The 57,671-nt window shown below is 39.1% G+C and carries 53 protein-coding genes, 25 tRNA genes, 1 rRNA gene and 1 pseudogene (1 of these 80 running past the window's edge); 64 read left to right on the top strand and 16 right to left on the bottom strand.

The window, feature by feature from the left end; all coding sequences use genetic code 11:
* The 4 genes in view from ACFP65_RS06805 to aroE are tightly spaced (at most 11 nt apart) and all read right to left on the bottom strand, a layout consistent with a single transcriptional unit that may run on beyond the window.
* On the bottom strand, window positions 1-787 hold the 5' portion of the coding sequence (locus tag ACFP65_RS06805) for a prephenate dehydrogenase (protein WP_379917090.1). Its footprint begins 50 nt before the window's first position; only the first 787 of its 837 coding nucleotides appear in the window; its start codon is at window positions 785-787; its stop codon lies beyond the left edge, outside the window.
* Window positions 788-798: 11 nt separating this feature from the next.
* On the bottom strand, window positions 799-1,233 hold the full coding sequence (aroQ, locus tag ACFP65_RS06800; protein ID WP_379917088.1) for a type II 3-dehydroquinate dehydratase: 435 nt from the start codon (window positions 1,231-1,233) through the stop codon (window positions 799-801).
* Window positions 1,230-1,751, bottom strand: coding sequence for a shikimate kinase (locus tag ACFP65_RS06795; RefSeq protein WP_379917086.1), 522 nt, complete (start codon window positions 1,749-1,751; stop codon window positions 1,230-1,232). Before ACFP65_RS06795 ends, aroQ begins: the two co-directional genes overlap by 4 nt.
* Window positions 1,748-2,563, bottom strand: a complete 816-nt coding sequence (gene aroE, locus ACFP65_RS06790; protein ID WP_379917084.1) for a shikimate dehydrogenase — start codon at window positions 2,561-2,563, stop codon at window positions 1,748-1,750. The genes ACFP65_RS06795 and aroE overlap by 4 nt, the downstream gene beginning before the upstream one ends.
* Before the next feature lie 748 nt (window positions 2,564-3,311).
* Here aroE and ACFP65_RS06785 point away from each other — a divergent pair.
* Genes ACFP65_RS06785 through ACFP65_RS06760 form a run of 6 tightly spaced genes read left to right on the top strand, consistent with a single transcriptional unit; the run spans window position 3,312 to window position 8,594 of the window.
* The gene (locus ACFP65_RS06785) at window positions 3,312-3,845 is read left to right on the top strand and encodes a hypothetical protein (RefSeq protein ID WP_379917082.1); all 534 of its coding nucleotides are present in this window, start codon (window positions 3,312-3,314) and stop codon (window positions 3,843-3,845) included.
* An 18-nt stretch (window positions 3,846-3,863) separates the two neighbouring features.
* The gene (gene aroF / locus ACFP65_RS06780) at window positions 3,864-4,904 is read left to right on the top strand and encodes a 3-deoxy-7-phosphoheptulonate synthase (RefSeq protein WP_379917080.1); all 1,041 of its coding nucleotides are present in this window, start codon (window positions 3,864-3,866) and stop codon (window positions 4,902-4,904) included.
* Between the two features lie 17 nt (window positions 4,905-4,921).
* Window positions 4,922-6,010: a 3-dehydroquinate synthase gene (gene aroB, locus ACFP65_RS06775; RefSeq protein WP_379917078.1), complete on the top strand. Its 1,089-nt coding sequence runs from the start codon at window positions 4,922-4,924 to the stop codon at window positions 6,008-6,010.
* Entirely contained in the window at window positions 6,007-7,254 is a 1,248-nt protein-coding gene (aroA, locus tag ACFP65_RS06770) for a 3-phosphoshikimate 1-carboxyvinyltransferase (protein WP_379917076.1), read from the top strand. The genes aroB and aroA overlap by 4 nt, the downstream gene beginning before the upstream one ends.
* Complete coding sequence (gene aroC / locus ACFP65_RS06765; RefSeq protein ID WP_379917074.1) at window positions 7,235-8,332, top strand: chorismate synthase; 1,098 nt, start codon at window positions 7,235-7,237, stop codon at window positions 8,330-8,332. Before aroA ends, aroC begins: the two co-directional genes overlap by 20 nt.
* The gene (locus ACFP65_RS06760) at window positions 8,325-8,594 is read left to right on the top strand and encodes a chorismate mutase (RefSeq protein ID WP_379917072.1); all 270 of its coding nucleotides are present in this window, start codon (window positions 8,325-8,327) and stop codon (window positions 8,592-8,594) included. The genes aroC and ACFP65_RS06760 overlap by 8 nt, the downstream gene beginning before the upstream one ends.
* 60 nt (window positions 8,595-8,654) lie before the next feature.
* Here ACFP65_RS06760 and ACFP65_RS06755 read toward each other — a convergent pair whose 3' ends face one another.
* The 7 genes from ACFP65_RS06755 to ACFP65_RS06725 all read right to left on the bottom strand — a co-directional run bounded on the left by ACFP65_RS06755 (window position 8,655) and on the right by ACFP65_RS06725 (window position 14,900).
* Window positions 8,655-9,899 (bottom strand): glutamate-5-semialdehyde dehydrogenase, encoded by a 1,245-nt coding sequence (locus tag ACFP65_RS06755; RefSeq protein ID WP_379917070.1) that lies wholly within the window; start codon window positions 9,897-9,899, stop codon window positions 8,655-8,657.
* Entirely contained in the window at window positions 9,896-10,726 is an 831-nt protein-coding gene (gene proB / locus ACFP65_RS06750; RefSeq protein ID WP_379917068.1) for a glutamate 5-kinase, read from the bottom strand. Before proB ends, ACFP65_RS06755 begins: the two co-directional genes overlap by 4 nt.
* A gap of 114 nt (window positions 10,727-10,840) precedes the next feature.
* Window positions 10,841-11,725 (bottom strand): hypothetical protein, encoded by an 885-nt coding sequence (locus ACFP65_RS06745; protein ID WP_379917066.1) that lies wholly within the window; start codon window positions 11,723-11,725, stop codon window positions 10,841-10,843.
* 85 nt (window positions 11,726-11,810) lie between these two features.
* Window positions 11,811-12,971, bottom strand: a complete 1,161-nt coding sequence (locus ACFP65_RS06740; RefSeq protein ID WP_379917064.1) for a hypothetical protein — start codon at window positions 12,969-12,971, stop codon at window positions 11,811-11,813.
* Between the two features lie 14 nt (window positions 12,972-12,985).
* The gene (locus ACFP65_RS06735; protein ID WP_379917062.1) at window positions 12,986-13,834 is read right to left on the bottom strand and encodes a hypothetical protein; all 849 of its coding nucleotides are present in this window, start codon (window positions 13,832-13,834) and stop codon (window positions 12,986-12,988) included.
* Window positions 13,831-14,520, bottom strand: coding sequence for an ATP-binding cassette domain-containing protein (locus ACFP65_RS06730; RefSeq protein WP_379917060.1), 690 nt, complete (start codon window positions 14,518-14,520; stop codon window positions 13,831-13,833). The genes ACFP65_RS06735 and ACFP65_RS06730 overlap by 4 nt, the downstream gene beginning before the upstream one ends.
* Before the next feature lie 11 nt (window positions 14,521-14,531).
* Entirely contained in the window at window positions 14,532-14,900 is a 369-nt protein-coding gene (locus ACFP65_RS06725) for a GntR family transcriptional regulator (RefSeq protein ID WP_379917058.1), read from the bottom strand.
* A 311-nt stretch (window positions 14,901-15,211) separates the two neighbouring features.
* Between ACFP65_RS06725 and ACFP65_RS06720 the strand changes: the two genes are divergently transcribed.
* Together ACFP65_RS06720 and ACFP65_RS06715 are read left to right on the top strand one after the other, a co-directional pair.
* Window positions 15,212-15,643, top strand: coding sequence for an 8-oxo-dGTP diphosphatase (locus tag ACFP65_RS06720; protein ID WP_379917056.1), 432 nt, complete (start codon window positions 15,212-15,214; stop codon window positions 15,641-15,643).
* A gap of 23 nt (window positions 15,644-15,666) precedes the next feature.
* Window positions 15,667-16,560, top strand: coding sequence for an alpha/beta fold hydrolase (locus tag ACFP65_RS06715; protein ID WP_379917054.1), 894 nt, complete (start codon window positions 15,667-15,669; stop codon window positions 16,558-16,560).
* Here the strand turns inward: ACFP65_RS06715 and ACFP65_RS06710 are convergent.
* Both ACFP65_RS06710 and ACFP65_RS06705 read right to left on the bottom strand, forming a co-directional pair.
* Entirely contained in the window at window positions 16,528-17,901 is a 1,374-nt protein-coding gene (locus tag ACFP65_RS06710) for an MATE family efflux transporter (protein ID WP_379917052.1), read from the bottom strand. The two genes, ACFP65_RS06715 and ACFP65_RS06710, sit on opposite strands and share 33 nt — an antisense overlap.
* A 442-nt stretch (window positions 17,902-18,343) precedes the next feature.
* Window positions 18,344-19,741, bottom strand: a complete 1,398-nt coding sequence (locus tag ACFP65_RS06705) for an MATE family efflux transporter (RefSeq protein WP_379917050.1) — start codon at window positions 19,739-19,741, stop codon at window positions 18,344-18,346.
* 262 nt (window positions 19,742-20,003) lie between these two features.
* Here ACFP65_RS06705 and ACFP65_RS06700 point away from each other — a divergent pair, with 262 nt between their 5' ends.
* The 18 genes from ACFP65_RS06700 (at window position 20,004) to ACFP65_RS06615 (ending at window position 40,518) form a co-directional block, all read left to right on the top strand.
* A complete protein-coding gene (locus tag ACFP65_RS06700) occupies window positions 20,004-20,756 on the top strand; it encodes a DeoR/GlpR family DNA-binding transcription regulator (protein ID WP_379917048.1) in 753 nt (250 codons plus the stop codon).
* Window positions 20,753-21,676: a 1-phosphofructokinase gene (gene pfkB / locus ACFP65_RS06695; protein ID WP_379917046.1), complete on the top strand. Its 924-nt coding sequence runs from the start codon at window positions 20,753-20,755 to the stop codon at window positions 21,674-21,676. Before ACFP65_RS06700 ends, pfkB begins: the two co-directional genes overlap by 4 nt.
* Window positions 21,677-23,578 (top strand): PTS fructose transporter subunit IIABC, encoded by a 1,902-nt coding sequence (locus ACFP65_RS06690; RefSeq protein WP_379917045.1) that lies wholly within the window; start codon window positions 21,677-21,679, stop codon window positions 23,576-23,578.
* 162 nt (window positions 23,579-23,740) lie between these two features.
* On the top strand, window positions 23,741-24,880 hold the full coding sequence (locus ACFP65_RS06685) for a hypothetical protein (RefSeq protein WP_379917043.1): 1,140 nt from the start codon (window positions 23,741-23,743) through the stop codon (window positions 24,878-24,880).
* A gap of 30 nt (window positions 24,881-24,910) precedes the next feature.
* Window positions 24,911-25,813: an ABC transporter ATP-binding protein gene (locus ACFP65_RS06680; RefSeq protein WP_379917041.1), complete on the top strand. Its 903-nt coding sequence runs from the start codon at window positions 24,911-24,913 to the stop codon at window positions 25,811-25,813.
* 10 nt (window positions 25,814-25,823) lie between these two features.
* Window positions 25,824-26,999, top strand: coding sequence for a hypothetical protein (locus ACFP65_RS06675; protein WP_379917039.1), 1,176 nt, complete (start codon window positions 25,824-25,826; stop codon window positions 26,997-26,999).
* 22 nt (window positions 27,000-27,021) lie between these two features.
* Window positions 27,022-27,555: a hypothetical protein gene (locus ACFP65_RS06670; RefSeq protein ID WP_379917037.1), complete on the top strand. Its 534-nt coding sequence runs from the start codon at window positions 27,022-27,024 to the stop codon at window positions 27,553-27,555.
* A gap of 147 nt (window positions 27,556-27,702) precedes the next feature.
* Window positions 27,703-29,043 (top strand): M20 family metallopeptidase, encoded by a 1,341-nt coding sequence (locus ACFP65_RS06665; protein ID WP_379917035.1) that lies wholly within the window; start codon window positions 27,703-27,705, stop codon window positions 29,041-29,043.
* 218 nt (window positions 29,044-29,261) lie between these two features.
* Window positions 29,262-30,458 (top strand): carboxylate--amine ligase, encoded by a 1,197-nt coding sequence (locus tag ACFP65_RS06660; protein ID WP_379917033.1) that lies wholly within the window; start codon window positions 29,262-29,264, stop codon window positions 30,456-30,458.
* A 34-nt stretch (window positions 30,459-30,492) separates the two neighbouring features.
* On the top strand, window positions 30,493-32,070 hold the full coding sequence (locus ACFP65_RS06655) for a Mur ligase family protein (protein WP_379917031.1): 1,578 nt from the start codon (window positions 30,493-30,495) through the stop codon (window positions 32,068-32,070).
* Window positions 32,067-32,768, top strand: coding sequence for an aspartate/glutamate racemase family protein (locus tag ACFP65_RS06650; RefSeq protein WP_379917030.1), 702 nt, complete (start codon window positions 32,067-32,069; stop codon window positions 32,766-32,768). The genes ACFP65_RS06655 and ACFP65_RS06650 overlap by 4 nt, the downstream gene beginning before the upstream one ends.
* A 177-nt stretch (window positions 32,769-32,945) precedes the next feature.
* Window positions 32,946-33,899, top strand: coding sequence for an ATP-grasp domain-containing protein (locus tag ACFP65_RS06645; protein ID WP_379917028.1), 954 nt, complete (start codon window positions 32,946-32,948; stop codon window positions 33,897-33,899).
* A 29-nt stretch (window positions 33,900-33,928) separates the two neighbouring features.
* A complete protein-coding gene (locus tag ACFP65_RS06640; protein WP_379917026.1) occupies window positions 33,929-34,651 on the top strand; it encodes a TraX family protein in 723 nt (240 codons plus the stop codon).
* 72 nt (window positions 34,652-34,723) lie between these two features.
* The gene (locus ACFP65_RS06635) at window positions 34,724-35,944 is read left to right on the top strand and encodes an SH3 domain-containing protein (RefSeq protein WP_379917024.1); all 1,221 of its coding nucleotides are present in this window, start codon (window positions 34,724-34,726) and stop codon (window positions 35,942-35,944) included.
* A 149-nt stretch (window positions 35,945-36,093) separates the two neighbouring features.
* Complete coding sequence (locus tag ACFP65_RS06630; RefSeq protein WP_379917022.1) at window positions 36,094-36,546, top strand: CopY/TcrY family copper transport repressor; 453 nt, start codon at window positions 36,094-36,096, stop codon at window positions 36,544-36,546.
* Complete coding sequence (locus tag ACFP65_RS06625) at window positions 36,536-39,019, top strand: heavy metal translocating P-type ATPase (RefSeq protein WP_379917020.1); 2,484 nt, start codon at window positions 36,536-36,538, stop codon at window positions 39,017-39,019. The genes ACFP65_RS06630 and ACFP65_RS06625 overlap by 11 nt, the downstream gene beginning before the upstream one ends.
* Before the next feature lie 9 nt (window positions 39,020-39,028).
* The gene (locus ACFP65_RS06620; protein WP_379917019.1) at window positions 39,029-39,238 is read left to right on the top strand and encodes a heavy-metal-associated domain-containing protein; all 210 of its coding nucleotides are present in this window, start codon (window positions 39,029-39,031) and stop codon (window positions 39,236-39,238) included.
* Window positions 39,239-39,417: 179 nt separating this feature from the next.
* Complete coding sequence (locus tag ACFP65_RS06615; protein WP_379917017.1) at window positions 39,418-40,518, top strand: hypothetical protein; 1,101 nt, start codon at window positions 39,418-39,420, stop codon at window positions 40,516-40,518.
* An 81-nt stretch (window positions 40,519-40,599) separates the two neighbouring features.
* Here ACFP65_RS06615 and ACFP65_RS06610 read toward each other — a convergent pair whose 3' ends face one another.
* The 3 genes from ACFP65_RS06610 to ACFP65_RS06600 form a co-directional block, all read right to left on the bottom strand.
* Window positions 40,600-41,481 carry a glycine betaine ABC transporter substrate-binding protein gene (locus tag ACFP65_RS06610; RefSeq protein ID WP_379917015.1) on the bottom strand — a complete coding sequence of 294 codons (882 nt, stop codon included), beginning with the start codon at window positions 41,479-41,481 and terminating at the stop codon, window positions 40,600-40,602.
* Between the two features lie 128 nt (window positions 41,482-41,609).
* Window positions 41,610-42,458, bottom strand: coding sequence for an ABC transporter permease (locus ACFP65_RS06605; protein WP_379917013.1), 849 nt, complete (start codon window positions 42,456-42,458; stop codon window positions 41,610-41,612).
* Window positions 42,448-43,656, bottom strand: coding sequence for a quaternary amine ABC transporter ATP-binding protein (locus ACFP65_RS06600; RefSeq protein ID WP_379917011.1), 1,209 nt, complete (start codon window positions 43,654-43,656; stop codon window positions 42,448-42,450). The genes ACFP65_RS06605 and ACFP65_RS06600 overlap by 11 nt, the downstream gene beginning before the upstream one ends.
* Before the next feature lie 664 nt (window positions 43,657-44,320).
* On the opposite strand from ACFP65_RS06600, the gene ACFP65_RS06595 reads away from it, so the two are divergent.
* The 38 genes and pseudogenes from ACFP65_RS06595 to ACFP65_RS06410 all read left to right on the top strand — a co-directional run bounded on the left by ACFP65_RS06595 (window position 44,321) and on the right by ACFP65_RS06410 (window position 57,513).
* Entirely contained in the window at window positions 44,321-44,827 is a 507-nt protein-coding gene (locus ACFP65_RS06595) for a GNAT family N-acetyltransferase (RefSeq protein WP_379917009.1), read from the top strand.
* A gap of 11 nt (window positions 44,828-44,838) precedes the next feature.
* Complete coding sequence (locus ACFP65_RS06590) at window positions 44,839-45,408, top strand: DNA-3-methyladenine glycosylase I (RefSeq protein ID WP_379917007.1); 570 nt, start codon at window positions 44,839-44,841, stop codon at window positions 45,406-45,408.
* Window positions 45,409-45,583: 175 nt separating this feature from the next.
* Window positions 45,584-45,787 (top strand): hypothetical protein, encoded by a 204-nt coding sequence (locus tag ACFP65_RS06585; protein WP_225742722.1) that lies wholly within the window; start codon window positions 45,584-45,586, stop codon window positions 45,785-45,787.
* Between the two features lie 65 nt (window positions 45,788-45,852).
* Complete coding sequence (locus ACFP65_RS06580; RefSeq protein ID WP_225742721.1) at window positions 45,853-46,077, top strand: DUF2922 domain-containing protein; 225 nt, start codon at window positions 45,853-45,855, stop codon at window positions 46,075-46,077.
* Window positions 46,078-46,170: 93 nt separating this feature from the next.
* Window positions 46,171-46,401: pseudogene (yidD, locus tag ACFP65_RS06575) on the top strand (membrane protein insertion efficiency factor YidD); the annotation flags it as partial.
* Window positions 46,402-47,010: 609 nt separating this feature from the next.
* On the top strand, window positions 47,011-47,337 hold the full coding sequence (locus ACFP65_RS06570; RefSeq protein ID WP_379917005.1) for a hypothetical protein: 327 nt from the start codon (window positions 47,011-47,013) through the stop codon (window positions 47,335-47,337).
* 55 nt (window positions 47,338-47,392) lie between these two features.
* The gene (locus tag ACFP65_RS06565) at window positions 47,393-49,054 is read left to right on the top strand and encodes a M20/M25/M40 family metallo-hydrolase (protein WP_379917003.1); all 1,662 of its coding nucleotides are present in this window, start codon (window positions 47,393-47,395) and stop codon (window positions 49,052-49,054) included.
* Window positions 49,055-49,183: 129 nt separating this feature from the next.
* A complete protein-coding gene (locus ACFP65_RS06560; RefSeq protein ID WP_225742718.1) occupies window positions 49,184-49,882 on the top strand; it encodes a response regulator transcription factor in 699 nt (232 codons plus the stop codon).
* 34 nt (window positions 49,883-49,916) lie between these two features.
* Complete coding sequence (locus ACFP65_RS06555; protein ID WP_379917001.1) at window positions 49,917-51,041, top strand: sensor histidine kinase; 1,125 nt, start codon at window positions 49,917-49,919, stop codon at window positions 51,039-51,041.
* A 153-nt stretch (window positions 51,042-51,194) separates the two neighbouring features.
* Window positions 51,195-52,634, top strand: coding sequence for a serine hydrolase (locus ACFP65_RS06550; protein WP_379916999.1), 1,440 nt, complete (start codon window positions 51,195-51,197; stop codon window positions 52,632-52,634).
* Window positions 52,635-52,981: 347 nt separating this feature from the next.
* Window positions 52,982-54,259 carry a serine--tRNA ligase gene (serS, locus tag ACFP65_RS06545; protein WP_379916997.1) on the top strand — a complete coding sequence of 426 codons (1,278 nt, stop codon included), beginning with the start codon at window positions 52,982-52,984 and terminating at the stop codon, window positions 54,257-54,259.
* A gap of 82 nt (window positions 54,260-54,341) precedes the next feature.
* The gene (gene msrA, locus ACFP65_RS06540) at window positions 54,342-54,875 is read left to right on the top strand and encodes a peptide-methionine (S)-S-oxide reductase MsrA (protein WP_379916995.1); all 534 of its coding nucleotides are present in this window, start codon (window positions 54,342-54,344) and stop codon (window positions 54,873-54,875) included.
* A 165-nt stretch (window positions 54,876-55,040) separates the two neighbouring features.
* Window positions 55,041-55,156, top strand: a 5S ribosomal RNA gene (gene rrf, locus ACFP65_RS06535).
* Between the two features lie 23 nt (window positions 55,157-55,179).
* Window positions 55,180-55,252 (top strand) — tRNA-Val (locus ACFP65_RS06530).
* Window positions 55,253-55,263: 11 nt separating this feature from the next.
* Window positions 55,264-55,336, top strand: a tRNA-Lys gene (locus tag ACFP65_RS06525).
* A gap of 33 nt (window positions 55,337-55,369) precedes the next feature.
* Window positions 55,370-55,451 (top strand) — tRNA-Leu (locus ACFP65_RS06520).
* Between the two features lie 20 nt (window positions 55,452-55,471).
* Window positions 55,472-55,544 (top strand) — tRNA-Thr (locus ACFP65_RS06515).
* A gap of 5 nt (window positions 55,545-55,549) precedes the next feature.
* A tRNA-Gly gene (locus ACFP65_RS06510) sits at window positions 55,550-55,621 on the top strand.
* 48 nt (window positions 55,622-55,669) lie between these two features.
* Window positions 55,670-55,755 (top strand) — tRNA-Leu (locus ACFP65_RS06505).
* A gap of 12 nt (window positions 55,756-55,767) precedes the next feature.
* Window positions 55,768-55,841: transfer RNA gene (locus tag ACFP65_RS06500), tRNA-Arg, on the top strand.
* Window positions 55,842-55,865: 24 nt separating this feature from the next.
* Window positions 55,866-55,939 (top strand) — tRNA-Pro (locus ACFP65_RS06495).
* Window positions 55,940-55,965: 26 nt separating this feature from the next.
* Window positions 55,966-56,039 (top strand) — tRNA-Met (locus tag ACFP65_RS06490).
* A 20-nt stretch (window positions 56,040-56,059) separates the two neighbouring features.
* Window positions 56,060-56,133: transfer RNA gene (locus ACFP65_RS06485), tRNA-Ile, on the top strand.
* Between the two features lie 21 nt (window positions 56,134-56,154).
* Window positions 56,155-56,227, top strand: a tRNA-Met gene (locus ACFP65_RS06480).
* Window positions 56,228-56,245: 18 nt separating this feature from the next.
* Window positions 56,246-56,318, top strand: a tRNA-Asp gene (locus ACFP65_RS06475).
* Between the two features lie 11 nt (window positions 56,319-56,329).
* Window positions 56,330-56,400, top strand: a tRNA-Gly gene (locus ACFP65_RS06470).
* Between the two features lie 9 nt (window positions 56,401-56,409).
* Window positions 56,410-56,483, top strand: a tRNA-Ile gene (locus ACFP65_RS06465).
* A 29-nt stretch (window positions 56,484-56,512) separates the two neighbouring features.
* Window positions 56,513-56,584 (top strand) — tRNA-Glu (locus tag ACFP65_RS06460).
* 30 nt (window positions 56,585-56,614) lie between these two features.
* Window positions 56,615-56,704 (top strand) — tRNA-Ser (locus ACFP65_RS06455).
* Between the two features lie 10 nt (window positions 56,705-56,714).
* Window positions 56,715-56,787 (top strand) — tRNA-Met (locus ACFP65_RS06450).
* A gap of 21 nt (window positions 56,788-56,808) precedes the next feature.
* Window positions 56,809-56,881 (top strand) — tRNA-Asp (locus ACFP65_RS06445).
* Window positions 56,882-56,897: 16 nt separating this feature from the next.
* Window positions 56,898-56,970: transfer RNA gene (locus tag ACFP65_RS06440), tRNA-Phe, on the top strand.
* Between the two features lie 2 nt (window positions 56,971-56,972).
* Window positions 56,973-57,053, top strand: a tRNA-Tyr gene (locus ACFP65_RS06435).
* A 5-nt stretch (window positions 57,054-57,058) separates the two neighbouring features.
* A tRNA-Trp gene (locus tag ACFP65_RS06430) sits at window positions 57,059-57,129 on the top strand.
* 20 nt (window positions 57,130-57,149) lie between these two features.
* A tRNA-His gene (locus ACFP65_RS06425) sits at window positions 57,150-57,222 on the top strand.
* Window positions 57,223-57,232: 10 nt separating this feature from the next.
* A tRNA-Gln gene (locus tag ACFP65_RS06420) sits at window positions 57,233-57,305 on the top strand.
* 26 nt (window positions 57,306-57,331) lie between these two features.
* A tRNA-Cys gene (locus ACFP65_RS06415) sits at window positions 57,332-57,402 on the top strand.
* A 27-nt stretch (window positions 57,403-57,429) separates the two neighbouring features.
* Window positions 57,430-57,513 (top strand) — tRNA-Leu (locus ACFP65_RS06410).
* The last annotated feature ends 158 nt before the right edge of the window (window positions 57,514-57,671 follow it).

The following is a 57,671-nucleotide window of genomic DNA, read 5'->3' as shown; positions in this document are numbered from 1 at the left end:
AAGCTACTTCATCATCTTCGACTAATGTCCGTTTAAGTTTGTCGAGTTCATCTTCGAATGCTTCTATAGAATTTAAGAGAGCAGAACGATTATTCAAAAAAAGTTCGCTCCACAAGTCTCCATTGATATCTGCGATTCTTGTAAGCTCCTTAAAACTATTACCGGCAAAGGTCAGTGTGTCTTCAGAAGCTTGCGAACTATTTACGACAGCTACAGAAAGAGCGTGCATCAGCTGACTGACGTATGCAATTTGGTTATCGTGTAATTCTGGAGTGACACGCGAAAGAGTTTCAAATCCGATATCCCGATAAACCTTTTCAACAAGCACAAGATTAGCTTCTCTATTAAATGGAATAGGGGTGATTAAGGCGTTCGCCCCAATAAATCGAGTATGGTCTGCGCCAATGAAGCCTTTCTTTTCACTTCCACGCATTGGATGAGCAAAAACAAAATCAGCCGTATCAGGTAGAACTTTCATCACTTGTTCAACGATGGATGTCTTCACACCTGTAACATCTGTCAATACAAGACCACTTTTAAAGTCATCTCTGTACTGTTCAACAAAAGACGCAATTTGATTGGGATAAAGGGAGAGTAGAACAAGATCCATATCAGGTAACAGTACTTTTGCATCAGTGTAACCTTTGATGATCAGCCCTTCTTTTTCTGCGGTCGCAATCGTGTTTGGATCAAGATCTACTCCGTAAATTTCTTTGTACCCAGCCGCTTTGAGGCCCATAGCAAATGAACCGCCAATTGCGCCTAGTCCAATAAGTGCAATTTTCATTTCAGACTCCTTTAAACTAAATTTTCTTCTAAAGCATGAACGGCTAGAGTATATCCTGCTGCCCCAAAGCCGGAAATTTGTCCGATACAGGCAGGAGCCACAACGGATTCTTTTCTGAAAGATTCTCTGGCGTTGATGGCACTCAGATGCACTTCCACTGTAGGAACCGCAATTGCTTTGACTGCATCATGAATTGCATAACTATAATGTGTATAAGCGGCAGGGTTAAAAATGATGCCGTCTATATTATCTGTATGTGCTTGTTGTATTCGGTCGATTAAATCACCTTCTGAGTTGCTTTGAAAGAATGTACAGTTATGACCGCGCTCGGTAGCATAGTGATTGATCTGCTTTTCTATATCTTCTAATGTTTGAGTACCGTAGATTTCTGGTTCACGAATACCGAGAAAGTTCAGATTCGGTCCATTCAGGATCAGTAAATTCATTTGCTTACTCCTTTTTTAATGGTTTCAGGAAGATTTTGTTCAATTGTCTTTAATACATAAGCTTCACTGGAATCGTTTTTCACAACAAAATCCGCAGCAGAACGGTAAAGTTCAATCCGCTCATCATATAATTGGTATAGTTTATCTGTGCCGTCTTTTAATAAAGGACGATGATCCACTCGAATATCTTCAACGATATTATCTACAGGCCGATCAATAAAAACAATCCAGCCAGTTTTCTTAAGAGCCTGTATGTTTTCTTTTTTTAACACAACTCCACCGCCACAAGAAATAATGGAATGTGTTGTTTCTGAAGCGACTCGTCTACAAGTATCGGATTCAATCATTCTAAAGTGTGCTTCACCAATTTCAAATAATTCTGGAATAGACTGATACGTTGTTTTTTCAATGACTTCATCTGTATCAATGAAGGATAAACCTAATTTTTGACTAAGTTTTTTTCCAAAGCTTGTTTTACCGCTACCTGTCATGCCAATGAATACTAAGTTTGTTTTCAATTAGATTCACTCAATTCATTTTGAAAGTACTCAATCAATTCGTCGATCAAGCTGTCTTCAATCATACAGTTTTCCCAGATTTCCACTGCTCGAACGGCTTGTCCAACGAGCATTTCTAGACCATTCGCAGTCTCTTTATGCAATTGATTCCCCATTTTTAATAAGTTGGTTACTTCAGGGTTATAAATTAAGTCTATAATTGTGCCGAACTGCTCAACGATCGAAGCATCGACAGGAGAATCATTCATTTCTGGATACATACCAACTGGAGTAGTATTAATTAGATAATCTCCGCTGTATGAAGATAAAGAATCGTAAGTGGTATAGGTCTTTTTCGTGGTGTCCTCATATTTTTCAGGAGATCTCGAAGCAATAATCAGTTGTTCAATCCCCTGATCAAGAAGGTAGGCTTCAACAATCTTTGCAGCTCCGCCTGTTCCTAGAATAACTGCTGTTTTATCTTTTATTGTCCAGTTTCTTCTTTGGAAAATCAAACTAAAGCCTGCATAGTCTGTATTGTGACCGATTAGCTTTCCGTTTTTATGCTCTATGGTATTAACAGCATTCAATTTTTCAGCAAATGAATCAATCTCGTCTAAATAAGGCATAACTTTTTCTTTATAAGGGATCGTAACATTCACACCATTGATCGTTAAGGCTTTTACACCAGAAACGGCTTGCTCAAGAAGAGCTGGTTTAAATGCGAAAGCTTTATAAGCAGCATCGATTCTAAGCAGTTGATAAATGCGTTTATGTAGAGCCGGAGAAAGTGTATGGGAGAGGGATTCTCCAAATAAACCATAAAAGTGCATAATAAACTCCTTTCGTCATCCATATATTGGTTTGAAGTATAGACAAAAGAAAAATAAAACACAAATAGAATTTATTTTTAAAAATTTTTTCAAGAAATTTTATTCAATAAAAAAGCTTATGGTTAAGCGATAATATGAGAATTTAAGAAAGAACATTAAAAGATTATTTGAGTTTTTTTGAGGATGACTGTTGACAAGCCTAAATCTAATTGCTAGTATTGGGTCACAGTTGAACAACAGCTGATACTAATTGATTGAAGGAGAGAAATTGAGATGAATAGACAATTACAAATCGAAATGGCTCCGCAATTGAATAGTTATTACTTTAGCTTCTTTAGGATCAAATCTATGGAGGCTGAAGAGCTTTAAGCTGCTGACAACAGCGTCCCATAGATTTCACGAGAAATCGAATGGGGCGCACAAGTAAAATAACAACATTTTATGAGTGAACTTAACCAACGCCGCATTCGAACTTCTCCCAAAAAGAGAACTCGAACGCGGCGTTTTTGTTGTGGCCGTTCGAAGCAAAGCGAGTTACGGCCACAATACTAGGCGAACGCCAGTGAGCGTAGTCACCCGAGCCGCAAGGCAAACCGTTCGAAGCGAAGCGAGTTACGGGCAAAGTACTAGGCGAGCGTAGTTACCTAAATCGTTCGAATAAAAGTTAAAGACGTTGTTCAATCGTACCGAGAAGTCTGTTAAAAAAGAAACCATCTACATTCAAAAAATAGTGAGGGATGCACATATGATGATTCATACATTAGGGCCAGAAAGTACGGATAGTTATGCAGCAGCTAAATCTTTGATCAAGTCAGAAGAAGATGACATTGTTGCATATCCGTCCTTTGACAACTTGATTCATAACATTGAGCTGTTGAAAGGAGAGTACGTATTATTCCCGGTAGCCTTTAAAAGCGCTCGAAGGGAATACGGCTGGAAAGAATTTAATTATGATTACTGGGATAAAGTGGAACTTGTCGAAGTCTTTCAGAAAAAAACGAAGCCTATGGTGCTCGTCAAAAATAAAGAACATTCTGAAAATACAGCGATGATTCATCCAGCGACCACTATTTTCTTGAAAAAGTATTTGGAATCGATCGAAGATCCAACATTGATCACTTATACAGACAGTAAATATAAAGCATGGACAGCTTTTTGTAAGAAAAACTTGAAGTACACCATCATTAGTGAGGATGTGTTTGAAAAAGAGCGCTACCCCGAACATGAAGTAGAAGAACGATATGAACCAGTAATGGTTTGGTGTTTATACAAAATAATTTAAAAAAAGAGGAGAATGATCATGATAGTCGTATTAAAACAAGGTGTTTCAGCAGAATCAGTTAAAGAAATTACAAAAAAATTAGAAGCAAAAGGTGTTTCTGTTAGTCATTTTTCAGATGTTAAAAGAGATTTTCTAGGCTTGATTGGAGATACAAGTGGAATCGATACACATCAGATACAAGCATTAAAAGAAGTTGACCAAATCGTACGCGTGGAAGATCCTTACAAACGTGCAAACAGAAAATTCCATCCTGAAAATTCTGTTATCAAAATTGATAAAGAAACAATCGGTGGCGGACAATTAGGCATCATTGCGGGACCTTGTTCAGTAGAAAGTGAAGAACAGATCATCCATGTCGCAAAACGCATCAAAGCAGCCGGAGCAAACTTCCTAAGAGGTGGGGCATTCAAACCTAGAACTTCTCCATACAGTTTCCAAGGACTTGAATTAGAAGGTTTGAGAATGCTACAAGCCGCTAAAGCTGAAACAGGTCTACCAATCGTTACAGAATTGATGTCGACTAAATGGATTGACGAGTTCGTTGACTCCGTTGATATGATTCAAATTGGTGCGCGTAATATGCAAAACTTCGATCTTCTAAAAGAAGTCGGCAAGACTCAGACACCCGTCTTATTAAAACGAGGCTTATCTGCAACTTACCAAGAATGGTTAATGTCAGCGGAATACATTATGTCTGAAGGAAACGAGAACGTGATCTTATGTGAACGTGGTATCCGTACATTTGAAACAGAAACAAGAAATACATTAGATATTCAAGCAGTACCAGTGATCAAGAAATTGTCTCACTTGCCTATTATTATAGACCCAAGTCACGCAGGTGGCATGTCTTACTTGGTTGAAGCTGGAGCAAAAGCAGGAATTGCTGCTGGAGCTGATGGCTTAATGATCGAAGTACACGATGATCCAGCAAATGCATGGAGTGATGGCGAACAATGCCTGACACCAGATGAGTTCGAAGAATTAATGATCAAAGCAAGTAAATTAGCTGAAATTGAAGGACGCTCAATTCAAGCAGCATCAACAATCTTATCTAAATAATTTAAAGGAGGGAAGACATGCCTGAATTAATCGTAAAAGTTCCTGCAGAGGAGACGAGTTATGCATTAAAAATTGAGAAAAACCTATTGAGTCAAATTGGTAGAGAAATCTCTGCCCTGTTTAGCGGCAAAAAGATTATGGTTGTAACAGATGAGACGGTCCATAACCATTACGGCGAAAACGTGCTGAATCAATTAAGAAGAGCGGGATTTGAAGTTCAGTGTATTGTCTTACCACCAGGAGAACAAACCAAAACCTTTAGTTCCATGCCAGCTATATTCAGTCAATTGATTGAATTTGGCTTGACCAGAAGTGATTTAATTATTGCACTTGGTGGCGGTGTAGTGGGAGACATTACAGGGTTTGCAGCAGCAACTTACTTGAGAGGTATTTCTTTCGTACAGATTCCAACCACACTATTGGCACAAGTAGATAGTAGTGTTGGGGGAAAAGTTGGTGTAGATTTGCCAGAAGGTAAAAATTTGGTCGGTGCTTTCTATCATCCTGAACTCGTGCTGATTGATCCATTAGTTCTAGAAACTTTAACCAATCAGTCATTCGCAGATGGTATGGCAGAAGTTATCAAGTACGGATGTATCAAAGACCAGAATCTATTCAATCATTTGATGGAAATGTCTTCAAGAGAAGAAGTGATGGATCAAATCGAATGGGTGATTGAGACGTGCTGTACAATAAAGAAAACAGTCGTACAAGAAGATGAAAAAGATACGAGTGAGCGTATGCTACTAAACTTCGGCCATACCTTGGGTCATGCCATTGAGGCGTATTATCACTACGAAGTCTACTCTCATGGTCAAGGAGTTGCGATTGGGATGGTTGAACTATCCAGACTCGCAGAAGAACAAGGACTGACGCAAACAGGAACCACAGAAAAGATTATCAAAATTCTTGAAAACCATCAGTTACCGACAAAATTAGAAACACCAGCAGATTACGCTGAAATTTTACCTTATATAGAAAAAGATAAAAAGAATTTCAAAGGTAATTTAAATATTATCGTTCTAGAGGAAATTGGGAGCGCGCGTCGAATTAAAACAGATCGAACGTTCTTCAGTAAATTAGAAGTAGGAGGAAACAAACCGTGACAACTTTAATGATAGAACCCAGTGAATTAACAGGCACGGTGACCGTTCCTCCTTCTAAAAGTATGGCCCATCGAGCAGTCATCTGCGCGGGTCTTGCAACGGGACAAAGTATCATTCGCAATATCCAGCTGTCTGACGATATTATAGCGACGATGGAAGGTATGCGTGCTTTTGGCGCAACGATTGAACAAGATGGAAATACTCTAATAATCGATGGATGCGGAGAAGCTGTAGCTCGCACGAATCAGGAAATTGACTGCAATGAATCAGGATCCACATTAAGATTTTTTGTACCTTTAGCAACACTGTTTGAAGGTCCGACACATTTTGTGGGGAGAGGAAAGTTAGGGCAGCGCCCGCTAGAAACTTACCGAGAATTATTTGAGCGCCAGGACTTAAGGTATGAAGCCGGAACATCAGAACAGTTGGATCTAACCATTGAAGGACGGTTAGAACCTGGAACTTATGAAATGCGTGGGGATATCAGTTCGCAGTTCATTACAGGTATGCTACTGACACTCCCGTTACTTGATGGGGACTCTACGATTGAGATCACAACACATCTTGAATCTAAAGGGTATATAGACTTAACCTTGTCTGTCTTATCAGCGTTCGGAATCATCATCAAACATGACGATGACTACAGAACCTTTGAAATCAAAGGGAATCAACGGTATCACGCACAAGACTACACAGTCGAAGGAGATTATTCTCAAGCGGCATTCTGGTTAAGTGCACAACTTTTAGGGAATAAAATAAAAGTAAATGGGCTAGATCAAAAATCCTTGCAAGGAGACCGTGAGATTGTCCATATACTTGAACAGCTCAGTTCCGGTGAAGAAGAGCGCACAATCGACGGGTCACAAGTACCAGATATCATCCCAACCGTAGCACTGGCGGCTTCTTTAAGTAAAGGTAAGACGAAGCTGATCAACCTTGAAAGATTACGCATCAAAGAAAGTGACCGATTAGTCGCTACTCAAAAAGAACTATCAGCCCTTGGTGCACAAATTGAAATCGTAGGAGATCAGTTGCATATAAAAGGTGTGCAAACGCTCAAAGGTGGCGCAGAAGTTTGGAGTCACAAGGATCACCGAATGGCCATGATGCTTGCGGTTGCGTCAACAGTTTGTCAAGAGCCGATACAATTAAAAGATTCCGAATGTGTCAAAAAATCATATCCCGATTTTTGGGAAGTGTTCAAAGAAGTAGGAGGAAAAATAGATGAGCGGAGTATGGGGTAAAAACGTCCAAGTCTCGATATTTGGAGAATCACACGGGGTTGCGATAGGCATTACAATTAATGGTCTGCCAGCTGGTCTGCAAGTGGATATGGACGAAGTACTAGTTGAAATGGCCAGAAGAGCACCGGGTAGAAATGAGTTAACCACACCTAGAAAAGAAAAAGATCTTCCTGAAATTTTGAGTGGACTTTTAGACGGGAAAACAACGGGAGCGCCTCTGACAGCAATCATCTGGAATACCAATACTCGCTCCAAAGACTACAGTTTACTTAAAAATGTGATGCGACCAGGACAAGCGGATTATCCAGGTCGTATGCGCTATAAAGGGCATAACGATCATAGAGGTAGTGGACACTTTTCAGGAAGAATCACAGCACCTTTAGTATTTGCCGGCGCAATTTGTAAGCAATGGTTGAAACAAAAAGGCGTCACGGTGGGTTCGCATATTCAGTCCATTGGAACCATTGAAGATGAAACATTCGCTGATCAAAAAGAGGTTACGGTAGAACAAATTGAAAAGTTCAAAGAACAACAATTGCCTTTATTCAATGAAACAAAAGAAGCGGAAATGAAAGATCTGATTGTCGAAGCTAAAGATGATGGAGATTCTGTCGGAGGTGTTGTAGAAACCTTTGTATTAGGCCTAGATGCCGGTTATGGTAACCCATTCTTTGATTCAGTGGAATCTCAATTAGCGCATCTTGTTTTTGCCGTTCCTGCTATCAAGGGAATCGAATTCGGAACAGGCTTTGATATCACGAAGATGCGTGGATCTGAAGCAAATGATGAATATTACTACGATGAAGATGGAAAGATCAAAACCCGTTCCAACAACAATGGCGGAATCATTGGCGGGATCACTTATGGAATGCCGGTCGTATTCCGAGCGGCCGTTAAGCCACCAGCTTCCATCAAAAAGAAACAACAAACAATCAACGTCGAAGAAGGCAAAGCAGCAGAACTGGAAGTAGAAGGTAGACATGATCCGTGTATCGTACCACGTGTACTGCCTGTATTAGAAGCAGTAACGGCTCTTGGATTGATGGATCTGATGATGGGAGGACAACATAATGAGTGAGTTAGAACAGTACCGTCAAGAGATTGATACAATTGATCAGGACTTGACGAGACTATTTGAAGCCCGTTTAAAAACGGTCTTAAAAGTAGGAGCATACAAAAAACAACATGATTTACCGGTTTTAGATGCCAGCAGAGAACAAAAAGTGATCGAGAAAAATGTTGGACGCTTGGAAGATAAGCAGTTTGAAGAAGAATTAACCAAATTCTTTCAGGCGATGATGGATATTACCAAAGAAACTCAAACAAAAATGATGGACTGATCACTCAGCTTAAAAAGAAAGGCAATGGAGATCCGAATTGGATTCCATTGCCTTTTTGAATTATCTAATTTGTCCTTCTCCGAAAATGATATATTTTGTAGAAGTTAGTTCCGGTAAGCCCATCGGTCCTCTAGCGTGCAGTTTCTGCGTGCTGATGCCAATTTCTGCACCGAATCCAAACTCGAATCCATCGGTAAAGCGAGTTGAGGCATTCACGTAAACAGCAGCTGAATCGACTTCTTTATGGAACTGTTGACTAGCATTATAGTCACTTGTCACAATGGCTTCAGAATGACCTGTACTGTAGTGATTGATATGAGTAATTGCGTCATCGATAGAAGAAACGACTTTAACAGCCAGGATATAATCCAAGAATTCTGTTTCCCAATCCGCTTCAGTTGCAGGTACAGATTCATTTAAGATAGCTTGAGCAGCTTCGTCAGCTCGTAATTCAACCTTCCATTCAGCAAGAGCGGATTCAATAACAGGTAAGAATTCTTCTGCTACAGATTCATGAATCAATAAAGTTTCTGCGGCGTTACAAACAGAAGGTCTTGTCGTCTTGGCATTCACGATAATCTCTTTAGCCATTTCAAGCTCTGCCGACTGATCAATATAAACGTGACAGTTTCCGGTTCCAGTTTCAATAACCGGAACGGTTGCATTCTCCACAACCGTTTTGATCAAGTTGGCGCCACCTCTAGGGATCAGAACATCCAAGTAACGGTTCAACTGCATCAATGCACGCGCTGTTTCTCTGGAAGTATCTTCCACAAACTGGATAACTTCTTTAGGAAAAGCTGTCTCTTGAAGTCCGTCCTGAAGAGCAGTAACAATCATTTTATTGGAATAAAAAGCTTCTTTTCCGCCTCTTAAAATTACAACATTACCCGATTTAAAACATAAGCCGGCAGCGTCTGAAGTGACATTTGGACGAGACTCGTAAATGATGCCAATTACACCAAGGGGCACAGTCTGTTGACCAATCTTAAGACCCGCCTCGTTTGTCCACATATTTTTAACTAAACCGATTGGGTCTGGAAGAAGGGTGATATCTACAAGTCCTTCAGCCATCGCATCGATTCTTTCTGAAGTCAATGTCAGACGATCAATCATGGTTTCTGAAACGCCATTTTCCGTTGCTGAAGCCGTATCTAATTCGTTAGCTTTTAAAATAGCTTCTTTTTGGTCAATTAAAGACTGAGCCATTTTCCCAAGAGCATCATTTTTGTCTTTTGTAGAAGCGTGCGACAACAGTCGTGTAGCTGCTTTTGCCTGTTTTCCTAAAGTCATTAAGTCAGTCATGAGCTCTCTCCTTTCTTCATAGGGGTGAATAGTGTACCAACAGCGGTTCCTTTGAGAATTTCAAACAGAACAGTAGGATCTTCTCCATTCGCGAGAATCATTTGTTTTTGAAGTGCAAGCACTTGTTCGGCAGCACTGAGTTTAGTCGTCATACCGCCTGTTCCGAAACGAGATCCAGCATCGTTCGCCAAAGCATAGGTCTCTTCAGTGACCTCTTGAATCGTATCGAACAGTTTTGCGTCTTCATTGTGCATTGGATTTTTGTCATAGAAGCCATCAATATCAGAAAGTAAAACGAGCAGGTCTGCATCGGTGATTTCCAGAACAAGAGCCGACAAGGTATCATTGTCGCCAAAACGCGTTAGATGATCCAATTCCTCTACAGAAACCGTATCATTTTCATTCACGATTGGAATCACATTTTTAATCAGCAATTGTTCAAAGGTATTGGCCGTGTTTTCTCGACTAACGGGGAAATCAATAACGTCTTTGGTCAAAAGGACTTGCCCCACTTGATGACCATAATGATAGAAGAATTGACTATACAAATTCATTAATTCTGTTTGGCCAATCGCAGCAATTGCCTGCTGTTCGGGGATCGTGACCGGTCTTTCTGTTAGGTTCATACGGGCGAGTCCAACACCGATAGCTCCTGAGGAAACAAGGATCACTTGTTTTCCCTGATTTTTTAAGTCACTTAATACGAAAGCCAGTTTTTCTAGTCTTTGTAGGTTGATAGAACCGTTTGGGTACATAATTGTACTGGTTCCAACCTTAACGACGATTCGGGTGCTTTTAATTAAGTCTTGTCTTGAAGAGTGTGACATGAGTTCATCCATTCTAGAATTCATAGATTCAATTTGTTTAGTTTAACGTACTTTAATTTTAAAACAGTATAACAATTTATATTAAGGAAATCTAGGGCATAGCAGCAAAGATATCTAGATAAACTTGCGGTAAGTTAGTAGGCAGTCTTTTTCTAGATAATCCATTGATGAAAAAAGTCCTGAGACAAAATGATCTGTTGTATCGATTTCCGGCTCGACCGATCTAATGCCATGTTGTTCAAATAAAAGCAATTGAGTTTTAAATAAACTATTTAACAGTAGAAAAGAGGATGGATGAGCCTCTCTCATACCTACCCAAGCGATTTCTATAGTAGTGTCTGACCTAAAAGTCGTTATATACGCCGTAATCCCTTTATCATCCAAAGCAACAAGACTCAAATCCATATCAGGCGCTTCATCAATTAAAAAAGTTTCCCATTCCTGCAAAGACATATCCGTAGCTGGATTAACTAGGTGAGTGTTTTCGTAATTGTGTTTGAGTAAAGTGATTAGTTCCTTTTTAAGAACCTCCTGTTGAAAGGCTTCTTTATAAGACAAGATATTTGTATAAGGTGAGATAGTAAACTTGCTCACGCAATGATTAATGGTCCATGTAGGTTCGTAAGTTTTGCGAATCAACTCATAGTGACTGGACTCTAAAGATCGGATCATTGAAGTCTGATCGTTCATTAACGAGTAGATAAAACGATCAGCGGTAAAAGAAGGGGAGTTTTCTAGCATTTCAAGAAGCTGATTTTTGAGTTCGCTTGATTCCTCTACAGAATCGTCCAAGTATATTTTAAAGTATTCTGCATGGGGGTGGAAAGGGTTGGCCCAGCTGACCGCTACAGCTACAATAAAATGATTTATAGTCACTTTAAGTTTAGTGTTATAGTAATCTGATTCCAATCGAGTGAGTAGAGGTGTAACCTGTTCAAGTAAGTTTGACGAGAACGAATCCATTTCAAACGGAACTAACATAGAAATACTATACTGCAATGGATGGTCTCCTTTCGTCGTTTTATAGAATGATTTTACCATACAAAAAGAGACTAGTCTTAGAGGGCTAGTCTCTTGCAAAAGATTAATCAGTTAAATAGTAGTTAGATGACCAAACATCTACATCGTTGGGTTCTATCATACCAAAATACAAAAGCTCACCTGTTTGAATATCGTTGACTTGAATACCTTGTCTACTGAGATTTTCTTGATAATCCGATATACTTGTATAAAGAATACCGTCTCTAATACCAATTGTATCATAGTAAAGGTCATCTTCCTCCGAGTTTTTTCTCTGAGGTAATCTTTGTTTTTCAAACTCTATTGTATCCTTTGAACCCCCACCTTCAAAGGTGACTTGTTGAAGGGTGAAATAATCTTCGGTTTCACCGTAAAGGTAAATATCATCTTCATTGAATACTGTATTTAAAGTATCTTCATTTTGGATTGTATCGATTTCAAGTATGTCACCCGTATCGTAATTATAAAGATGAGATAACTGTGTTTCGTAACTGGAATAAGATCCAGTCGCTACTAAAGTGCCAAGCTCCAAGAAAATATCGTTCGCATCATTAGAATTAAACATAGAATAACTAGTAGTATTAGGTCCTAATTGATCAGTGAAGTTCTGCTCTAGTGTTAAGGTTGGATTATTATCCGTTAAGTTCGTTGAGTACAGTTTCAATTCTTCAGAACGGTTAATCAGATAGTAAATATTTGGATAATTAATGGATACACTCTCTAGTGTGAATATGTTAGATTCATCTTCAGGAAGTTTTAAAGTGTGCTCTGAAACAGATTCATCGTTTTTGTTGAGTATAGAGACTTCTATACTATAATCATTACTTTGCCAATAAGTTTCATAATTAGTATTCGTATAAATGACTAAGTCCTCTGTCTCATTGTAGTAACTAAAAGGACTCTTTCCTCTGACAAAAGACCGATAGTTTTCTCGAAGAGAATCAATACGTGGATTGTTTACTCGATCTATGTTTTTAAGTAAAGACTGTTGTTTCTGGTAAGAAAATTGGCCGTCTTTATATGTGAAACGAGGATCTGTTTCGTTTGGATTACTGGAAGCGAATCCCGTTAGTACAAGTGGCTCCAAATATGTGTCATCGCCTTCAAAGGTAGTGAATACAAGGTCAATATTACCTGGTTTAGCGACAACTTGAGATATACAATAGACACTTAAAAAAGCTATTGAAAAAAGGGAAAAGGCAAATAATTTTGTATATTTTTTCATAGGATTCTTCCTTTCTATATCGTAATTTTATGTTTTAACAAATATCGACTTAACCCTATAGAAACTATTCCTACGACAATAGATAGCAAAAGAGTAGCTAATAACTGCTCAGAGGGAAAAAGTATATAGTGATTTCTGAGGATAGTAGGCAATAAGTGGGGCGAAACAACTAGTAACAAACTAAAAATACCAAATACTAAACCCATTAAAAATCCTCTTATACGATAACTTCTTTCGAGTAGAATAGCTGTATAAAGGACTAGAATAAATAAAAATCCTAACAGATAAAAAGTGAAAAATAATTCTACTGAGCTCGGTAGAAGAAATTGAAGAATTTGATTTGAATCAAAGGCATTTGCTAGACTTACGCGAATATAAAATTCAGATGAAATTAGAGAACGACTAATGAATTGTCCAATCCAGATCACAATATATTGAAGTGTCAGTAAACTAAATATTCCGAGAAAAACCGTTAGAACCTTCGCAGAATAAATGTACATTCTAGAAATAGGTAACATGAGCAAACGGTGAACAAAGGTGTTTTTCCCGAACCACTCTCTATACCAAGTGAAAATAGCGAAAAACATAAACCCGATTATGCCCAAGGCCAATGGGCCATATATCCATAAAGAACCTAATACAGTGTTCAAAGAAAAAGGCGAATAAGTTGATAAATACTGTGCTATACTCAATGACTGTGAGGCCATAGTTTCTCTTGCGTAACTCATATAAGATAAGGGAACATAAATGAACCCAATCAAATTAGACACAACCACAATGGCCATGATCCCAACTAGAAATTTAAACATACGTTCAAACTCAAAATTTACTAAGCGAATAAAATGCGTTAATTGCTTTTTCATGCGTTATACACCTCTCTCATAACATCTACTACAGAAAATCCTTCTTTTTCTCTTATTTCTTCAGCATAGAATTCTTTTAAAATAGTTCCTTCGCCCAGTAAAACGACTTTGTCGATTAAATGTTCAATATCATTGATCTCGTGCGTTGTGATCAATACGCCGCGGTCGTCTACAAGGTGACTACTGAAAACTTCTGTGATTTGTTCTCTAGTAAAGATATCTATACCAGAAAAGGGTTCATCCATTAATATGTAATCTACATCCAAAGCAAGTCCAACAAGTAAGTTCACTTTAGCCTGATTACCTTTAGATAGATCTTGAAGTTTATCGGTAAGTTTTAGTCGGAAAAAGCGAATTAAATCTTTCGCACGCTTATCGTTCCAAACATCATAAAAGTCTTTCATAAATTCAATTGTTTCTTGTATCGTCATTCCAGGCAGCATGATAGAAGCGTCGGGTATAAAAGCGATATGGTTGTACATATCAGGAGACTGAGTCTTACCGTCTATTAGAACTTCGCCTTTTTGGATAGGCGTAAGTTTCATAATAGAATTCAAAATCGTTGTTTTACCAACACCATTGATACCGATCAGACAAGTGATATCTCCTTTTTCAGCGGTAAAGGAAACACCTTTTAATACGTGTTTTCTTCCAAACCTTTTGTGAATATCTTTAATTTCAAGCATGAGTTAACCTCCTAAGATTGATTGTTCATTTCTGTTTTGATCATTTCGGTAATTTCTTCAATTGAGATATCGACTGTTTTAATGGCAACGACGAAGTCTTTCACAGCATGATTAACCCATTCATTTCTCAAGTGTTTTAAGATATTAGGATCTTCAGTGATTTTGCTTGGACGATTTGGTTCTGTATAAATCAATTGTTCGGCCTCCATTTCGCTATATGCTCGTTGAACAGTATTGGGATTGATTTTTAAGTCGTTTGCCAATTGTCTTCTGGAAGGAATTTCTTGTCCCGGTTGTAACTGACCAGAAATAATCTCTTGCTTAAGATACGCTATAACTTGCAAATAAATCGGGTCTCGTTTATTTAGGGTAAGCTTCATCTTGGGTGCTCCTTTCTATTTGGAAATAAGGTTCCTTTATTACACAAAAATGTTTCCCGTGAAACATTTTGAAAAAACGATCTTACTACTCCACGCTATAAAACCTTTTAAATCAAGTGTATCCATCAGAAAATAAATTTTTGAAAAGTGTGTTAATCTGTTAATACACACAGGGTAAAGAAAGAATTAAAAGTGTATGCACTATATAATACACTTCTAGACTGTATTATATAGTGCATACACTTTAGAAGTCAACACATATTTATCAAATTTGTTATACTATAAGAAAGATACGGAGTTTGAGGTGTAATATGGAAAAGACAATACTGACAAATATGATTATGATTGAAGATGGCAATGGAAATGTCCTCGTACAAAACCGTATGAAAACGTGGAAAGGTCTAGCGTTTCCAGGTGGGAAAGTAGAAAAAGGAGAATCCTTTGTCGAGGCAGCTATTCGAGAAGTAAAGGAAGAAACGGGATTAGATATAAAAAATCTTCAGCTTTGTGGAGTAAAACAGTTTCAAACAAAATTGGATGAACGTTACATTGTTTTTCTTTACAGAACAACTGTATACGAAGGAACAATCGTTTCTTCAGAAGAAGGAGAAGTGAAGTGGTTACCACTTGATCAACTGAAAGAAGCGAACACTGTTGAAGACTTTGATCAGATGCTAAAAGTGTTTCTAAACAAGGATACGAGTGAACTGTATTATACTGGGAACACTACTACGGTAATCTAGGAAATAGTTAGGAGGTTAAATACATGGAGTTAGAAAGGTTCAAACCCTTTCCTACATCTGATGGAGCATTGCTTCAATACTTTGATGTTGGTGAAGGAATTCCGCTGATACTTTTAGCTGGTGGGCAAACAACTGTACAAACATTTAAATACGTAACAAAAGAACTGAAAACACGTTACCGAGTCATTGGTCTAGAAAGAAGATTTGAAGGAGAAACTAAAGCACCTTTTAGAGAAATGAATCTGTTAAGGCAAGGAAAAGACTTGAATGAATTTCTGGAATTTATAGGAGTAGAAAAGCCTATTTTAATCGGACATTCCATGGGATCGTCCACTATCATGAGTTATTTATCGCAATTCAAAGATCAGAATATTACTTCGGCTATTTTTGTCGACCAAACGCCGAAAATGCTTAATGATTCAACTTGGGATGCAGGGATGCCAGAACTGACGAAAGACTCAATTCCTGCTTTCTTTGAGAAACCTGCATCTCCCTTGCACAAAATACCTAAACCTAAGATTCTTTGGCTGCTCTTTAACACGATGATTCGCAATAAGAAGTCGGTCGTCTCTATACAAGACAAATTACCCTTGTTCACGGATCATGCGGAGGCAGACTGGAGAGAAAGCCTCCAATCTATTACCAAACCAGTTTTGTTCATTGGAGCAGAATACAGTCCGTACTGGCCACCGAAACATGCAGAGATATGTGCCAATCTCGTTGAAAACGGAACATCTCGTATCATGAAAGCTGTTGGCCACGGCGCTCATATGGAAGATCATGATCAATTTGTCCAGATCGTAAAAGATTGGATCGAACAATTTGAAAAACAAAAAAGTCCACTGCTTAAAAAATATAAGCAGTGGACTTTTTGGTATAGAGATTTAACGAATCAATCCTGCAAGTTTAGGAAGTAATTTGGGACGTTCTACACCATCCAGTTGACGTTTCAAACTGTAATAAGAAAAAGTCAATGGAACTAGAGCAGCTAACCAAGCTAATGGATTAGACAATGTAACGCCTGCAAATCCTAATGTATTTGAAAGAAGAAGCGCAGCACCAACTCTTGAGAATAATTCCATGATACCTGCCAAAGTAGGAGCTGTACTTCTGCCCAAACCTTGTAGAGTGTAACGATAAATAAATAGCATCGCTAATAGGAAGTAGAAAGAAGCATTAGTTACAAAATATAGTTGAGATAATTCTAATATTTCAGTGCTTTCAGAGCCAACAAACAGAGTTGTTAAGCTACGGCCGAATAATACAAGCAAGAGTCCTACAACAGCACTATAAGTTAATACAACCTTCATTGTTGTACGAACCCCTTGCCAGACGCGATCTACTTTACCCGCACCATAATTTTGAGCAGAAAAAGTCGCCATAGTGATACCAAAAGATACTAATGGAAGGGTTGCGATCCCATCAATTTTCTGAGCAGCAGTTGTTGCCGCTACAGCAGTCGGGCCAAGGCTATTTAGTGTCATTTGAATCGCAATAGATCCGATTGCGATAATGGAACTTTGGAAGCCCATTGGAAAAGCGATTGTAGCATGTTCCTTGATTTGTCTGAAACCAGCTGCCCAATCTTCTTTATGAATTCTAAGAATTGGAACATAACGTTTAATGTAAACTAAGCCAACAATACTTGCAACGAATTGAGAGATCACAGTTGCTAAACCAGCACCTGCAACACCCATATTGAACACGAGAATAAAAAGTAAATCCAGACCAATGTTTAAAATTGATGTGATAATCAAAAAGAATAAAGGTGCGCGACTATTTCCGATAGAGCGTAAAACGTTAGAAATTAGATTGAAAAGTACAGCAGCGCCGATCCCTGAAAATAATACAGATAAATAACTGTTAGAATGTTCAATCAATTCGGCTGGTGTGTTCATAAATTCCAGAATCTGACGTGTGAAGATCACAGCTAAAACAGTCAAAACGATACTCATTGTTCCTGAAATAATAACACTTGCTGCTAAATTCTGTCTGATTTTCGCTTCATCTTTTTGGCCAAAACGTTGGGCCGTGATAACAGATAGTCCAGCAGTTAGACCAATAGCTAATCCAAGTATCAAGCCGTTGATACTTCCGGTAGCGCCTACTGCAGCGAAAGCTTCAACGCCAATCGTTTTACTAACGATAAACGTATCAGCCATTTGATACATTTGTTGGAATAAGTTTCCAAGAATCAGTGGGATGGAAAACATTACGATCAATTTAAGTGGGTTGCCTTTTGTCATATCTTTGTACAATATAATAACCTCCAGTTATTCGTGAGTCGTTTATAAGCAATAATGTAATAGAGTGAATCTAAGTTAACTCAAGAATAAGTTCACTTACTTAATAAATAAGGCCAACATTAAATTCAAGCGTATATCGCATCGTTTGAATTGATATCACTTTTGCCAAGTATAGGGATTTTATTTTATAAAACAACCCACTAAAATAATTCTTTGTGAAAGAATTTTGAACAACCAAACGGTGAATTTTTGTTATACGTTTTCATTGTTTTCACAACAGCAAACGTTGATACTATATATGTTTTCTGAAAATGAGACAGAAAAGTGAACAGCTATAAAATATGATGTTTTATTGAGATTTCACAATCATAATTTCAGTGTCATTCAAATTAAAGATGCTAAAAACGTCCCTTTCAAATTTCAGAAAGGGACGTTTCAATGAATGATTCACTATTTATTTAGCTTTTTGTGGTTCGAATTCAGGAACAATTTCTTCTATATCATCTGTAGAAAGTGAAACGCGACCTGATAAACTTCTTCTAGTCGAATAATAAGCAATAGTTAACGGGACTAGTGCAGCGATCCATGCAAGTGGATTGGAAAGTGCAGCACCTAAAAATCCGAATGGAATAGATAACAAGGTTGCAGCAAGTGCTCGCCCAACCAGTTCGCCGATACCTGCTACAGTAGGTGCAAAGCTGTTACCTAGACCTTGTAGCGTATGACGATAAATAAATAGTAAGGATAAAACAGCATAAAGTGTAGCATTTGTCAGGAAGAATTGTTGAATCATAGCAATCACTTCAGGTGAAGCATTTGAGCCGATAAAGAGCAATGCAACTTGTCTTCCCCATAAGAGGAGAATAATACCAATTGCAACACTATAAGTGATGCTCAATTTGATGGCTTGATTTACGCCATGCCAAATTCGATTAAATTTACGCGCACCATAGTTTTGAGCCGCGAAAGTGGACATGGTTACACCAAATGATTGCAACGGAAGCATAGCGACCGTATCAACTTTTTGAGCAGCTGTAAAAGCTGCCACAGCATCTGCTCCTAGTTTGTTCAATGTAACCGTAATAGCTACTGCACCAATGGCGATAATCGAATACTGAAACCCGTAAGGAAGTCCAATACGCAAGTGTTCTTTGTACTCAGCCCAGTGGAACGTCCAGTCTTCTTTATGAATTCTAAGAAGGGGCACTTTCTTCCATATAAAGATCAAACATAAAATACTTGAAACAACTTGCGAGATGACCGTTGCGACGGACGCTCCTCTAATCCCCATATCAAAAGTAAGGATAAATAAGTAGTCCAGACCAATATTCAACATTGAAGTTAAGATCAAGAAATATAGAGGTGTTTTGCTATCTCCAAGAGCACGCAATAAGTTTGCTAGCAAGTTGAAGAGAATCGTTCCACCGATACCCCAGAAAATAACATTTAAGTAGTCATAGGCATATTCATACGTTTCAGCAGGTGTCTGCATAAGTGTAAGAATCTGTCTGGAAAAAGTTGTTGTAAGTCCAGTCAGTATAATAGCAATCACACCACTAATGACGACACTGGCAGCAAGATTTTTTCTGAGTGCTGCCTCGTCTTTTTTACCAAATCGTTGAGCGGTAATGACGGACAATCCGGCGGTTAATCCGATTGCCAAACCAATAATTAAAAACTGTAAACTAGTCGTTGATCCGATAGCAGAAAAGGCTTCAACACCAACTGTTTGACTGACGATATAAGAATCCGCCATATTATAAAATTGCTGAAACAAGTTACCGATCAACAAAGGCACCGCGAAGCTCAATATTAATTTCATTGGGCTCCCTTGTGTCATGTCTTTCTTCATTTATACACTCCTTCAAAATAATCATTTTTTCTTTTTTTATAAGTCCAATTCCGTTATAGGCAAGAATAATAGATGGTACCAAGTTATTATAGCTTTAACCAAAATAAATGCAATAGAATCGGGAGTTTTCTACACAAAAAATAAGTAAGTAATTAGAAGAATTGAACAAGACGTGACAATTGTTAGAAATGACTGAAAAAGCTTATTTATGATTGATTTTGATCGTATGAGGTGGTATATTATAAAGTGAGAGGTGAAGTAAGTGCTTACAGATGAACGACACGCTTATATTATTAGACAGATCAATCAGAAAAACACCGTAACCGTTCAAGAATTAGTGGATAGTCTAAATCATTCAGAATCCACTATCAGAAGAGACTTAAGTCAACTTGAGTCGGTAGGGAAGTTGATCCGTATTCATGGAGGCGCCAAAAGAAGGGTTGCTATTTCTACAGAAGATACAATGGAAGAAAAAACAGTCAAAAACGTTCACGGCAAGCAACTGATCGCGAAAAAAGCAGCTGATATTGTACAAGATAATGAAGTGATATATCTTGATGCTGGAACAACGACTCATGAAATGATTCCATTTCTCAAAAATAAAGAAATAACCGTCGTCACAAACGGTGTGCCACATGCTTCATTACTGACTGATCTCAAAATCGAGACGATTTTGCTCGGTGGTAGAATCAAGCAGAATACGAAAGCAATTATTGGAACGCTTGCTCAAGAACAAATGAAAAATTATCGTTTTAGTAGAGCATTTCTAGGTATGAATTCCATTGACAAGGAAGTCGGTTATACGACTCCAGATTTGGAAGAAGCTTCTATGAAGAAGGTTGCCATCTCTCAGACGGACGAAGCGTATGTTTTGGTCGATGAATCTAAGTTCAATAAGGTCAGTTTCGTTAAAGTAAGTGACATTGAAGATTGTACGATTATTACAACTCAATTGTCAGAGGAAAATAGGGAACTCGTGAAAATGACGCGAGTAGTAGAGGAGAATACCAAGTGATTTATACAGTTACATTAAATCCATCCATTGATTATGTTGTCTATATGAACGGAGAGGTTCAGCCTGGTGCTGTAAATCGTATTCAAAAAGACCGTAAATTCCCTGGTGGAAAAGGTATCAATGTTTCCAGAATTTTATCGCAGTTATCTATAGACAATAAAGCCTTAGGATTTATCGGCGGATTCACTGGGAAATTTATCGAAGATGCTCTGGAAAAAGAAATGATCCAGACAGATTTTGTTCAAGTAGATGAAGATACACGAATCAATGTGAAAGTTAAAAGCAGCAATGAAACAGAAATCAACGGTCCTGGACCACAAATTTCAAGTATAAAAGCAGAAGAATTGATCGATCAATTGTCTGGATTGACAAAAGATGACGTCGTAGTTTTATCCGGTAGTAAACCAGCAGGTCTTTCAGAGAGTTATTATCAGGAAATCATAGAAAAACTGGTACAATCTGGTACGCAATTCGTCGTAGATACAACAGGAAAAGAACTTCAAGATTCTCTCGCTTCAAAACCGCTTATGATCAAACCGAATAATCATGAGCTTGAAGAGTTATATGGTGTATCGATTGAAACTGAAGCTGATATGATTGTCTACGGCAAAAAGCTAGTAGAAGAAGGCGCACAAAACGTCATCATTTCTATGGCGGCAAAAGGTGCAATGTTATTCACTGAAAAAGGTGTCTATCATGGTAAAGCACCAAAAGGTGAACTGAAAAATTCTGTTGGATCTGGTGATTCAATGGTAGCGGGTTTCACAGGGATGTTTGCAAAAACAAACGATGTTTTAACAGCTTTCAAATATGGTATTGCCTGCGGTAGTGCAACAGCTTTTGAAGAAGACTTGGCAACGATAGACAAAATCGAAGGGTTACTCCCACAAATTGAAATCAAGGAACTGGAGGAAAAATAAATGCAAATCAATGACTTATTAAGAAAAGATTTGATGATACTCGATCTTCAAGCAACTGAAAAAGAAGCTGCGATCGATGAAATGATTGCGCGTTTAGCAGAAAAAGATGTCATCTCTGATGTTGCAACTTATAAAGAAGGTATTATGAAACGTGAAGCGCAGACTTCAACAGGTCTAGGTGATGGAATCGCTATGCCGCATTCCAAAAACGCTGCAGTTAAAAATCCTGCCGTATTATTCGCTAAATCAACTCAGGGTGTAGATTACGAAGCGTTAGATGGACAACCCTCACATTTCTTGTTCATGATCGCTGCACCAGAAGGCGGAAATGACTTACATTTACAAGTACTCGCTTCTCTTTCTCGTAAATTGGTAAACCCTGAAGTCTTGGAGCACTTACGTCAGGCAGAAACGCCTGAAGATGTACAAGCAGTCTTTGCGGATTCAGAACAAGAAACGAATGAAGTCAAACCGGACACAAAAAATGTTTCAGGAAAAGAGAAATTCGTCGTAGCCGTGACCGCTTGTCCAACAGGTATTGCACACACATATATGGCAGAAGATGCTTTGAAACGTAAAGCAAACGAAATGGGTGTAACGATCCGTGTTGAAACAAACGGATCAGATGGTGCAAAAAATGTATTAACTGAAGACGAGATTCGTCGTGCAGATGGCGTTATCATTGCTGCAAGTAAAAAAGTTGAGTTGGCTCGTTTTAACGGTAAACACGTTTTACAACGTCCAGTTGCTGAAGGAATTAACAAATCAGAAGAATTGATTACAAAAGCGATGAACCAGCAAGCGCCTGTATTAAATGTTGACGGTGAAGGTTCTAGCGAGAAATACGAAGATGAAGAAGGCGGAAGCGTTTGGAATACTTTGTATAAAGATTTGATGAACGGTATTTCTCACATGCTACCATTTGTTGTTGGTGGCGGGATTATTATGGCCCTTTCATTCGCATTAGAGCCTTACTTGGGTAGTGACAATATTGTTGTGGCTTCGTTGAATACGATCGGTAGTTCAGCATTCCAGTTCCTTATCCCGATTTTAGCAGGTTACATTGCCTATAGTATTGCAGATCGTCCTGGATTACTTCCAGGTATGGCTGCTGGTTATATGGCTGTACAAGGAAATGCAGGATTCTTAGGCGGATTAATCGGTGGTTTCTTAGCTGGGTACCTAATGAACTTCGTTAAGAAAATGTTACGCGGTGTACCGCAAGCATTCGCTGGTTTAAAAACCATTCTTTTATATCCAGTATTAGGTCTATTGGTTGCCGGAATCGTTATGTTATTGATTATGCCAATCTTTACAACAATCAATACAGCAATGATCAGTTTCTTAGAAAACTTGGGAACAGGTAATGCAGTAATACTTGGAGCAGTTTTAGGTGGTATGATGGCCATTGATATGGGTGGACCATTTAATAAAGCAGCCTATGCATTCTCAATTGGTATCTTTACAGATACCGGTGACGGTAGCTTGATGGCAGCCGTTATGGTTGGTGGAATGATTCCGCCATTAGCAATTGCTTTTGCAACAGTCATTTTCAAAAATAAATTTACTGAACTTGAAAGAAGTTCTGGAATATCTAACTTTTTCTTAGGTCTTACGTTTATCACTGAAGGTGCGATCCCATTTGCAGCCTCTGATCCACTTCGTGTTATTGGATCATCTGTAGTAGGTGCAGCCGTTGGTGGAGGGTTAAGTCAATTATGGAGTACAACTGTACCGGCACCACACGGTGGAGCACTTGTGGCATTATCGTTAGGAGATAATCCTTTTATGTTCTTCCTTGCACTATTAATCGGTACGGCGATTACCGCAGTGATCTTAGGACTTTGGAAACCAAAAGTTGAAGATACAAACAAAGAAATTTCAGCAAAAGAATTAGCATAGTTTAAAATTATAACGAATCGTCTCTCTTAAACGGAGAGGCGATTTTTTTGTGTTCTATTCATTTAATTGTTTTGATTAAAATATTTACATTATTCTCTAACTCTGATATCATTTTCATAATTAAAGATATCCATAATGAACAGTTTCCAAAGAGGAGAAGCTATGAAAGCTTATTTATTATTTGAAACGAAACGATTTCTTAAAGAAACAAAAAATAAACTGATGTTTGTGATATTCGTTATTTTTTTACTGTATGTCTATTTTTTGATTGCGATACAAGGGTCTGGAAATATAGAGCAAGAGCAAGCAGAACAGATGAATGCTAGTAGGGTAGCTATTTCTAGTATTGCTGCCACTAATAGTGAAAACGAAGAGACTTCTGCTTTATATGATAATATTTATCAGCAGCAGCAATTACTTTCCCAGCAAGATAACGGTATTCGCTTTGAAGATAGGGATTGGTATCTTGATTCTTCAATTGAACTCGCGCAACTCCAAATTGATCTCTATGACTATGATGAATTCAATGACTTAGACACACCGCTCAGAAGCGTGATTCCTTCAATACATACTGCAAGAAAAGATTTAGCACGATTTGTTTATATTAGAGATAACGATATCCCTATTATGTATGAACGAGATAACGCAGCTGGCTTTATGATGCTTTATTTCAGTACATTTGGAGTAGCCGCGTTTCTATTCCTACTTTTATATAGTGGTAGTTTACTTACGAACGACCTAGAACATGAAACGATGGTCAAAGGCTATCCCGTAACCCATAGACAAAAAGTAATCAGCAAGATTCTGATCTATACGGTTGCCAGTTTTTTCAGTATTTTCACAATAACTGGACTTGTAGTACTGACTATTTGGGCAATAAAAGGGAGTGGGGATTTTACTTATCCAATGATCATTTATAATCAAGGATTTTACCAAGCTATCTCAATCGCTCAATATACGTTGATTTATTTTAGCTATTTAGTAATTTTGACGATTCATGTCGTTTCTTTCTCAGCGTTCTTGAATATTCTCCTTAAAAATGTATACGCAACGTTACTTGGAGGGGCTGTATGTTTCGCAATACCTTTAGTCGCGCAGAACTGGATCGATGGGCTTCGTTGGACACCTATACCTTATTATAATCCTTTTGCGATACTATCTGGCGATACCGCATATCTAGCGAACCAAGAACATCTGACGTTAGTTTATGGTGGAAGCATTTTACTGGTTTGGAGTATGCTATTTTTGATAATCGTTTACGCGATTAACAGCTTAGAGAATAAAAGTCACAGTATCGAGTAATACGAAATCTACCAAAAGGAGGGGTAACATATGCTTCAAATCAAAAAAATTAGTAAAGCTTTTAGAGATCAAGTGATTTTAGATGACGTTTCCTTAACCATTCAAAAAGGGGAAATTATTGGATTGGTAGCTCCTAATGGCACCGGTAAATCGACCTTGCTTCATATTGTTATGAATTTTTTAAAACCAGACAGCGGGCAAATAATTATGGATGGACAATTAGATTATAGTACGAAAAAAAAGGAAATTAAAATGAGAAAAGAAATTGCCTTTTTACCAGAAATAGATGACCTCTATCAAGAATTAACCGGTTTGGAACATATTGCTTATTATGCGCTTTTATGGAGACGGTCTGACAAAGAAGTACAAGAGATTGTTCAAAGATTGGAAATGAGCCACTATGTCAAAAGACCAGTTAAGACCTATTCTTTAGGTATGCGCCAACGACTTTGCTTTGCGATGGTGCTAGCTGCGGATACACAAGTAATGTTGATGGATGAGGTAATGAATGGATTAGATCCTGATAATGTTCAATTATTGACGAAAATATTAATCGAACTAAAAGAGAAAAATAAAATCATTCTGATTGCATCTCATTTGCTTGAGAACCTTGATTTGTATGCAGATAGTATTTTATTTTTGAAAGATGGAAAGATTGTTCTCGAAAAAAGAGATACTGGGGATAAAGATGGAATACATATTAAAGTAACGGTACCAGAAAAGATATTTGTCGCAATGACAGACGAGGATCAACTACCTGAAGAAGCCAAGTATATTGCGGGAAGACTCGTTTGTATACCGGTTCAAACGCTGACAGCCCAAGAAGTTGGGGAATGGACGAGTTTCTTTTACGAGCGAGGTTATACTGATTTGACTATCGGTAAAATCGGAACTTCAGAATGGTATAGCGAGTTCTATCATCAAGAACAATAGGGAGAAGATTATGTACGCACAGTTTATACTTGAATGGAAAAGGTTTAGTCGAAATCTTAAAAATCAGCTACTTTTCCTACTGTTTTTCTTTGGAGCACTTTACTATGGACTATTTGTAGCGCCTGACTATACACCAGTCGAAACATTTGCGGACGAAGAAGCCATCACTCAGCGAATAGAAGAACAGCGTTACCTGATCGATACATATGGAACGGACAGACCTAGGACGCTTGCAAGTGCGCAGAATATTATCGAAGTGAGTCAAACACAACTGAACGCATTAGAAGAGCAAGACTGGCCTACTTACTTATCGCAGACAATGAATGTACAGAGTCAGATTCGTCTTGCTCGTTACGGTCAGTCAATTGATCCAAACTATTTTAGTTTTGGAGAGCGATATCCTCAAGAAGAAGAGCGTTTCTGGGTAGGGTATAAAAATAGTCGGTATAAAGGTTATATCAATATGAAATCCAAGCATATTACCCCTGCAGTGATAGAAGAAAGGACGGTTTTGCAGACAATTCAAAGACTATTAGTAGGGGAGCTGCCCTTTATTCTGCTTGGATTAGTAGTTTTATTCAGTGTAGATAGCATTACTAAGAACAAAGGTCATTTTACAATCGTCAACGCTATACCACTATCTTTTGTGAAAGTATTATGGGTGAAAACAGTAGTAGTATTGATGGGAGTTACTGTAACAATTATTGCAGCTACTCTGGCACTTGTTTTGACAATCATGCCGAGGTATGGAATGGGTGCTTTGTCGATTCCTGTTCCGATGTATGGATTCAACTTAGACGGTGGCTTTTTTGTACTGTATCCGATGGGGATTTGGATAGGACAGGCGCTAACTTTATTTATTCTGTGTGCACTACTGTTCAACCGAGGGATTACCCTATTAAGCTTAATGTTTAAACAGGAGATGCTCAATCTAGTCTTAGGTATTTCTGTTATTTTTTCTGAAACCCTCTATTATTCGAGAGGGATCGGCTACTTTAGTTCTATAGGCCTTTTACCATCTACTTTTTTTTCAATAGGATCGGTACTGATTGGGTACCATAACCATCTGTACAATGCCTTGGATCTAACCTTTCTAAGTGGTGTTTTATCGTTAAGTGCTACTTGGTTAGTGATTGAACTGTTGATTTTTGTACTTACGCGATTTAGATATTTTCGAATCACTTAATAGCGTTTAAAGGAGGATGAGTATGAAATACCTAGTAGCTATACTATTGAGTGCATCGCTACTATCGGGATGTGCTTTGAATGGTGAGTCAGGAGATAATAGCACTGAAAACGATACCTCGTACGATCAGGCAGTTAGAGAACGATATGGTAAGAAACAGTCAGCTTACGAAGAACAACAGCGCAATCTAACTTTTACAGGACAAATAGAAGATTTTGAGAATGTCATTTTGACAACAAATAATATGACTATAGGAATGCCTTATAGGTATCAGTTTATCCAAATTGGAGAAGAACTTGAGGTGACAGTCTGGTCTGTCGCAGATGATACGAGCGATGAAGAGACAATGTACGTTGTGGAAAATATTCAATATGAAGACGAGCGGTATTCAGTCTATACAGAGGGTAAAGTGTTTGAATTTCAAACACTCAATGAATCAATCAAACGTTTAAAAGATGACGAGGGTCGATTTTATTCAGCGGAACGTTATATTCCAGAAATATTGAGTCAGAAATGGCTTGAAGAAGCTAGAAAAGAAGCAGCAGACGAGTCATAGCATAAAAAAAAAGCTCTATTCCTTTGATCAGGAGTAGAGTTTTATACGTTTGCTTGACTTTTTTACATAATCTAGTAACGTGAACTTAACTAATAAGAGTGAATGAATCGTACCTCATTCACTCAATAAAGAATAGGGAGCACCTACATGACTGAGTATATTACAGACCAAATAAAAAAAGAAAGTCTCATTGCACTAAAAACACTTGTCAACATTCCATCTTACTTAGAGCCGGCAGATTCAAGCAAAGCGGGAAAACCTTTTGGAGAAGGCGTTCACCAGGTTCTAAAAGAAGCACTGAGTTTATGCAAGACGCTAGGTATGGAGACCTTTTGTGATCCAAACGGCTATTATGGTTACGCAGATTATGGTGATGGGGAAGAGACGGTGGGGATTTTGTGTCACTTAGATGTTGTACCTGAGGGCGACCGTGCAAAATGGGAAAAAGATCCTTTTACGGCTACAGAAAAAGAAGGCGTTCTTTATGGAAGAGGGACGCAAGATGATAAAGGACCAACCATCTCAGCACTCTATGCCTTCAAAGCATTGGTTGATGCTGGCCTTTCATTTAATCGTAAAATCAGGTTTGTCTTCGGTACAGATGAAGAAAACCTATGGAGATGTATGGAAGCTTATAAACAGCATGAAAAAATGCCGGATATGGGCTTCGTCCCAGATAGTGCTTTCCCGCTAACCTACGCTGAAAAAGGCTTGCTACAATTCAAACTAACAGGTCCTGGATCTGAAAAGTTCGAGCTAGATTGTTCGGGTGCATTAAATGTGGTACCTGCTGTAGCGGCGTATAGTGGAGAACAACAAGCGAAGCTGGCAGAAGAACTAAGACAGCAAGGATTTTCTTACGAACAGACTGAAGAACAGACCGTTGTTTATGGAAAAGCCGTTCATGCCAGTACAGCTTTTGAAGGAGCCAATGCGATTACACGATTGGTAGAAGGTTTGGCGACACTTCAGTCGCATCCGATGTTGTCTTTTATTGCTGAAAAAGTTGGTCAGGAAACAAACGGATATCGTATTTTTGGAGAAATTGAAGATGAGATGACAGGAGAGTTGACCTTCAATGTGGCGTCGTTAAAAATCAGCGAGCAAGTATCAGAAGTCATGGTCGATATGAGAATACCTGTTTCTTACAATCAGGAAGATTTAGCGAAGATACTAGAAGAAGTTACCAGCCAATACGGACTGATTTATCAGATGTATGATGCTTTACCGTCTCTATACGTGCCAAAAGACAGCCCGCTCGTAGAAACATTGATGACGATATACAGAGATAAAACAGGCGACATGCAAGAACCATTAACTTCTGGTGGCGCGACCTACGCAAGGTCAATGCCTAACATGGTCGCGTTTGGTGCACACTTCCCTGGAAGCCCCAGTCTGGCTCATCAGGAAAATGAAGGCATCATCTTAAGTGAGTTCTATCTTGCAATGGAAATCTATGCTGAAGCCATCTACCAACTTTGCTGTTAGTGATTGGGAATAGCTTAAGTCAATTTTAAGATTTCAATTCAGTTAAACAACTGGTAATTCTACAAAAAACATACAATATGATGTATAATAAGTGGACGTGTGTCGATCCCAGTTATCAGTGAATAGAAACTTAAAGTTCTCTAGATTGTTCATAGGAGAACGATGCACAAATAATTATAAAAGACGAACGCTCATAAGAGAAAGAGAAGGAATTTAAAATGACAGAACAGCATAAAGCAGTCGTACTCGGCGCAAATTATTATATAGGATTAAGTATCATTCGTTGCCTTGGTCGCGTAGGCATACCAGTCGTAGCCGTAGAGTATAAAAGAGATGGTGCCTATGGACTTCATTCAAAATATTTATCAGAAGAATTGATTGGACCAAATTACAAAGAAGAACCAGAAGCATTAAAAGATTTTTTAATAGAATATGCTAAAAAACAGGATAAGAAACCTGTCTTGTATCCAACAGCAGATCCTTATGTTGAATTTATCGATGCCTATTTAGATGAACTAAGTGAGTATTATTTAATTACACAAAAAGAAAAAGGCTTATGGACAAAACTGATCGACAAAGATGATCTTTACGAAATAGCAGAGCAGCATAACGTTAGAATGCCAAAATCTATTCAGACATCGCGTTCAGATTTAATTGAAACAGTTGAAGCAGAACTGGGTTATCCATGTCTCGTTAAACCAGCAGATTCCACAAAATTTGTAGCGAAATTTCGTAGAAAACTATTCAAAGTGCAAAACCGCACAGAATTAGAAGACGCTTTAAAAAAAGCAGCGGATGCAGATATTGAAGTTGTTGTACAGCAACTGGTTCAGGGGTTCGATGATCACATGTATACATTTGACGCATACTTGAACCAGCATTCTGAAGTGACACACTGGATGACTGCCCAAAAACATCGTCAGTATCCCATTCATTTTGGTGCATCTGTCTATACGAAACAGCGCTATGTTCCTGAACTATTTGATATTGGTGCACCTTTCCTTGAAGCGATTGGTTACAAAGGATTTGCCGAAATTGAATTTAAAAAAGATGCTAATACAGGTGAGTATTATCTGATCGAGATCAATGTTCGGACAACAAACTTTAATCAAATGATTGCGGACGTTGGGCTAAACATGCCGTTGATTGCTTACAAAGAATTAACAGGTCAGCCAATTGGTACTAGGGTCATTAAAGAGGATACAGGGCAAGTATTCCATTATATGTATGAAGACCTACATGCCTCAAGAGCTTATGTTAAAGCCGGAGATTTAACCTGGAGTCAGATCCTCAAGTCTTATAAAGCGAACAAGACAGGTGCAGTATGGGCAAAAGATGATCCTCAACCGGGGATCCAGTTCATCGGTAAATTTGTCAAACGAGTGGCTGGAAAAGTGACCAGAAGAAACGGTTAAATCAAAAGGTTAATCGATAAAGGAGAAACGACTAATGATTCAAATAGCAGAATTACTTGACGCGATAAAAGTAAAAGAATCCAAAGATCATAAAGAACAAATGATTTCTGAAGTAGCTTACCATTCAGGTAAGGTCAAACAGGATACGTTATTTGTTTGTATAAGAGGATATAAAACGGATGGACATCAATATGCCAAACAGGCAGTTGAACAAGGCGCAACGGCTCTTGTAGTAGAAGAGTTTATTCCGGGACTCACTGTAGCACAGTACTTGGTTGAAGATTCACGTCAGGCACTTGCGGCTTTAGGAGATCAGTACTATGGACACCCTTCTAAAGATCTGAATCTCATTGGTATAACGGCAACAAATGGTAAAACATCTACTTCTTTCATGACGAATGCCATACTAGAAGAAAATAAATGGAAGACAGGACTGATGGGAACCGTCATGGTCAAATTTGGAGATACTTTAATTCCGAGTGTGTTGACGACTCCTGAATCATTGGATTTACATGAATATTTTGCAAGAATGAGAGACGAAGAGATTTCTCATGTCACAATGGAAGTGTCTTCTTCAGCCTTGGACTTGGCTCGTGTAGGTAGTGTAGACTTTAATATCGTTGCTTTAAACAATATCAGTAGAGAACATATTGATCTTCACGGATCATTTGAAGAATATTATAATGCGAAAGCAAGTCTGATCAGAGAAGCAACAGAAAAAGAGTTTGCTGTTTTAAATCTAGATGATCCGTATTCAGCGGCGCTAGTGGATGAAACGAAAGCTTCTACCGTCACTTATGGTATAGAAAGTGAAGAGGGGCATCTGCATTGTTCTAATATCGATCTATCTACAGGTCGTGGTACCTTCACTGTCGAAATTAAACGTCCATTTATGACAGTTGATGGAAACCAAGTAGAAAAAGCGCGTTTTGATATTAGCCTATCCGTGGCAGGATATCATTCTGTCTATAACGCCTTAACGGCGATCGCTATCGGATTGATCAGCGGGATTTCAATTGAAACCATCCAGTCAGGAATCAAAAATTTCAAAGGTGTAGAAAGAAGATTCCAGTTCATTTATGAGGAAGAATTCAAAATCGTAGATGATCATTTTGCAAATGCAGGAAATATTAATGTCACGCTGGAAACATTAACTAAAATGGATTATAACAACTTACACCTCGTCTACGCTATTCGTGGAAGCCGCGGCGTTACAACGAATCTTGAGAATGCGGAGACGCTAGCGAAATGGGTGCCGGAGCTAGGACTGAAAAAAGTGATTGTTTCTTTAAGTGAGTCTCACGTTACAGAAAAAGACGTTGTTACACCTGAGGAACTGGCAGCTTTTGAGAAAACAATGAAAGCTGTGGGTGTAGAAGTAGAATTGCACCACGAAATGCCAGATGCCCTTCAATCGAGTTTGGATCAAGTAGAGCCAGGAGACTTGATTGTTATCGGGGGTGCTCAAGGAATGGACTTTGGCGCAAAATATATTTTGAATCAACTTGTTGAAATGAATCCATCGCTGAATGCTGAAAAGATTTTAGCACCACTTGAAGATAGAGTAGCGGGTATAGATGAATCATTTTTAACTGAGGATGATGTAAAGTGAATCACCACCAGAAAGTGATTGGTGTTGTCGGCGGAATGGGTCCGGAAGCAACGGCTAGTTTTTTCTATAAACTGATTCGATCCACTGAGGCAAAAAAAGATCAGGATCATTACCGGATTGTCATTGACAACAACCCAAAAATTCCAGATAGAACGAAAGCGATTCTTGGTCAGGGAGAAAGTCCCTTACCAGCACTGATTGAAACGGCTAAAAATGTCGAAAGGGCTGGTGCGGACGTTATTGCTGTGCCTTGTATTACTTCCAATTACTTTTTAGCCGAAGTTCAAAAAGAAGTCAAAACCCCGATTGCTAATGTGTTTGAAGCGCTCGAACAGTATTTGAAAACAGATGGCTTCAACGTCAGAAAAGTCGGTATACTATGCACAACCGGCACACGTAAAATGGGTCTCTTTCAAAAAAATCTCCCTTTTGATATTTGCTATCCAAGTGAACAGTCGCAGGAAAGTAAAGTGATGGAAGCTATTTACGGGGCAGAAGGCATTAAACAAGGGAATACAGGCATTGTACCTAAATGTTTGCTTCAAGAAGCGGCTTTGGAGTTGATTGATGCTGGAGTAGACGTGATCATATCGGGCTGTACAGAAATTGAACTAGCCTTAAAACAAGAAGACGTTGAAATTCCACTGATTGATCCTATGCAAGTCTTGGCACAAAGCCTAACAAATTCTAAAAATTAAAGACAGATTTTTTACTGTATGCTCAGTAAAAAATCTGTCTTTTTATCTACTGCCAGCTGACAAGCTTCAAACATTTCATTTATATCACAAAAAGATTAGAAGATAGAATAGAGATGTGAATCATAGTATGATGGAGAGTATTCAATGGAGAAATTTAAAGTAGTAAGGGGAGAAACGATGAGTAAGGTATATATTTTGCACGAGAATATGGACTGGACAAAACATTTAATTGAACGGCTAGAAGAGCTAGCAGTTCCTTATGAAGAATGGGATCTTTCAGAGGGATTAGTAGACCTTTCAACAGTACCACCAGAAGGTGTTTTCTACAATCGAATGAGCGCTTCTTCACATACTCGAGACCACCGCTTCGCACCAGAGTTAACGGATCATGTCTTAGGTTGGCTGGAAGCACATGGACGTAAAGTGATTAACGGGACTCATGCGATCGAACTGGAAGTCAGTAAATTAAAACAATACCTTGCTTTGAACAACGCGGGTATCGAAACGCCTAAAACCATTGGAGCGGTCGGAAAAGAGCATATTTTGAAAGCGGCAGAAACATTAAACGAATGGCCCTTTATTATTAAACATAACCGGGCTGGCAAAGGACTCGGTGTAAAACTAATCTATACGATGGAGGAATTAAACGGCTACGTTAATGGACCGGAATTTGAAGACTCCGTTGATGGGATCAGTCTGATCCAACAATATATCCAGTCAGATACCGGTAGTATTGTACGCGCTGAATTTATTGGAGAAACTTTTTTCTACACCGTTGAAGTCGATTCTAATGATGGATTCGAACTCTGCCCGGCAGATAACTGTCAAATACCGGGAACAGAACAATCTGAAATGAACCAAGAAGAGCCGTCCCCAAAGTTTGAAATCAAAGAATCCTTGCTGACGGATACGGAAATCGAAACTTATCGGCAGTTTCTGTTACAAAGTCATATACAAGTTGCAGCAATTGAATTTATTAGAGACCGTAGTGGCAAACTCTACACTTATGACGTGAATACAAACACAAATTACAATCCAGATGCTGAAAGAAAAGCTCAGAAATTTGCGATGCTAGAATTAGCAACCTATTTAAAGGAAACACTTGATTCTATGGTCGTTAAGAAAATATAAGAGGCAGTTGATTCTGTAATGGAGGACTTATGGAGCATAATTTAGATAAACTCGATCGAGTTAAAATAGGTCTCAATGCAAATGTATTGAAGCTGGTTGCAGTAACAGCGATGTTTTTCGATCATTCTCTGCAGGTATTTGATCCAGGAGATACGCCCTTAAGATGGATTGTACATTTTTTTGGTAGACTGGCGGCTCCGTTGATTTGTTATCTGATAGCAGAGGGCTATCACTATACTTCTGATAAACGGTCTTATACCAAACGGTTATTTCTTTTTGCGCTAATTTCTCACATCCCTTATGTAATATTTTTTAACCTTAATGGGGGGATGGCTACGAGCGTCATGTGGTCGCTCACCTTAGGGCTGATTGCTTTGACAGCTGCAAAACATAAGCGGATGCATGTATTAATAAAAATTGGTATTGTAGTACTATGCTGTTTAGCAGCATATCCAGCGAACTGGCATTACATAGCTGTTCTATGGATTGTTAATTTTGGAGTGTTTAGAGAACAATTCAATAAAAAAATGTTGGTGTATACTTTGATTGGCTTAATGTTTTATGCCATCCCAGGTTTGTTTAGTATGGGGACCTTTGTGACCTACCGTTTCGGGTTTTTGGTGGCTATACTATTCTTTTATCTCTATAATAGAAAACCGGGAAAGAGAAATGCTTTTTATAAATGGGCATTTTATTGGTTTTATCCAGTTCATTTAGTGCTGTTCATCCTATTAAGCCTATTCTTTATGTGATAAGATAAGAAGGTATACTTAAAACAGATCAAACTAAATGAAAGCTAGTTATTTTAGGAAGGAGTCGATTGTTTGAAGGATAAAAAACCTGCTATTATTGCGGTTTTAAGCATTATACTGGTTCTTTTATTAGTATTTATAGTACAAGATGTGAGAACAAATCAAAGTCGTTCGAGTGAAGAGAATGCAGATACAAATCAGCAGCCTTCTACAGAACCGCCGACAGAATCAGATGAACCTGATCAAGAAGCCGTGGAAGAACCTAAAGCACCTGAAGTAGAATTACCAACCTGGAATGAGGTAGGACCGTTTGAGTTGCCTATTATTGGAGCTGGTGGGTATACATCCATTAGACAAAATCTTCATGAAGAACCTTCGATAGAAGCACTAAAGATTACTGAGTTAACTGCAGGGACAGCATTTTCAATTGAAAATGAACTAAACGATTGGTGGCAAATCCGAACAATCTCTGGAGAAACGGGATGGCTGGAACATCGATATGCTATGATCAATTTACCAGATATCATTCCATCGATCATTTATGATCATTTAAATAGTTACGATGCTAAATTTACATCTTCATTAGTACCGATACCTGAACTGACAGGTCAATCACTTTATGATATGCAAGGATACAACGAGCGTTTGAATGAAGAAACTTTTATTATGCCCATTCTTTATCAAACGGCAAGAAAGGTTCAGGCAGCACAACAGATTGCTTTACAAAATGGAGAGTCTTTGAAGGTATATGAAACTTTCCGTCCAAGAGACGTGCAGTTACTTGTCAATGATGCATTAAATAGACTAGCAGAGACGAACGCTGAGGTTAAAGAAGGGATCACAGCGGAACCTTGGAGTATGACCTGGTTCATTAATACAAGCGTTTCCAATCATCAGCGAGGACTAGCAATTGATTTAACCTTAGTAAAAATCGACGAGCTATCCGAACGGATTATTGGAGACTATTACGTTCCAGAAATTTTAAATTACACAGAATATCAGATGCAGACACCATTCCATGAATTAAGTACGGCTTCTGCGATGTTTACAAAGCCAATCGCGGCAAGAGATCAAGAAGGCTGGAGAAATATGGAGCTGAGTAGTACGGTCACGGAACCGGCTCTGAGAATGCAAAATTATATGACAGAAGTTGGCTTTACACCGTTAGCTTCTGAATGGTGGCACTTCAATGATATTGACGCTTTAGATGATTTAAAAGAAAGTGCTGGGACAGGAGAATTCCGGATTACAGAAGTTGAAAATGATCCTCCAAAATGGCAAGAAGTAGAATAAACACAGACCCAGAGACTTGAAGCGAAATCTGCTTCAGGTCTTTTTTTACGAATAGAGTAGATCAACTTGACATTTATTGTTTACAGTTGTAAACTGTAAAAAACGTAATGATTACAAATGTAAACGATAAATAGAAATGAGGAATACCTATGAAAGAAAATCAAATGACCACTTCTGAAAGAGAAGTCATGAGAGTGATCTGGGCGAATCCCAGTGCGACAAGTAAGTATATCAGCACAGTCTTAGAAGAAAAAATGAACTGGAAAGCAGCAACGACAAAAACGCTCATTGGACGCTTAGTTAAAAAGAATCATGTGAAAGCGACAGAGGAAGGTCGGAAATTCAAATACTCTGCGCTCATTACAGAACAGGAAAGTCTTCAAGAATCCAGTCAGGCCTTACTACAGCAAGTCTGTACAAAAAAACGAGGAAATATTATTTATCAAATGATAGAAGAAATAACTTTAAGTTTAGAAGATATCGAGCAGCTTGAGCAACTATTGAATAAGAAAAAACAAAGTGCACCAGAGACAGTCTCTTGCCAATGTACACCTGGCCAGTGCGAGTGCAAGCAGGAAGGAGGGGTACATTGTGGACACTAGAACCTATCCAATAGAAGGAATGACTTGTGCATCTTGTGCAGCCACTGTAGAAAAAACAGCTGGGAGTGTACCAGGTGTCGAACAAGCCACAGTCAATCTAGCGACTGAAAAACTTCAAGTAAAAGTAGCCGATGAAACATTTGAACCAAAAAGATTACAAAAAGACATCGATGTAGCCGGATACGCAGTTGTTTTACCTGAATTTAAAACAACGACGTTTTCAATAGAAGGAATGACCTGTGCATCTTGTGCAGCTACTGTAGAAAACACGACGGCACATTTGAAGGGAACTGAAAAAGCATCGGTTAATTTAGCGACTGAAAAAATGACGGTGACCTATAATCCACTTGAGATTTCTACTCGTCAAATAACAGATGCAGTGCATCAAGCAGGCTATGAAGCGATTTTGGAACAAGAACCTATGAACGATTCTACTTTGAAAGAACCTGTAGAAGAAAAGCAGTCTAGTGAGCAACGCTACCGTAACCGAGCAATCTTATCAGCAGTTTTCACAATCCCGTTACTGTATATTTCGATGGGACACATGATAGGCTTATGGTTGCCGGAACCTCTTAATCCTATGATGCATCCCGTAATCTTTACATTGGTGCAACTCGTACTCACTCTACCGGTTATGTGGAGTGGTATACCTTATTTCAAACAAGGATTCAAGACTTTGAGAAAAGGTCATCCAAATATGAATTCATTGATTTCTTTAGGAACCGCAGCAGCTTTTATTTATAGTTTAGGTGCCACAGTGGCGATTGTGTTTCAAGGGGCGGATCTTGCAATGATGCTTTACTATGAAACATCCGCGGTGATACTCGCTTTCCATACGCTCGGTAAATATCTGGAGGAGCGGTCTAAGGGTAGAATGTCAGAAGCGATTCAAAAACTGATAGATCTTGCGCCTGAAACAGCTCGCATTGTACACAACGGTGTAGAAGAAGAAATCAAGGTTGAAGAGGTTACAGCAGGGGATATCGTAAGAGTTCGTCCAGGAGAAAAGTTTCCAGTAGATGGGGTAGCCATCAAAGGACAGACAACAGTAGATGAATCGATGCTAACAGGAGAAAGTTTACCCGTAGAAAAACAGGTAGGAGATACACTGATTGGAGCGAGCTTAAATAAAAATGGGAGTGTAGATTACCGAGCAACAAAAGTCGGAAAAGACACTACATTAGCTCAAATCATTCAATTGGTAGAAGAAGCACAAGGATCTAAAGCGCCAATTGCTAAACTAGCAGATAGGATTACAGGATATTTTGTCCCAATCGTCATTGGTCTCGCAATCCTGTCTGGTTTGGTCTGGCTGATAGCCGGCCAATCCCCTTTATTCTCATTGACCATTTTGATTTCTGTATTGGTTATTGCATGTCCATGTGCACTAGGACTGGCAACACCCACTGCCATTATGGTGGGGACTGGAAAAGGGGCTGAACACGGAGTATTGATCAAAAGTGGAGATGCTCTAGAAACCATGCATAGTATAGATATCGTTGTTTTTGATAAAACAGGCACTTTGACTCAAGGAGAACCGATTGTAACAGATATTGTCGTATCAGAAAAAGGCAGATTAACCAAAGAATCCTTATTGCAACTAGCAGCCTCAATGGAGCAAGGAAGTGAGCACGCACTTGGAGAAGCCATTGTAAAAGAAGCTCAGCAAAAGAGTGTTCAATTACTTGAAATTGAATCATTTGAAGCAATTGCCGGACACGGTATCACAGGACGTTCAGAAAATGCTACGATATATTTCGGTAATCGAAAACTGATGAATGAACAAGGCGTCACGATCAGTCAGCTTGAGTCTAAAGCAGATCAAATGGCTGATGAAGGCAAAACACCGATGTTCCTTTCTATGGATGGTCAACTACAAGGTGTGATTGCAGTAGCAGATACACTCAAAGAAAACAGTAAACAAACGGTTCGAAGTTTACAGGATAAAGGGATCCAAGTCATGATGATTACTGGAGATCATACTCGTACGGCAAAAGCCATTGCTCAGCAAGCGGGTATTGATAGAGTGCTAAGCGAAGTGTTGCCGGAAGATAAAGTAAAAGAAGTTGAAAAACTTCAAGAAGAAGGTAGAAAAGTAGCCATGGTAGGAGATGGGATTAATGATGCGCCTGCACTCGTACAAGCTACAATCGGTATGGCAATCGGATCTGGGACCGATGTTGCAGTCGAATCTGCAGATATCGTCTTAATGAAAAGCGATGTGAATGAAGTCGTCACTGCACTGGATTTAAGTCAAGCTACACTGAAGAATATTAAGCAAAACCTCTTCTGGGCATTTGCTTATAACTTAGTTGGTATCCCAGTTGCGATGGGATTATTATATCTATTTGGTGGTCCATTACTAAACCCAGCACTCGCTGCAGTGGCTATGAGTTTCAGTTCTGTATCCGTCTTACTGAATGCTTTAAGACTAAAACGGTTTAAACCATATCACCAAGCAATTCAATCTTAGGAGGAAAAAATGATGAGACAAACGCTTAATATAACAGGTATGAAATGTGAAGGATGCGCAAGAAATGTACAGAAAAATTTGGAGTCGATTGCTATAGTGGATGCTGTTACGGTTGACTTTGAAAAGCAGATCGCCTATGTTGAAAGTCAAGGTAAACTGTCGAAAGACTGCGCACAAGAGTCTCTTTCAGCTACAGCTTATCAAGTAACTGAAGTTTAATACATGCATCATTTAAAAGTCGTACTTTACCGGTACGACTTTTTGTTTGGAGTAAAGAAGATTAGTGAATGAGTTGGAATCGGTCGTGTGTCTAGAATGAAATAAGGTATAATAAAAGTATCAAGCAGAATTCTCCCTAGCCAGTTCTTGGATAGAAATGTAGATGAAAGGTGAGTGCTATGGAAAAAGGTAAAGCGTATGTCCCGTTCAGATTTAAACTTTCACCAATCAAAAAGATGGCCATGTTTCATTTCCATAAAGATCCGGATGAAGAGTATGTTGCGTTCGAATTGCAGTACCTAAAAGGTAGTCATTACGGAGAAGGGTTCAGAGTGTTGGCCTGGAGAGCAGATGGCTATAGAGATTCTTATTTAGATGTAAATCTTCAGATGTCAAAAGAAGAAGAACCTTTGTCAGTTGGCGGTAAGGGGTTGAAAGAAAGAGTAAAAACGATTTTCGATGAAGCTTACTTTGATTATAATGAAGGACAATTAAATGTTGGTTTTGTGTTTCAGGATAAGTTTGACCGGAGAATTGTCCTTTATATCAATGAACAGATTGAAAAAGATACGAAACCATTGACTTGGTTACCTTCGGTTGGGAATCACACAGAGCAACCGCATTCGATGCCATTATTTTTCTTATATGAGTTTGATTTTGCTCGAAAAAAAGATACGGAGATTTTTCTATCTATTAATAATATCGAAAAAACACTGGATACTTTTGCTTTCCCTAAAGACTTTCAAACGAGATACTATGTGGAATTTTCTTTAAATGCAGTGATTACGAATTTCAATCAGAAAGGTCGTTACACACTGAAAGAAATAGAAATCGACGAAGCTGGTATTGCAGAGGATGAGACGCATCTCTATGAATATCATTTAGTAAATGGCTTATATCATTTAAAAAAGATGACGATCAAGCATGATTCTGAACCGGTGCAAGTAGTTTTTGACCCACCGTTTCCGAACCATGTAGAAATCAAAGAAGCAATGCCTCAATTCGGTGCATTTGAAATTCAGCCATCTGGAGAAGCTGGAACACTTAGCGGGAAGTATAATGTCGTTAAGCAACAAGAAAAGGCAGTCATCAACCTTTCTTTTCCAGAAGCGTGGCAAACGCCTAAAGGGGCTATCTATGACAAGTTCATCAATAGCATGACGCCCAACATCAAAACATGGTACAAAACCTATCAATGTACTCAGATAGTTGATTTAGAGACTATGGAAACGGATATCATATGGAATAGAATTGATCCTGATAGAAGAGTAGACATTTAAAAATAAACAAAAAAGGACAGGCGTGCTCATAAGAGCATGTCTGTCCTTTTGAATAGAGTCGATGGAATAACGAAAGAGTGACTACTCTTCAGAAACACCAGCAGTCCATTCATCAACTGTATCTTGATTTGCATCTACCCAGTTACGAGCAGCTTCTTCAGGATCTACGCCTTCAGAAATTTCTAACATAACAGCTTCCATGTCTTCAACAGTCCAGTTAAAGTTTTCAAGAACTTCGTGTGCTTCAGGCATGTCCTCTGCTAATCCTTCACGGGCGAAAGTATCGATTGTCTCTGCATCTCCAAAGACGCCTTCAGGATCATCAAGATACTTAAGATCATAAGTCTGGAATTTCCAGTGAGGAGACCATCCAGTTACAATAAAGTCTTCTTCATTTTGATAAGCTTGTCCCAATGTAGTGACCATTGCACCAGAAGAAGAAGGTTGTAGAGTCCAGTCAGATAGGTTTTCATAAGTGTCTAATGCAGTTTCAGTTGCAGTCATAACACCAGCGCCAGCTTCAATACCTGTAATGGTTTGATCTGCTTGATCTGTTAAATCAGCAATCGATGAAGCATCCATGTAATTAGGAACTACGAGTCCAACTTTGGCACCTTCAAGGTTTGTTCCTAGATGATCTAGTTGTTCGCCGTATTGTTCAAATTGAGAAGCATGAGTATTTGGTAACCAACCTGCTACCATTGCATCAGCTTCATCATTAGCAACAGCTTCCCACATAATCGCGTTATCAAGAGGTGTTAAAGTTGTTGAGTAACCAAGATCTTTGAATACTTCTCCGACCACGTGAGTCGAAGCTACTTCAGAATCCCAGTTAACATAAGCTAAAGTAATTTCTTTAGATTCAGACCCACTATCTGCTGAGTCGCCATTTCCACAAGCCGCCAAAAATAGTGCTGAGGCAGATGCTGCTGTAAGTCCTAATTTTTTCCATGTTGATGTCAAAATAAATCTCTCCTTCTTTTTTAGTCATCTTGTTTATATACAAGATGAAGAATAACAAGTGTATGGGTGATACGATTGTAAAAAAATAGAGTAGATCGTATCAAGCTACTCTATTTCTAGTACTTAAATTATTTCTTCGTGTTAAATCCTTGCATGATCCTGTCTAAGATGATGGCCAAGACCACAAGTGCTAGTCCGGAAACAAATCCTGGTCCAACTTGAGCACGTTGCAATGCGTTGATAACACGTTCACCTAATCCTGGAGCTCCAATCATAGAGGCAATAACCACCATAGATAGTGCTAGAAGGACAGTCTGGTTAATCCCCGCCATCATGGTTGCTTTCGCTAGAGGTAATTCAACTTTAAATAAACGTTGAGAACCTGTACTACCAAATGATTCAGCAGCTTCGACCATTTCATCAGAAACCTGACGAATACCTAAGTTCGTGAAACGGACAGTTGGTGGTAAGGCGAAGATGACAGCCGAGAACACACCTGGAACCATACCGATTCCGAAAAATGCTACTGCTGGAATTAAATAAACGAAGGCTGGCATTGTCTGCATAAAGTCCAATATTGGGCTTAAAATGACATTCGCAATTTTACTTTTAGCCATCAAGATACCTGCTGGAACACCAATCAGGATAGATACTAAACTCGCTACAATCACTAGTGTGAATGTATACATCAATGGTTCCCATAGTCCTTGGTTTTGAATATACATCAAACCAATGAGCGTAAAGATGGGTAGCCCGAATTTTCTAGTAGCCAAGTAAGCTAAAGCGACCATAATCAGAATAAATACGATTGGTGGAATCAAAAGCAACATTTCAGTTACAAAGTTCATGAAATCTGAACCGCCATCTTGAATCGCTCCGAAAAGCCAAGATAGATTGATTGTTAACCAGTCAATGACGCTCGAAATCCAATCTGATACTGGAAGACGAGGGATGTTGTCTAAAATACTATTCTCCATCAATTGTTACCTCCTCGCGTTCTTTAGCAAGCGCACCAATAACAAGTCCACGAACAACGATTCCGTATAATCGGTCGTTGTTGTCAACAACTGCCACAGGTGTCTGTGCTTCGTGAATCACATCGTACAATTCATGAATCAATGTGTCTTTAGATACTTTAGGAATATCTGTACGAATAATTGATTCTAATGAGTTGATGTTTTCCTTAACTAGTCGAGCAGCGTCGTCAGCGACAACGTATCCTAATAATTTTTGATTTTCACCAACAACTAGTAAACTAGATAGGCTTTCTGTCTTCATACGGTTTAACGCAACACGTGGTCCACTTTGTCCTAAACGAACGGTTTGTGGACGAACCATAATATTCTCAGCCGTTAAGACTTTAGAACGGTCAACATCTTCTACGAAACGTTCAACATAATCATTTGCAGGATTTGTTAGAATTTCTTCACCTGTACCGACTTGTACAACTTCTCCGTCTTTCATAATTGCGATACGGTCGCCGATACGTAATGATTCGTTCAAATCGTGGGTAATGAAGATAATGGTTTTGTGCATAGATTCTTGCATTTCAAGTAACTCATCTTGCATATCACGACGGATTAGTGGATCCAATGCAGAGAAAGCCTCATCCATTAATAGAATTTCAGGATCATTAGCTAGTGCACGAGCTAAACCGACACGTTGTTGCATACCACCAGATAACTGGTTTGGTAGTTGGTCTTTATATGGAAGAAGTCCAGCGTTGTCTAGAGCTTTTTCAGCTTTAGCCTGGCGCTCTTCTTTATCAACACCTTGTACTTCTAAGCCGTATTCAGTGTTTTCAAGAATCGTACGATGTGGAAATAGACCAAAGTTTTGGAATACCATTGAAACTTTTTTACGTCTGACTTCTCGCAGTTCTTTTTTATCCATCTTAGAAATATACTCACCATCAATCAGAATATTTCCAGCTGTTGGCTCGATTAAACGATTTAACATACGGACTAGGGTAGATTTACCACTACCAGAAAGTCCCATGATAACGAAAATTTCGCCTTCTTTAATTTCAAAGCTTGCCTGATTTACTCCGACAGTCGCTCCGGTTTTTTTCAGGATTTCATCCTTACCTTTTCCTTGATGAACAAGTTCAAGAGCTTGTTGTTCTTTTTTACCAAAAATTTTAATTAAATTTTGGATTTCTACTTTTGTATTCAAGAAATTAGTACCTCCTCTTATGATATGGTTCTTTCTTGATTTAATAATCTTATTGCTCGCAGCTTCTAATAGGAATCAAGGTATTGTTTACATAACGTTGAAACATGACCTCTTTTCGCACCTGTATAATCGTAACAAACGAAAGTGAGCGTGTAAAACAATCTAGACTGTTTCACATAGCATCTAACAAATGTTAACGTTTCACTACACTGATACAAAAGCTTTCTAATAATATGATTAGAATTAGCCGCGTTCTATTGCGAATGTAATATCAGTGTAACGTAAGCTTTTACCAAAATCACGCGATAAGTATCGCGAAAATAATACGAATTCGAGAAATTGAACAATTTAAATAACAAACGTTTTAGGTTGCTGTTAAGCTGTTTTCATCAAGAAACTTAAAATAATCAGTTATGTATGCGTATTTATTCCTGCTTGAAAGCTTGTTAAGTGTTTGTGTACAATGTTAAAATTATTACAGAAAAAATGACAGAAAAATAAAGGTTTTCTGATAGCTATTTCAGGAATTGATTGTTGAGTGGTTATAATTTAAAACATTTTTGAACAGTATTGAAATGATTGAGTAGTATTCTAAAGAAAAGTTGACAATCGCACAGTAGTGATGAAGAATAGGACTCACAATGGTAAGAAAGAAGGAGAATACATGTCAGCACAGGCTTACACTATACGGACACATCAATTAGGAGATATGGGGTGGATCACTTACCGTCACGCGATGACCGTAGCGTTGGATTATGGTTGGGGGCAGCCTTTTGAAAGTATGATTGGAGAGATCTCCGCTCAGTTTTTGAAAACATATGATCCAGATAAAGAGCGATGTTTTATTGCTGAACGAGACGGAAAAATGCTGGGCTGTGTATTTGTAGTGAATGCGGGCAAGCAGACTGCCAAGTTAAGGCTACTATTTGTTGAACCAGAAGCACGTGGACTTGGACTGGCCAAAAGACTAGTAGATGAAGTGGTTCAGTTTTCCAGAGAAGCTGGATATGAGAAGGTTTTATTATGGACAATGCAAATGTTAGGTTCGGCTAGACATGTTTACCGAAAAGCTGGATTTGAAGTCATTAGCGAAGAAATCAATACAGAATTTGGAGAAAATCTTGTTTCGGAGACATGGGAACTACGCTTAACAGAAAACGAATCTATATAGGAGGAGAAGGGATGACACAAAGGTGTGAATGGGTCACTAGTGAACCACTCTATATTGCCTATCACGATAAAGAATGGGGAAAACCGCTTTACGATGACCAGAGATTATTTGAAATGCTTTGTTTAGAAGGTGCACAAGCCGGACTGAGTTGGTGGACGATCCTCCAAAGAAGAGAAGGGTATCGTAAGGCTTTTAAAGGGTTTGATCCTGAAAAAATTGTCGCGTTCGATGAAGAAACGATCCACGAATTGATGCTCAATAAAGAGATTATTCGAAATCGATTGAAAATTAGAAGTGTGCAGTCAAATGCTGCAGCTTATTTGACTATTCAAGAGAGCGGTCAGTCTTTCTCAGAGTATATTTGGCAATTTGTTGATGGAAAACAAATTCAAAATCACTGGGTGAACCAAGACGATGTACCAGCTTTTTCTGAGGAAAGCGTTCGAATGAGCAAGCAGCTTAAAAAAGATGGATTCAAATTTGTAGGTCCAACGATATGTTACGCCTACATGCAGGCAGTAGGGATGGTCAATGATCATTTAACAACATGTGAATGCTATGAAGCGTGCCGTCAACAATAGGTGTTAGCTGATTATGGTATCTGTTCAAATAGAGCAGATACTTTTTTTGATTTCAGGGTAACACTTTTAAGGTCTATATCGTTATTAAGAGTGTAAGACGTGATCACAACTTACAAACATCGCTTAACCGATTCGAATACGAAACGAATCACTACTATTACAAGGAGGAATTTTCATGCAAAAGGAATGGGCAGACAGCAAAGTAGATATCTATCTGGAGGATCTGGAAAATGACCGATTAGTTCGTCAAAGTTTCAATGGAGTCGTTCAAGCACCTACGGATGAACAAATCACAGAATTTATCAATGCAATCGACACGGTCAGTGAATTACCAGCAGCACACGGTATGGTCGTCGAACAGTATCGTTATTCATTTTAGAAATTGACAAGAACACCCTATTATCTATCCCTTATATACAAACAAACTATTAGGAGGAATGCTTTATGGCAACAAAACTAGAATTACGCTTTGAAACAGGCGAAGGAAAGAATAAAACAATTGGAATCAATAAGCCGGCACTTAATTTGGATGTCGAAACCGTGGAATCTGCTATGGAAACAATCGTTTCTCAGGAGCTTTTTGAGAAAGACGGAATCAAGTTGTTTGATTCAATCAAAGGTGCTCGTTACGTTACGAGAACCGTAGACGATTTATTTGAAATAAAATAAGATTGTAGAAGAGAGAAGAGCCGCTAGAGGCTCTTCTCTTTTTTTAATGGTTTGGTATAATAGATTCAATTGAGAGCCAAGGAGGAATGGGTGTTGAAGAAAGTCTCCATAGGGTTTGTGAAGGGATATCAAAAGTTGATTTCTCCATTATTTCCTGCTACTTGTCGATATTATCCAACTTGTTCTAATTACGCTGTACAGGCCATAGACATGCATGGAGCAGTCAAGGGAAGTGCTATGGCTATTGCCAGAATCATTAGGTGTAATCCTTTTGTTTCAGGTGGAGTAGACAAAGTACCTGACCATTTTACCTTGCATAGAAATCAGGATACAATTAACGACATTTACTTGGGAGATGGATTGACAATTTCAATGGATGAAAATGACGTTAAACAAGAAGAAATAGACGCAGTCATCGCTAGGTTGGAAGATGAAGTGCTGGTACAAAACAAACAACTTCGTACAGTGGATTATTTAACTGATTTAGTAGACGTTGAAGAACAATCAGTAGCGGAACTACCGGAAAGTTATAAGAATATGAATGATCGTCAGATTTTAAATAAGCAGTTTTACCATACACAAGAAGAGTTGGAGAAATTTAAAGAATATCATTTTTATAAAATCGTTAAAAATAAAAAAAGTGAATCGTACTTTAAACATGTCCATTCTAGTCCAATTCACAAAGCATATCAAAGTGGACAGAGAGTCTATTGTTTTATAGATGAAAGCAGCGGTCATATTGATACAAATAGTCCTGCCCTTGAACAGGCGCTGCGTAAAAACAGAGGGATTTCTCAAAAGGATTTCAACGAGAGAAAAGCTCAGTTGATTGACTATTTGCTTTTTCTGGAAAGTCATCCACATCAGCATTGATTGGAAACTAGCTATATAATGAAGAAACACGATTTTTTAGAATAGATAGAGGTGAATAAAATGAAAGAACTCAATAAGAAAATCAAATCCGTTGAGGCTTATCGTACACCCGAATTCAATTGGAAAGCATTGTTGAAATCAATTTTGACATTAGGATTTGCTAAACCGAAGAAAATGTCTGAAGCAGCTTTGTTGTATAAAATGATGCAAACCGATCATCAAACAGTCACAGTATTTTCTGAGACGATGAAAGGTGAACAAGAAAAAGTAGCCTCATTTCATTTAAAACCAACAATGTTTTACCAGAAGGTAACGGATGAGGAAAAACTTTCACTAGATGGATACGTCTACCACTTTGATTTAGAAACCATCAAATATGAATCATAAACATTAGAGGATATAGTAAAAAAGATTTACAGATGTTTATATGGAGGAAACGAGCATGAATATAACAATAAGTCCTGAACGTATTGAAGAAATCACAGTTATGCTGACAAGACAAAGAAGTGTTACAGAAACCATTGAGGAGCAACTTGTAACAGAAAAGGTCACTCACTTTTTCAAGGAATTAGATTACTTCAAACAAAACCCAGAAGATTTAATGACGATACAGGCACCAAATGATCCCTGGGGGAGAAAAAGTCTGATTTCTATACTACGCGGGAAAAAAGATCCACAGAACAAAAAAACGGTCATTTTGATTGGGCACACAGATACAGTAGGGATTTCTGATTATGGAGACTTAAGGGATTTTGCGCATCTTCCTTATGAAATCACAGAAAAACTTCGCGAAAGAAAAGATCAACTTCCAAAAGAGGTGCAAATCGATCTAGATTCAGGAGACTACCTATTTGGTCGAGGGATCTTCGACATGAAAGCTGGAAATGCCATTATTATGCATTTGATGGAAGAAATTGAAAAAGATCTTGAAAATTTCTCAGGGACAATCATCTATTGTGCAGTTTGTGATGAGGAAGCGAATTCTGTCGGGATGCGTTCTTGTGTTCCAGAGCTCGTCAAACTTCGGGAAGAAAATGGATTTGATTATACAGCTTTGATCAATACAGATTACATGACATCCGAGTATCCAGGTGACCAGAACAAATATGTGTATGTAGGGACAGTTGGGAAATTGATGCCATCTTTTTATGTTGTTGGTAAAGAAACCCATGTGGGGGAAGCTTTTAAGGGGCTAGACCCTAATCAGATCGTTGCAGAGCTGACGAGAAAAATTAACTTGAATACAGATCTTTGTGATATCGTTGAAGGAGAAGTAACATTACCGCCGATGAGTCTAAAACAACAAGATCTGAAGCCGGAATACTCTGTACAGACAGCTAAGACGGCACATGCTTTCTACAATTTCGCTACTCATTATTCGACTCCGGATATGGTTCTGGAAAAAATGCGAGGAGTAGCGGTTGAGGCCTTTGATGCTGTTTTAAAAGATGTAAATAATCAGTATGAAGCATACAGTCAGATGACGAACCGTGAATTCGAGGAGCTTCCTTATAAAACAAAAGTCATGACTTACAGTGAATTGTACGTGGCTGTACAAGAAGAAAAAGGGGCTGAACTGGATGAGCAGTTTGAAGCCGCTCGGCAGAAATGGCTGATTGATGACTCGATCGATGACCGAGACTATGCACTAAAAGAAGTAGAATGGTTGCAGACGATGTGGACGAATCAGGAACCTGTTATTCTAATTTACTTTACGCCACCTTACTATCCGCATATTTACGTGGAAGGAAAAACAAATCAAGAAAAAGCTTTACTCGAAGCGGTCAAAGAAGCCGTTGATACAACAGAAACAGAGTATCAGCTTGTTTACAAAAAATTCTTTCCGTATATATCAGATTTGAGTTATGCGGCTGCCCCAAGAGAGGCCGATGCCGTGGACGCATTGAAACTAAATATGCCAGGTTTTGGAGTGAAGTACTCTTTACCATTAGAAGAGATGCAGCAACTGCAGTTACCGGTTGTAGATATTGGACCGTTTGGGAAAGATTCTCACAAATTTACGGAGCGATTAGAAAAAACATATAGTTTCAACGTAGCGCCGATCTTGGTACAGAAAACAGTTTTCAACTTACTAGATGCATAGAATAGATTTGGCACTTTTCATCATGAAGAGTGCTTTTTCTATTTCTATAACGATTTAAGGAAAAGTTTACGAACTACCCCAATAGAACATGATAAAATAAACTAGAATGAAATTGAAGGGGGCAGAATTATGAAAGTGTTAATTGCAGACGATGATAAAGAAATTTGTGACCTACTAGAAATTTATGTGAAAAATGAAGGGTTTGAAGTAGAGAAAGCACATGACGGTCAGGAGACACTTGATAAATTATACAATCAAGAAATCGACTGTGTTGTACTAGATGTTATGATGCCGAAGAAAACAGGCCTTGAAGTTGTAAAAGAAATCAGAGAAACGTCTCAACTACCGATATTAATGTTGAGTGCGAAGACGGCTGATGTAGATAAAATTAGAGGGTTAGCCAATGGGGCTGATGATTATGTCGTTAAGCCATTTAATCCTTTAGAAGTGGTTGCACGCATCAAATCTTTAATGAGAAGAAGTTCGTATACAAATAGAGAATCTGAAGCAGGGGAATTAGAAATTGGACCATTAATTATTCGTAAGGATCAGCATCAAGTAGAAACAGTAGATGGAACACTGATTCAATTGACTGCTCTAGAATTTGGTATCTTGTTCTTGCTTGCAAGTAATCCCAACCGAGTATTCAGTGCAGATGAAATTTTTGAAAGAGTCTGGAAACAGGAAAGTCTTGTACCAGCCAAAACCGTAATGGTTCACGTCAGTCATTTGAGAGATAAGATTGAAAAAGCTACTGGTGGAGAGAACGTCGTCAAAACGGTTTGGGGCGTTGGGTACAAAATAGAAGAAAAGCAAAGTTTTGAGTAAAGCGTACGACCGATTTAACGAATGGAGTAGATAGATGAAACTCACCATGAGAGAACGATTTCGGTTACTGATCGAAGCGTTTGTTACAGCTGGAATTATTTTGCTTTGCTATCTGGCAGCTTATGAGATACTCGGTTGGTTCATAGAAGCTTTTCCAAGTTTTTTTGATGATTTATGGCTGATAGAAGATATTTACAGACAAAACAATCGACAAGGTTTCTGGGGACTTACACCGTTTGTCTTCTTTTTATTAATCCTAATCGCAATGGGCGCCATTTACTGGAGACTCAAGAGAAGATACCGGCAGTATGAGTTGCGACACATTATTGATGAACTACATTTCATTGCTCAAGGGAATTATACGCATAGAATTAGAGGGAACTATAGTGGTGGTTTCGATAAAGTAGTCGATAGTATTCACGTATTAGTGGATTCAACCGTAGAAGCGATGGAAGAAGAGCGTAGGATAGAACAGTCCAAAGATGAACTGATCACTAATGTCAGTCATGATATCCGAACCCCATTGACTTCAATCATTGGATACTTAGGGTTGATAGAGGAAGGACGATTTCATTCTACAGAAGACCTTCAAAAATATGTACACACAGCCTATAAAAAAGCTAAGCAGATGAAAGTGCTGGTAGATGATTTGTTTGAATATACAAAAGTTAGACAGACGACTACGCCGCTTCAATTGGTCACTTTTGATATGGTTCAGTTGATTGAGCAGTTATCAATTGATTTTGAACTAGAAGCCAAGAGCCATCAAATGGAAATCGTTGTCTCGTCAAATGTTGACCGGATTATGATGACTGCTGATACAGAGAAACTTGTCAGAGTATTCAATAATTTGATTTCCAATGCATTGAAGTATGGGAAAGGCGGCAATACGATTGAAATAGAAATCAATAGAATGGGCGAAAAAGTTGTGATTTCTGTTAAAAATGATGGAGAGCCGTTACCTAAAGAAGCCATCGACCAAATATTTGAACGCTTCTACCGAGCAGAGACATCGAGATCTCAGGAAACAGCAGGGACAGGACTCGGGCTTGCAATTGCTCAAAGCATTATAGAGTTACACGGAGGGACCATCACAGCACAGTCTAGCAAAAAATGGACGAGCTTTGATATCCAACTACCCTTAACCCAAGAAGAATAGCCTGTTTGAAAAGCATCTATTATCCAAGATAGGTGCTTTTTCAAATGGTAATCAATTAGAAAACGAGGCTAAGTGAAAATAGACGGACATAGTCATGTCTATTTTATGAAGATACTGGAAAAGTAGTTGTTTTTTTATAAGTGAGAGAGTAACATGAAGAAGGTTGAAATTGAAGAACAATTAGCATCAAGCCGACCAGAAAAATTCAACCGAAAAAACTCGATGTACATCACATCATTTAGGAGAACGTATTTATTTATGAAACTATTCAAAAAACATCTTAAAAGTATGATCATTTCAGGAATTACCGCTAGTATAGTCGCACCTATCGCATTGAATGCAGAGCAAGTTGTTCAAGCAGCGCCTCAAGCGCCAGAAATTGAAGCAGAAGCAGCATTAGTAGTTGATTTCGATACAAACCAAATCTTATTGAATCAGAATGCAGATAGTCAAAGAGGTATCGCCTCAATGACCAAAATGCTAGTAGAGTACTTATTATTCCAAGAGATTGAATCTGGAAACCTTGACTGGAGCACAGAAACGACAATCAGTGAGTATGCTCATCAAATCAGCCAAAATTATGAATTGTCCAATGTTCCCTTAAGACAAGGAGAAACGTATACCATTGAAGAACTGTATCAAGCATTGGCGATCTATTCTGCTAATGGTGCAACGATTGCAATTGCAGAAGAAATTGCAGGATCTGAACCGGAACTTGTTGACCGTATGCGTGAACTTGTTGAGTCTTGGGGCATAACAGAGTTTGAACTATATAATACAACAGGGCTAAGTAACGCTTCTTTAGGTGACAACATTTATCCTGGAAGTACAGCGGAAAATGAAAACATTATGTCTGCAAGAGGAATTGCTACTGTTGCCTCTCATCTATTAAGAGACTATCCGGATGTACTGAAAACCTCTAGTATCCCGAGTATGGTGTTTAGAGAAGGCACAAGTGACGCTATCCAGATGAAGAACTGGAACTGGATGCTGGAAGGTTTGATCCATGAAAGACCAAACGTAGATGGACTGAAAACAGGTACAACACCATTCGCTGGAGCTACATTTACAGGTACAGCCGTAGAAGATGGCCGAAGAATCATTACAGTGGTTATGGGTGCAGGAGATGGCGTAACGAATCGTGCTCAGCGTTTTGATGAAACAGATAAATTGATGAATTACGGATTTGGAGGCTGGGACTCAGCTACGATTATGGAAGAGAATACCGTTCTTGAAGACGTAGAACCTTTAATGATCCGAAATGGTCAAGAAGACCAAGTGGAACTCATGACATCAGAGTCAGTGGACTACTTATTGCCAGAAGGTATTTCACAAGAAGATGTCAAATGGACATTTACACCTGATGAAGAAGCGCTAAGTCAAGATGGAACGCTAGAAGCGCCTGTAGAAAAAGGACAAAATGTGGGTACGCTAACCTTTTCTTTTGAAGGAGACGATTTAGGCTACCTTAATGGGAGCGAACACAAATCGATTTCTGTCGTTACTTCAGAAGCGGTGGACCGCGCAGGGTTCTTTTCGGTGCTCGGAACATGGTTCGGGGACTTCTTCAGTAGCATAATGAATCGCTTTTAAGGGATAAAATAAACGTATTGATTTAATAGGATAAGTGAAGTAAAATAAATGCATAATAAAATTGAACGTTAGAGTGTGAACTAGTAAGTGAAGCGAAGGTCAAGAGAGTCAGTGGGTGGTGTGAACTGATACTTCGTAATCTGAATCCATTGCACGAGTAAATGGTGACGCAGGACTTGTTTTGCTTAAATCATTTCGGTAGAGCCCGTTAAAACTCTTAGAGAGCAGAAGGCGTTCCTTCTGAATCAGGGTGGAACCGCGAGAAGCAGTCTTTCGTCCCTTCATAATTGAAGGGGTGAAGACTGTTTTTTTACCTGCTCAACAATAAATAGAAAAGAGGGAATAGAATGTTAGATATAAAGTTAATCCGAACACAATTTGATGAAATCAAGCAGAAATTAGAAACGCGCGGTGTAGACCCACAGGAGTTGATGCAACTTAAAGAGTTGGATGAGAAAAGAAGAGACTATATCCAAAAATCTGAACAGTTGAAGAAAACTAGAAACGATGTATCTGACGAAATTGCCAATAAAAAAAGAAACAAAGAAAATGCAGATGACGCCATTGCTTCTATGCAAAAAGTGGGCGCTGAAATTAAACAGATTGACAAAGATCTAGAAGAAATCGAAATACAATTTCACGGCATTGCTGCTGGCTTACCAAACTTGCCACATGAATCTTTACCAGTAGGAGCTGACGAAGAGTCGAATCAGGAGATCCGTCGTTGGGGAGAAATCAATGAAGCACCTGTGTTTGAGATGAAACCACACTGGGAAATTGGAACAGATCTGGACATCTTAGATTTTGAAAGAGGCGCTAAAGTTGCTAAAAGTCGTTTCTTATATTACAAAGGCCTAGGAGCGAGGTTAGAAAGAGCACTTTATAACTTTATGTTAGATGTACACACTGAAGAACACGGCTACTATGAAATGATTCCACCATACCTGGTGAACGAAGAATCTCTCTATGGAACCGGTCAGTTCCCGAAATTCAAAGAAGATGTCTTCCAAATTAAAGATACCGTTTTAACACTAATTCCGACAGCTGAAGTACCACTGACAAACTATTATAGAGATGAAATTCTAGAAGAGTCAGATCTACCAAAATATTTCACGGCTTTATCTCCATCATTCCGTTCTGAAGCAGGGAGTGCAGGAAGAGACACTAGAGGTTTAATCAGATTACACCAATTCAATAAAGTTGAAATGATCAAATTTGCAAAACCAGAAGATTCTTATGAAGAGTTAGAGAAAATGACGGCGAATGCTGAAGCGATTCTTCAGAAGCTGAATCTTCCATATAGAGTGGTACTGCTCTCTACAGGGGATACAGGGTTTGCTGCAGCTAAAACATATGACCTTGAAGTCTGGATTCCAGCACAAGACACTTTTAGAGAAATTAGTTCTTGTTCAAACACGGAAGCTTTCCAGGCTAGAAGAGCTAAAATCCGTTATAGAAAAGAAGAAGACGGCAAAATCGATTTCGTTCATACATTAAATGGTTCAGGGCTAGCTATTGGGAGAACCGTTGCAGCTATTCTGGAAAATTACCAGCAAGAAGACGGTTCAGTTAAGATACCGGAAGTCCTTGTTCCTTATATGGGTGGCCTAACAGAGATCAGATAAAACTTTTATAGGTTGTTTCGATTAAAGAGTCAATTGGATTGATGATATAATGAGTTGTACCCAATCAATTAGGAGGGAAATTATGTCTGAGAAAAATTTTGAAACGGCAATATTTGCAGGAGGCTGTTTCTGGTGTATGGTAAAACCATTCGATAGTTTGCCAGGAATAGAAAAAGTAACTTCAGGATATACTGGCGGAACGGTAGAGAATCCGACTTACAGACAAGTGACTTCAGGAACGACAGGTCATACCGAAGCTGTTGAAATCACTTATGATCCTTCAAAGATTTCATATGAAGAGTTAGTAGAGATTTACTGGCAACAAACCGACCCTACAGATGCGGGTGGACAATTTGCTGACCGTGGAGATTCTTACAGACCCGTTATATTCTATAACAATGATGAACAAAGAGAAACGGCAGAAGCTTCAAAAAAAGCATTAAATGAAAGTGGGCGATTTGATCGTCCTATCGTAACGACGATTGAACCAGCTCATCCGTTTTATGAAGCGGAAGACTATCACCAAGATTTCTATAAAAAAGAATCAGCTCATTATAAGAGATATAGTAAAGGTTCAGGAAGAGTCGATTTTATCAATCAAAAATGGGATAAATAAGCTTTATCTAGGAGTTTTTCAAATAAAAAGGAAATGTCGGAAAACGTGTTCCGGCATTTTTCTTTTATTTTTTTCAATAAAATGATTGACAAAGATATAATCCCATTGTATTATATAAGAGTTGCTGCTAATTGATTATTTCTTTTAGTGCCAACACGAAAACTGTATAGCGGTTATGGCGAGAAGGACCCACCTGTTTCCATTTCGAACACAGAAGTTAAGCTTCTCAGCGCCGAGGATAGTGAGGGGTTTTCCCTTGTGAAAGCAGGACATCGTTATGCAGCAATCGTTTGATTGTATTATTGGAGGTTTAGCTCAGTTGGGAGAGCATCTGCCTTACAAGCAGAGGGTCAGCGGTTCGAGCCCGTTAACCTCCATAATTTTTTCAGAGCCGTTAGCTCAGTCGGTAGAGCATCTGACTTTTAATCAGAGGGTCGCAGGTTCGAACCCTGCACGGCTCATTGCGCAGTGATGTGCAAGTTAAATAGAACAGCGCGGATGTGGCGGAATTGGCAGACGCACTAGATTTAGGATCTAGCGCTTCACGGCGTGGGGGTTCAAGTCCCTCCATCCGCATAGTTCATTTTAAAAATTAAGCCGGCTTAGCTCAGTTGGTAGAGCAACTGATTTGTAATCAGTAGGTCGAGGGTTCAAATCCTTTAGCCGGCATTTCAGCGAAAGTAGTTCAGTGGTAGAACATCACCTTGCCAAGGTGGGGGTCGCGGGTTCGAATCCCGTCTTTCGCTTGGTTATAGATAAAGCGAATGAATATTTACTTAGTCTTAACAGTAATTGCCGGGGTGGCGGAACTGGTAGACGCACAGGACTTAAAATCCTGCGGTGAGTTTTCACCGTGCCGGTTCGATTCCGGCCCTCGGCATTTGAAATACTTGCACCCTTAGCTCAATTGGATAGAGTACCTGACTACGAATCAGGCGGTTAGAGGTTCGACTCCTCTAGGGTGCATTTCCGAAAAGGAAAAAGAAAGTACGGGAAGTAGCTCAGCTTGGTAGAGCACTTGGTTTGGGACCAAGGGGTCGCAGGTTCGAATCCTGTCTTCCCGATTTTTCTAAAAGAGCCATTTTATAATGGCGGTGTAGCTCAGCTGGCTAGAGCGTACGGTTCATACCCGTGAGGTCGTGGGTTCGACTCCCTCCGCCGCTATCATTGTTTTTCAGAAAATGGGACCTTTAGCTCAGTTGGTTAGAGCAGACGGCTCATAACCGTCCGGTCGCAGGTTCGAATCCTGCAAGGTCCATTTTCAATCGTTCTATATTATCGCGGGGTAGAGCAGTTGGCAGCTCGTCGGGCTCATAACCCGGAGGTCACAGGTTCGAGTCCTGTCCCCGCAATTCAAACAAAATTAACTTGGTCCCGTAGTGTAGCGGTTATCACGCCTGCCTGTCACGCAGGAGATCGCGGGTTCGAATCCCGTCGGGACCGTTCAACATTATGCGGGTGTAGTTTAGTGGTAAAACCACAGCCTTCCAAGCTGTCGTCGCGAGTTCGATTCTCGTCACCCGCTTTTTGTTTGGGGCCTATAGCTCAGCTGGTTAGAGCGCACGCCTGATAAGCGTGAGGTCGGTGGTTCGAGTCCACTTAGGCCCATTGTTTCATATTAATAAAGTCACTTAACCGGCCCCTTGGTCAAGCGGTTAAGACACCGCCCTTTCACGGCGGTAACACGGGTTCGAATCCCGTAGGGGTCATTAGCAGGAGACTGCTATCATAGAATTACTGGAGGATTACCCAAGTCCGGCTTAAGGGAACGGTCTTGAAAACCGTCAGGTGTGTAAAAACGCGCGTGGGTTCGAATCCCACATCCTCCTTTTAAATGATCGCGGGGTAGAGCAGTTGGCAGCTCGTCGGGCTCATAACCCGGAGGTCGCAGGTTCGAGTCCTGTCCCCGCAATTCAAAATTGAATAATTATATGGTCCCGTAGTGTAGCGGTTATCACGCCTGCCTGTCACGCAGGAGATCGCGGGTTCGAATCCCGTCGGGACCGTAGTAACATTTTCCAAGGCGCAGTAGCTCAGTTGGTAGAGCAACGGATTGAAGCTCCGTGTGTCGGCAGTTCGACTCTGTCCTGCGCCATTGGAGGGATAGCGAAGTGGCTAAACGCGGCGGACTGTAAATCCGCTCCTTCGGGTTCGTAGGTTCGAATCCTACTCCCTCCATTTTTAGGGGTATAGTTTAACGGTAGAACTATGGTCTCCAAAACCATCAATGTGGGTTCGATTCCTACTACCCCTGTGGTTCAATTAAATATTATGGCGATTGTGGCGAAGTGGTTAACGCACCGGGTTGTGGTCTCGGCATTCGTGGGTTCGATCCCCATCAGTCGCCCTTTGATTTTTGGGCTATAGCCAAGCGGTAAGGCAGCGGGTTTTGATCCCGTCATTCCCCAGGTTCGAATCCTGGTAGCCCAGTTTCATACCAAATGAATAAATTGTATGGCGGTATAGCCAAGTGGTAAGGCAGAGGTCTGCAAAACCTTCATCACCGGTTCAAATCCGGTTACCGCCTTGTCTGACAGTTAAATAGACTTAACAGGCCGGCGTGGCGGAATTGGTAGACGCGCTGGACTCAAAATCCAGTGCCCGTTAGGGCGTGCCGGTTCGACTCCGGCCGCCGGTATTGAAAAAGCAAATACTTTTTCAAAAAGCTGTTGACACTAATGTAACAGCGTGATATGATATATAGGTTGCTGTTAAAGATATCGACTTGATCGAGTAACTTGATCAAAAACAACTTTTAAAAAAGTTGTTGACATCAAAACAACAACATGGTATGAT

It is taken from the genome of Marinilactibacillus sp. GCM10026970 (assembly GCF_042660675.1).
Taxonomy (GTDB): domain Bacteria; phylum Bacillota; class Bacilli; order Lactobacillales; family Carnobacteriaceae_A; genus Marinilactibacillus.
The sequence above is the reverse complement of the archived record's forward strand: the minus strand, read 5'-3'. Positions and strand labels throughout refer to the sequence as shown.

What these genes read in the sequence shown, in the direction of transcription:
- ACFP65_RS06725 (WP_379917058.1), bottom strand. Translation starts at nt 14,900, where the DNA reads ATGAAGCTTACCCTAAATAAACGAGACCCGATTTATTTGCAAGTTATA.
- ACFP65_RS06615 (WP_379917017.1), top strand. Translation starts at nt 39,418, where the DNA reads ATGGAAAAAGGTAAAGCGTATGTCCCGTTCAGATTTAAACTTTCACCA.
- ACFP65_RS06620 (WP_379917019.1), top strand. Translation starts at nt 39,029, where the DNA reads ATGATGAGACAAACGCTTAATATAACAGGTATGAAATGTGAAGGATGC.
- ACFP65_RS06680 (WP_379917041.1), top strand. Translation starts at nt 24,911, where the DNA reads ATGCTTCAAATCAAAAAAATTAGTAAAGCTTTTAGAGATCAAGTGATT.
- ACFP65_RS06585 (WP_225742722.1), top strand. Translation starts at nt 45,584, where the DNA reads ATGCAAAAGGAATGGGCAGACAGCAAAGTAGATATCTATCTGGAGGAT.
- ACFP65_RS06570 (WP_379917005.1), top strand. Translation starts at nt 47,011, where the DNA reads ATGAAAGAACTCAATAAGAAAATCAAATCCGTTGAGGCTTATCGTACA.
- ACFP65_RS06580 (WP_225742721.1), top strand. Translation starts at nt 45,853, where the DNA reads ATGGCAACAAAACTAGAATTACGCTTTGAAACAGGCGAAGGAAAGAAT.
- ACFP65_RS06665 (WP_379917035.1), top strand. Translation starts at nt 27,703, where the DNA reads ATGACTGAGTATATTACAGACCAAATAAAAAAAGAAAGTCTCATTGCA.
- ACFP65_RS06720 (WP_379917056.1), top strand. Translation starts at nt 15,212, where the DNA reads ATGGAAAAGACAATACTGACAAATATGATTATGATTGAAGATGGCAAT.
- ACFP65_RS06730 (WP_379917060.1), bottom strand. Translation starts at nt 14,520, where the DNA reads ATGCTTGAAATTAAAGATATTCACAAAAGGTTTGGAAGAAAACACGTA.
- ACFP65_RS06655 (WP_379917031.1), top strand. Translation starts at nt 30,493, where the DNA reads ATGATTCAAATAGCAGAATTACTTGACGCGATAAAAGTAAAAGAATCC.
- aroF (WP_379917080.1), top strand. Translation starts at nt 3,864, where the DNA reads ATGATAGTCGTATTAAAACAAGGTGTTTCAGCAGAATCAGTTAAAGAA.
- ACFP65_RS06740 (WP_379917064.1), bottom strand. Translation starts at nt 12,971, where the DNA reads ATGAAAAAATATACAAAATTATTTGCCTTTTCCCTTTTTTCAATAGCT.
- ACFP65_RS06640 (WP_379917026.1), top strand. Translation starts at nt 33,929, where the DNA reads ATGGAGCATAATTTAGATAAACTCGATCGAGTTAAAATAGGTCTCAAT.
- aroQ (WP_379917088.1), bottom strand. Translation starts at nt 1,233, where the DNA reads ATGAATTTACTGATCCTGAATGGACCGAATCTGAACTTTCTCGGTATT.
- ACFP65_RS06675 (WP_379917039.1), top strand. Translation starts at nt 25,824, where the DNA reads ATGTACGCACAGTTTATACTTGAATGGAAAAGGTTTAGTCGAAATCTT.
- ACFP65_RS06690 (WP_379917045.1), top strand. Translation starts at nt 21,677, where the DNA reads ATGCAAATCAATGACTTATTAAGAAAAGATTTGATGATACTCGATCTT.
- ACFP65_RS06605 (WP_379917013.1), bottom strand. Translation starts at nt 42,458, where the DNA reads ATGGAGAATAGTATTTTAGACAACATCCCTCGTCTTCCAGTATCAGAT.
- ACFP65_RS06755 (WP_379917070.1), bottom strand. Translation starts at nt 9,899, where the DNA reads ATGACTGACTTAATGACTTTAGGAAAACAGGCAAAAGCAGCTACACGA.
- ACFP65_RS06760 (WP_379917072.1), top strand. Translation starts at nt 8,325, where the DNA reads ATGAGTGAGTTAGAACAGTACCGTCAAGAGATTGATACAATTGATCAG.
- ACFP65_RS06595 (WP_379917009.1), top strand. Translation starts at nt 44,321, where the DNA reads ATGTCAGCACAGGCTTACACTATACGGACACATCAATTAGGAGATATG.
- ACFP65_RS06735 (WP_379917062.1), bottom strand. Translation starts at nt 13,834, where the DNA reads ATGAAAAAGCAATTAACGCATTTTATTCGCTTAGTAAATTTTGAGTTT.
- aroC (WP_379917074.1), top strand. Translation starts at nt 7,235, where the DNA reads ATGAGCGGAGTATGGGGTAAAAACGTCCAAGTCTCGATATTTGGAGAA.
- ACFP65_RS06550 (WP_379916999.1), top strand. Translation starts at nt 51,195, where the DNA reads ATGAAGAAGGTTGAAATTGAAGAACAATTAGCATCAAGCCGACCAGAA.
- ACFP65_RS06590 (WP_379917007.1), top strand. Translation starts at nt 44,839, where the DNA reads ATGACACAAAGGTGTGAATGGGTCACTAGTGAACCACTCTATATTGCC.
- serS (WP_379916997.1), top strand. Translation starts at nt 52,982, where the DNA reads ATGTTAGATATAAAGTTAATCCGAACACAATTTGATGAAATCAAGCAG.
- ACFP65_RS06660 (WP_379917033.1), top strand. Translation starts at nt 29,262, where the DNA reads ATGACAGAACAGCATAAAGCAGTCGTACTCGGCGCAAATTATTATATA.
- proB (WP_379917068.1), bottom strand. Translation starts at nt 10,726, where the DNA reads ATGTCACACTCTTCAAGACAAGACTTAATTAAAAGCACCCGAATCGTC.
- ACFP65_RS06715 (WP_379917054.1), top strand. Translation starts at nt 15,667, where the DNA reads ATGGAGTTAGAAAGGTTCAAACCCTTTCCTACATCTGATGGAGCATTG.
- ACFP65_RS06670 (WP_379917037.1), top strand. Translation starts at nt 27,022, where the DNA reads ATGAAATACCTAGTAGCTATACTATTGAGTGCATCGCTACTATCGGGA.
- ACFP65_RS06630 (WP_379917022.1), top strand. Translation starts at nt 36,094, where the DNA reads ATGAAAGAAAATCAAATGACCACTTCTGAAAGAGAAGTCATGAGAGTG.
- ACFP65_RS06685 (WP_379917043.1), top strand. Translation starts at nt 23,741, where the DNA reads ATGAAAGCTTATTTATTATTTGAAACGAAACGATTTCTTAAAGAAACA.
- ACFP65_RS06560 (WP_225742718.1), top strand. Translation starts at nt 49,184, where the DNA reads ATGAAAGTGTTAATTGCAGACGATGATAAAGAAATTTGTGACCTACTA.
- ACFP65_RS06555 (WP_379917001.1), top strand. Translation starts at nt 49,917, where the DNA reads ATGAAACTCACCATGAGAGAACGATTTCGGTTACTGATCGAAGCGTTT.
- aroE (WP_379917084.1), bottom strand. Translation starts at nt 2,563, where the DNA reads ATGCACTTTTATGGTTTATTTGGAGAATCCCTCTCCCATACACTTTCT.
- ACFP65_RS06785 (WP_379917082.1), top strand. Translation starts at nt 3,312, where the DNA reads ATGATTCATACATTAGGGCCAGAAAGTACGGATAGTTATGCAGCAGCT.
- ACFP65_RS06565 (WP_379917003.1), top strand. Translation starts at nt 47,393, where the DNA reads ATGAATATAACAATAAGTCCTGAACGTATTGAAGAAATCACAGTTATG.
- ACFP65_RS06705 (WP_379917050.1), bottom strand. Translation starts at nt 19,741, where the DNA reads ATGAAGAAAGACATGACACAAGGGAGCCCAATGAAATTAATATTGAGC.
- msrA (WP_379916995.1), top strand. Translation starts at nt 54,342, where the DNA reads ATGTCTGAGAAAAATTTTGAAACGGCAATATTTGCAGGAGGCTGTTTC.
- aroB (WP_379917078.1), top strand. Translation starts at nt 4,922, where the DNA reads ATGCCTGAATTAATCGTAAAAGTTCCTGCAGAGGAGACGAGTTATGCA.
- ACFP65_RS06645 (WP_379917028.1), top strand. Translation starts at nt 32,946, where the DNA reads ATGAGTAAGGTATATATTTTGCACGAGAATATGGACTGGACAAAACAT.